This is a genomic window from Rhizobium sp. BK379 (genome assembly GCF_014193955.1).
GTDB lineage: Bacteria > Pseudomonadota > Alphaproteobacteria > Rhizobiales > Rhizobiaceae > Rhizobium.
In genome coordinates this window covers 1-57,671 of sequence record NZ_JACIAD010000002.1, presented here as the reverse complement: position 1 = coordinate 57,671, position 57,671 = coordinate 1, and the positions used below count along the sequence as shown (strand labels likewise).

Annotated in this window: 51 protein-coding genes and 2 tRNA genes (1 of these 53 running past the window's edge); 22 read left to right on the top strand and 31 right to left on the bottom strand. The window is 59.4% G+C overall.

Annotated elements, in window-relative coordinates:
- Window positions 1-194, top strand: partial view of a class I SAM-dependent methyltransferase gene (locus tag FHT93_RS11260; protein WP_183847655.1) — the 3' end only. The gene continues 823 nt to the left of window position 1, outside the view; the window shows 194 of its 1,017 coding nt (coding positions 824-1,017); its start codon lies off the left edge, out of view; the stop codon is at window positions 192-194.
- Between the two features lie 71 nt (window positions 195-265).
- On the opposite strand, the gene fabI is transcribed toward FHT93_RS11260, so the two are convergent.
- The 3 genes from fabI to fabA are packed head-to-tail and all read right to left on the bottom strand — an operon-like array spanning window position 266 to window position 2,871.
- Window positions 266-1,072 (bottom strand): enoyl-ACP reductase FabI, encoded by an 807-nt coding sequence (fabI, locus tag FHT93_RS11255; protein WP_112542857.1) that lies wholly within the window; start codon window positions 1,070-1,072, stop codon window positions 266-268.
- Window position 1,073: 1 nt separating this feature from the next.
- The gene (gene fabB, locus FHT93_RS11250) at window positions 1,074-2,309 is read right to left on the bottom strand and encodes a beta-ketoacyl-ACP synthase I (RefSeq protein WP_113207247.1); all 1,236 of its coding nucleotides are present in this window, start codon (window positions 2,307-2,309) and stop codon (window positions 1,074-1,076) included.
- 46 nt (window positions 2,310-2,355) lie between these two features.
- Window positions 2,356-2,871, bottom strand: coding sequence for a 3-hydroxyacyl-[acyl-carrier-protein] dehydratase FabA (gene fabA / locus FHT93_RS11245; RefSeq protein ID WP_007814145.1), 516 nt, complete (start codon window positions 2,869-2,871; stop codon window positions 2,356-2,358).
- 298 nt (window positions 2,872-3,169) lie between these two features.
- On the opposite strand from fabA, the gene irrA reads away from it, so the two are divergent.
- Entirely contained in the window at window positions 3,170-3,589 is a 420-nt protein-coding gene (gene irrA / locus FHT93_RS11240; protein WP_018114608.1) for an iron response transcriptional regulator IrrA, read from the top strand.
- Between the two features lie 2 nt (window positions 3,590-3,591).
- Here irrA and FHT93_RS11235 read toward each other — a convergent pair whose 3' ends face one another.
- A complete protein-coding gene (locus tag FHT93_RS11235) occupies window positions 3,592-4,227 on the bottom strand; it encodes a trimeric intracellular cation channel family protein (RefSeq protein ID WP_112542860.1) in 636 nt (211 codons plus the stop codon).
- 122 nt (window positions 4,228-4,349) lie between these two features.
- On the opposite strand from FHT93_RS11235, the gene FHT93_RS11230 reads away from it, so the two are divergent.
- Entirely contained in the window at window positions 4,350-4,823 is a 474-nt protein-coding gene (locus FHT93_RS11230) for a hypothetical protein (RefSeq protein WP_018114606.1), read from the top strand.
- 99 nt (window positions 4,824-4,922) lie between these two features.
- Here FHT93_RS11230 and FHT93_RS11225 read toward each other — a convergent pair whose 3' ends face one another.
- The 3 genes from FHT93_RS11225 to FHT93_RS11215 form a co-directional block, all read right to left on the bottom strand.
- Window positions 4,923-5,648 (bottom strand): YoaK family protein, encoded by a 726-nt coding sequence (locus FHT93_RS11225; RefSeq protein ID WP_112970200.1) that lies wholly within the window; start codon window positions 5,646-5,648, stop codon window positions 4,923-4,925.
- A 150-nt stretch (window positions 5,649-5,798) separates the two neighbouring features.
- Window positions 5,799-5,874 (bottom strand) — tRNA-Ala (locus FHT93_RS11220).
- Window positions 5,875-6,022: 148 nt separating this feature from the next.
- On the bottom strand, window positions 6,023-6,403 hold the full coding sequence (locus FHT93_RS11215; RefSeq protein WP_112542861.1) for a TIGR02300 family protein: 381 nt from the start codon (window positions 6,401-6,403) through the stop codon (window positions 6,023-6,025).
- Window positions 6,404-6,678: 275 nt separating this feature from the next.
- Here FHT93_RS11215 and aroA point away from each other — a divergent pair, with 275 nt between their 5' ends.
- The 4 genes from aroA (at window position 6,679) to rpsA (ending at window position 11,203) form a co-directional block, all read left to right on the top strand.
- Window positions 6,679-8,031 (top strand): 3-phosphoshikimate 1-carboxyvinyltransferase, encoded by a 1,353-nt coding sequence (gene aroA / locus FHT93_RS11210; RefSeq protein ID WP_183847653.1) that lies wholly within the window; start codon window positions 6,679-6,681, stop codon window positions 8,029-8,031.
- Window position 8,032: 1 nt separating this feature from the next.
- Window positions 8,033-8,674, top strand: coding sequence for an FMN-binding negative transcriptional regulator (locus FHT93_RS11205; protein WP_183847651.1), 642 nt, complete (start codon window positions 8,033-8,035; stop codon window positions 8,672-8,674).
- 4 nt (window positions 8,675-8,678) lie between these two features.
- Window positions 8,679-9,323 (top strand): (d)CMP kinase, encoded by a 645-nt coding sequence (gene cmk / locus FHT93_RS11200; protein WP_246781596.1) that lies wholly within the window; start codon window positions 8,679-8,681, stop codon window positions 9,321-9,323.
- A 176-nt stretch (window positions 9,324-9,499) separates the two neighbouring features.
- Window positions 9,500-11,203, top strand: a complete 1,704-nt coding sequence (gene rpsA / locus FHT93_RS11195) for a 30S ribosomal protein S1 (protein WP_112542865.1) — start codon at window positions 9,500-9,502, stop codon at window positions 11,201-11,203.
- 128 nt (window positions 11,204-11,331) lie between these two features.
- On the opposite strand, the gene FHT93_RS11190 is transcribed toward rpsA, so the two are convergent.
- From FHT93_RS11190 to FHT93_RS11180, 3 genes are all read right to left on the bottom strand, one after another.
- Window positions 11,332-12,855 carry a hypothetical protein gene (locus FHT93_RS11190; protein WP_183847647.1) on the bottom strand — a complete coding sequence of 508 codons (1,524 nt, stop codon included), beginning with the start codon at window positions 12,853-12,855 and terminating at the stop codon, window positions 11,332-11,334.
- A 223-nt stretch (window positions 12,856-13,078) separates the two neighbouring features.
- Window positions 13,079-13,705 carry a ribonuclease D gene (locus FHT93_RS11185; RefSeq protein WP_113016171.1) on the bottom strand — a complete coding sequence of 209 codons (627 nt, stop codon included), beginning with the start codon at window positions 13,703-13,705 and terminating at the stop codon, window positions 13,079-13,081.
- 108 nt (window positions 13,706-13,813) lie between these two features.
- A complete protein-coding gene (locus FHT93_RS11180) occupies window positions 13,814-14,023 on the bottom strand; it encodes a SlyX family protein (RefSeq protein WP_112542868.1) in 210 nt (69 codons plus the stop codon).
- 170 nt (window positions 14,024-14,193) lie between these two features.
- Between FHT93_RS11180 and uxaC the strand changes: the two genes are divergently transcribed.
- Together uxaC and FHT93_RS11170 are read left to right on the top strand one after the other, a co-directional pair.
- A complete protein-coding gene (uxaC, locus tag FHT93_RS11175; protein WP_183847645.1) occupies window positions 14,194-15,609 on the top strand; it encodes a glucuronate isomerase in 1,416 nt (471 codons plus the stop codon).
- On the top strand, window positions 15,606-17,063 hold the full coding sequence (locus FHT93_RS11170) for a mannitol dehydrogenase family protein (RefSeq protein WP_113016169.1): 1,458 nt from the start codon (window positions 15,606-15,608) through the stop codon (window positions 17,061-17,063). The genes uxaC and FHT93_RS11170 overlap by 4 nt, the downstream gene beginning before the upstream one ends.
- 183 nt (window positions 17,064-17,246) lie before the next feature.
- On the opposite strand, the gene FHT93_RS11165 is transcribed toward FHT93_RS11170, so the two are convergent.
- From FHT93_RS11165 to FHT93_RS11135, 7 genes are all read right to left on the bottom strand, one after another.
- The gene (locus FHT93_RS11165; RefSeq protein ID WP_183847643.1) at window positions 17,247-19,697 is read right to left on the bottom strand and encodes an FAD-dependent oxidoreductase; all 2,451 of its coding nucleotides are present in this window, start codon (window positions 19,695-19,697) and stop codon (window positions 17,247-17,249) included.
- Window positions 19,698-20,573: a choline kinase family protein gene (locus FHT93_RS11160; RefSeq protein ID WP_113016166.1), complete on the bottom strand. Its 876-nt coding sequence runs from the start codon at window positions 20,571-20,573 to the stop codon at window positions 19,698-19,700.
- 70 nt (window positions 20,574-20,643) lie between these two features.
- On the bottom strand, window positions 20,644-21,720 hold the full coding sequence (ugpC, locus tag FHT93_RS11155) for a sn-glycerol-3-phosphate ABC transporter ATP-binding protein UgpC (RefSeq protein WP_018114856.1): 1,077 nt from the start codon (window positions 21,718-21,720) through the stop codon (window positions 20,644-20,646).
- A 16-nt stretch (window positions 21,721-21,736) separates the two neighbouring features.
- Complete coding sequence (locus FHT93_RS11150; protein WP_183847641.1) at window positions 21,737-22,810, bottom strand: Gfo/Idh/MocA family oxidoreductase; 1,074 nt, start codon at window positions 22,808-22,810, stop codon at window positions 21,737-21,739.
- 36 nt (window positions 22,811-22,846) lie between these two features.
- On the bottom strand, window positions 22,847-23,725 hold the full coding sequence (locus tag FHT93_RS11145; RefSeq protein ID WP_018114858.1) for a carbohydrate ABC transporter permease: 879 nt from the start codon (window positions 23,723-23,725) through the stop codon (window positions 22,847-22,849).
- A 1-nt stretch (window position 23,726) separates the two neighbouring features.
- Entirely contained in the window at window positions 23,727-24,686 is a 960-nt protein-coding gene (locus FHT93_RS11140; protein ID WP_162710028.1) for a sugar ABC transporter permease, read from the bottom strand.
- A 6-nt stretch (window positions 24,687-24,692) separates the two neighbouring features.
- Window positions 24,693-25,979: an ABC transporter substrate-binding protein gene (locus FHT93_RS11135; protein WP_183847639.1), complete on the bottom strand. Its 1,287-nt coding sequence runs from the start codon at window positions 25,977-25,979 to the stop codon at window positions 24,693-24,695.
- Between the two features lie 207 nt (window positions 25,980-26,186).
- Here FHT93_RS11135 and FHT93_RS11130 point away from each other — a divergent pair, with 207 nt between their 5' ends.
- From FHT93_RS11130 to FHT93_RS11110, 5 genes are all read left to right on the top strand, one after another.
- Entirely contained in the window at window positions 26,187-26,861 is a 675-nt protein-coding gene (locus FHT93_RS11130) for a TetR/AcrR family transcriptional regulator (protein WP_018114862.1), read from the top strand.
- A 133-nt stretch (window positions 26,862-26,994) separates the two neighbouring features.
- Window positions 26,995-28,143 carry a Gfo/Idh/MocA family oxidoreductase gene (locus FHT93_RS11125; protein WP_113016164.1) on the top strand — a complete coding sequence of 383 codons (1,149 nt, stop codon included), beginning with the start codon at window positions 26,995-26,997 and terminating at the stop codon, window positions 28,141-28,143.
- A gap of 3 nt (window positions 28,144-28,146) precedes the next feature.
- The gene (locus tag FHT93_RS11120) at window positions 28,147-29,310 is read left to right on the top strand and encodes a dihydrodipicolinate synthase family protein (RefSeq protein ID WP_018114864.1); all 1,164 of its coding nucleotides are present in this window, start codon (window positions 28,147-28,149) and stop codon (window positions 29,308-29,310) included.
- Between the two features lie 30 nt (window positions 29,311-29,340).
- A complete protein-coding gene (locus FHT93_RS11115; RefSeq protein ID WP_113016163.1) occupies window positions 29,341-30,171 on the top strand; it encodes a sugar phosphate isomerase/epimerase family protein in 831 nt (276 codons plus the stop codon).
- A gap of 47 nt (window positions 30,172-30,218) precedes the next feature.
- Window positions 30,219-31,493 (top strand): Gfo/Idh/MocA family oxidoreductase, encoded by a 1,275-nt coding sequence (locus FHT93_RS11110; protein WP_113016162.1) that lies wholly within the window; start codon window positions 30,219-30,221, stop codon window positions 31,491-31,493.
- 4 nt (window positions 31,494-31,497) lie between these two features.
- On the opposite strand, the gene FHT93_RS11105 is transcribed toward FHT93_RS11110, so the two are convergent.
- The 3 genes from FHT93_RS11105 to FHT93_RS11095 are packed head-to-tail and all read right to left on the bottom strand — an operon-like array spanning window position 31,498 to window position 35,399.
- Window positions 31,498-32,508 (bottom strand): hydroxyacid dehydrogenase, encoded by a 1,011-nt coding sequence (locus FHT93_RS11105; protein ID WP_113016161.1) that lies wholly within the window; start codon window positions 32,506-32,508, stop codon window positions 31,498-31,500.
- The gene (locus FHT93_RS11100) at window positions 32,505-34,361 is read right to left on the bottom strand and encodes a DUF2264 domain-containing protein (protein ID WP_183847637.1); all 1,857 of its coding nucleotides are present in this window, start codon (window positions 34,359-34,361) and stop codon (window positions 32,505-32,507) included. Before FHT93_RS11100 ends, FHT93_RS11105 begins: the two co-directional genes overlap by 4 nt.
- 9 nt (window positions 34,362-34,370) lie before the next feature.
- A complete protein-coding gene (locus tag FHT93_RS11095) occupies window positions 34,371-35,399 on the bottom strand; it encodes a LacI family DNA-binding transcriptional regulator (protein WP_183847635.1) in 1,029 nt (342 codons plus the stop codon).
- 157 nt (window positions 35,400-35,556) lie between these two features.
- On the opposite strand from FHT93_RS11095, the gene FHT93_RS11090 reads away from it, so the two are divergent.
- Complete coding sequence (locus FHT93_RS11090) at window positions 35,557-36,840, top strand: ABC transporter substrate-binding protein (RefSeq protein ID WP_183847633.1); 1,284 nt, start codon at window positions 35,557-35,559, stop codon at window positions 36,838-36,840.
- 65 nt (window positions 36,841-36,905) lie between these two features.
- Here FHT93_RS11090 and FHT93_RS11085 read toward each other — a convergent pair whose 3' ends face one another.
- Genes FHT93_RS11085 through FHT93_RS11065 form a run of 5 tightly spaced genes read right to left on the bottom strand, consistent with a single transcriptional unit; the run spans window position 36,906 to window position 42,299 of the window.
- A complete protein-coding gene (locus FHT93_RS11085; protein WP_183847631.1) occupies window positions 36,906-37,880 on the bottom strand; it encodes a glycosyl hydrolase in 975 nt (324 codons plus the stop codon).
- A 20-nt stretch (window positions 37,881-37,900) separates the two neighbouring features.
- The gene (locus tag FHT93_RS11080; protein WP_183847629.1) at window positions 37,901-38,410 is read right to left on the bottom strand and encodes a DUF995 domain-containing protein; all 510 of its coding nucleotides are present in this window, start codon (window positions 38,408-38,410) and stop codon (window positions 37,901-37,903) included.
- Between the two features lie 10 nt (window positions 38,411-38,420).
- On the bottom strand, window positions 38,421-40,304 hold the full coding sequence (locus FHT93_RS11075) for a glycosyltransferase family 2 protein (protein ID WP_183847627.1): 1,884 nt from the start codon (window positions 40,302-40,304) through the stop codon (window positions 38,421-38,423).
- Window positions 40,301-41,284 (bottom strand): UDP-glucose 4-epimerase GalE, encoded by a 984-nt coding sequence (gene galE / locus FHT93_RS11070; RefSeq protein WP_018114874.1) that lies wholly within the window; start codon window positions 41,282-41,284, stop codon window positions 40,301-40,303. The genes FHT93_RS11075 and galE overlap by 4 nt, the downstream gene beginning before the upstream one ends.
- A gap of 1 nt (window position 41,285) precedes the next feature.
- Window positions 41,286-42,299 (bottom strand): UDP-glucuronic acid decarboxylase family protein, encoded by a 1,014-nt coding sequence (locus FHT93_RS11065; RefSeq protein WP_183847625.1) that lies wholly within the window; start codon window positions 42,297-42,299, stop codon window positions 41,286-41,288.
- Between the two features lie 375 nt (window positions 42,300-42,674).
- Between FHT93_RS11065 and FHT93_RS11060 the strand changes: the two genes are divergently transcribed.
- Window positions 42,675-42,995 carry a hypothetical protein gene (locus FHT93_RS11060; protein ID WP_018114876.1) on the top strand — a complete coding sequence of 107 codons (321 nt, stop codon included), beginning with the start codon at window positions 42,675-42,677 and terminating at the stop codon, window positions 42,993-42,995.
- A gap of 4 nt (window positions 42,996-42,999) precedes the next feature.
- Here the strand turns inward: FHT93_RS11060 and FHT93_RS11055 are convergent, their stop codons facing one another.
- A complete protein-coding gene (locus FHT93_RS11055) occupies window positions 43,000-43,782 on the bottom strand; it encodes a response regulator transcription factor (RefSeq protein ID WP_018114877.1) in 783 nt (260 codons plus the stop codon).
- An 875-nt stretch (window positions 43,783-44,657) separates the two neighbouring features.
- On the opposite strand from FHT93_RS11055, the gene FHT93_RS11050 reads away from it, so the two are divergent.
- From FHT93_RS11050 to FHT93_RS11025, 6 genes are all read left to right on the top strand, one after another.
- Entirely contained in the window at window positions 44,658-45,665 is a 1,008-nt protein-coding gene (locus FHT93_RS11050) for a fibrinogen-binding protein (RefSeq protein ID WP_183847623.1), read from the top strand.
- A gap of 137 nt (window positions 45,666-45,802) precedes the next feature.
- A complete protein-coding gene (locus FHT93_RS11045) occupies window positions 45,803-47,863 on the top strand; it encodes a hypothetical protein (protein ID WP_183847620.1) in 2,061 nt (686 codons plus the stop codon).
- 22 nt (window positions 47,864-47,885) lie between these two features.
- The gene (locus tag FHT93_RS11040) at window positions 47,886-50,153 is read left to right on the top strand and encodes a type I secretion system permease/ATPase (protein WP_183847618.1); all 2,268 of its coding nucleotides are present in this window, start codon (window positions 47,886-47,888) and stop codon (window positions 50,151-50,153) included.
- A 5-nt stretch (window positions 50,154-50,158) separates the two neighbouring features.
- Window positions 50,159-51,508 (top strand): HlyD family type I secretion periplasmic adaptor subunit, encoded by a 1,350-nt coding sequence (locus FHT93_RS11035; RefSeq protein ID WP_018114881.1) that lies wholly within the window; start codon window positions 50,159-50,161, stop codon window positions 51,506-51,508.
- An 80-nt stretch (window positions 51,509-51,588) separates the two neighbouring features.
- Window positions 51,589-52,077, top strand: coding sequence for a hypothetical protein (locus FHT93_RS11030; RefSeq protein WP_018114882.1), 489 nt, complete (start codon window positions 51,589-51,591; stop codon window positions 52,075-52,077).
- A gap of 136 nt (window positions 52,078-52,213) precedes the next feature.
- The gene (locus FHT93_RS11025; protein ID WP_183847616.1) at window positions 52,214-53,860 is read left to right on the top strand and encodes a GNAT family N-acetyltransferase; all 1,647 of its coding nucleotides are present in this window, start codon (window positions 52,214-52,216) and stop codon (window positions 53,858-53,860) included.
- A 52-nt stretch (window positions 53,861-53,912) separates the two neighbouring features.
- Here FHT93_RS11025 and FHT93_RS11020 read toward each other — a convergent pair whose 3' ends face one another.
- From FHT93_RS11020 to FHT93_RS11000, 5 genes are all read right to left on the bottom strand, one after another.
- A complete protein-coding gene (locus FHT93_RS11020; RefSeq protein ID WP_183847614.1) occupies window positions 53,913-54,689 on the bottom strand; it encodes an anti-sigma factor in 777 nt (258 codons plus the stop codon).
- Window positions 54,686-55,213, bottom strand: a complete 528-nt coding sequence (locus FHT93_RS11015; protein ID WP_018114885.1) for an RNA polymerase sigma factor — start codon at window positions 55,211-55,213, stop codon at window positions 54,686-54,688. The genes FHT93_RS11020 and FHT93_RS11015 overlap by 4 nt, the downstream gene beginning before the upstream one ends.
- A 62-nt stretch (window positions 55,214-55,275) precedes the next feature.
- Complete coding sequence (locus tag FHT93_RS11010) at window positions 55,276-56,733, bottom strand: YncE family protein (protein ID WP_183847613.1); 1,458 nt, start codon at window positions 56,731-56,733, stop codon at window positions 55,276-55,278.
- Between the two features lie 12 nt (window positions 56,734-56,745).
- Window positions 56,746-57,231, bottom strand: coding sequence for a DUF305 domain-containing protein (locus FHT93_RS11005; RefSeq protein ID WP_113146703.1), 486 nt, complete (start codon window positions 57,229-57,231; stop codon window positions 56,746-56,748).
- 346 nt (window positions 57,232-57,577) lie between these two features.
- Window positions 57,578-57,654: transfer RNA gene (locus tag FHT93_RS11000), tRNA-Met, on the bottom strand.
- Window positions 57,655-57,671: the final 17 nt, after the last annotated feature.

The following is a 57,671-nucleotide window of genomic DNA, read 5'->3' as shown; positions in this document are numbered from 1 at the left end:
AGGGCCATGCTGCCGAACCTTCGCTCGGCCAGGCGATGATCAAGACCGCAGCCTCTTCGCTACGCGGCGGCGGTCGGCTGATGCTGGTCGCCAATCGCGGCCTGCCCTATGAGCCGGTTCTGGCGGAGCACTTCAAGGATAGCGGCGAAACCTGCCGCAACGCTCGCTTCAAGGTGCTGTGGGCCCGGAAATAGGCGAACAATAAAATCAACGGGCAATAAAAAAGGCGGCCATTGGCCGCCTTTTCTTTTGAAGTGTTCGTCGCTTATTCGACGTCTGCGTTGCGCAACGTTTCCAGCGCCGGCATCGACGTAATGTTAAAGCCGGCATCGACGAAGTGGATTTCGCCGGTCACGCCGGTCGAAAGGTCCGACAGCAGGTAGAGCGCGGAGCTGCCGACCTGATCGATGGTCACCGTTTTGCGCAGCGGCGCATTTCGCTGGTTCCACGAGAGGATCGCGCGGGCATCCGAAATACCCGCGCCGGCAAGCGTGCGGATCGGGCCGGCCGAGATCGCGTTGACGCGAATGCCGCGCGGGCCGTAGTCGGCGGCCAGATAGCGCACGGAAGCTTCCAGAGCAGCCTTGGCAACACCCATGACATTGTAGTTCGGGATGACGCGCGTGGAGCCGTTATAGGTCAGCGTCAGCATGGTGCCGCCGTCTTCCATCAGTGATGCACAGCGCTTGGCAATTTCCGTGAAGGAGAAACAGGAGATGACCATCGTGCGGCTGAAATTTTCGCGCGTGGTATCCGCGTAGAGGCCCTTCAACTCATTCTTGTCGGAAAAGCCGATGGCGTGAACGACGAAATCGAGTTTACCCCAGCGCTCCTTGATCGCGTCGATGACCGTATCGACCGAAGCGATATCCTCGACATCGCAGGGGAGCAGGAAGTCGGAGCCGACTTCTGCCGCCAGCGGCTTGACGCGCTTGCCGAGTGCATCGCCCTGGAAGGTGAAAGCCAGCTCTGCGCCCTGTGCAGCGAGCGCCTTCGAAATCCCCCAGGCGATCGAATGGTTGTTTGCGACGCCCATGATGAGGCCGCGCTTACCCTGCATGATTCCCGTCATGTTATTGTCCGTTATAGCGCTGGAATACGAGCGTGGCGTTGGTACCGCCGAAGCCGAAGGAATTGGAGAGAGCAATGTCGATCTTGGCATTGTCGATACGCTTGCGGACGATCGGCACGCCTTCGAATTCGGGATCGAGTTCCTTGATATGCGCGCTTTCGCCAATGAAGCCTTCCTGCATCATCAGCAGGGAATAGATCGATTCCTGCACGCCGGCGGCGCCGAGCGAATGGCCCGTCAAAGACTTGGTGGACTGGATATGCGGCATCTTTTCGCCGAAGACTTCGCGAATGGCGCCGATTTCCTTGCTGTCGCCAACCGGTGTCGACGTGCCATGCGTGTTGATGTAGTCGACATCGCCCTTCACGGTCGCCAGCGCCTGACGCATGCAGCGAATAGCACCCTCGCCCGAGGGGGCGACCATGTCATAGCCATCGGAGGTTGCCCCGTAGCCGATGATTTCGGCATAGATCTTGGCGCCGCGCGCCTTGGCATGTTCCAGTTCCTCGAGGACCAACACACCAGCACCGCCGGCGATGACGAAGCCGTCACGGCTGACGTCGTAGGCGCGGGAAGCGGTATCGGGCGTATCGTTATACTTGGAGGACATGGCGCCCATGGCATCGAAGAGGTTCGACATGGTCCAGTCGAGGTCTTCGTGGCCGCCGGCAAACATCATGTCCTGCTTGCCCCACTGGATCATTTCCACGGCATTTCCGATGCAGTGCGCGGATGTGGAGCAGGCAGACGAAATCGAATAGTTGACACCGTGAATCTTGAACCAGGTGGCGAGCGTTGCCGATGCAGTAGACGACATGGCCTTGGGCACGGCGAAGGGGCCGATGCGCTTCGGGCTGTTGTTCTTGACGGTGATCTCGGCGGCTTCGATGAGCGTGCGCGTGGACGGGCCGCCCGAGCCCATGATGATGCCGACGCGTTCGTTTTCGCTGTAATCCTTGTCTTCGAGGCCGGAATCGGCGATCGCCTGCTTCATGGCGACGTGGTTCCAAGCGCCCCCCTGCGAAAGGAAGCGCATCGCGCGGCGATCCACCAGTTCGGCGAGCTTGTCTGCGCCGAGCTTGGGGCTGCCCCAGACCTGGCACTTGAAGCCGTGTTCGGCGAAATCGCTGGAGAAGGAAATACCGGACTTTGCCTGGCGCAGGGATTCGGTGACTTCGGCCGCGTCGTTTCCGATCGAAGACACGACACCTAGACCCGTGACAACTACCCGTCTCATCTGATCAAACCCTTGTTGTTTTCGTGAGCCGCTCGAAATGCGGTTTTCAGGCCGTCTTATCTTTCGAGAGACCGACGCGAAGATCGGTCGCCTGATAAATGGTTTCGCCGTCCGCCTTCAGCCAGCCGTCAGCGGTGCCGAGCACCAGACGGCCACGCATGACGCGCTTGAAGTCGATGCCGTATTCAATCAACTTCGTGTGCGGGCGAACCATGCCCTTGAACTTCACTTCGCCGGTCGAGAGCGCCATGCCGCGGCCCTGTTCACCGAGCCAACCCAGATAGAAACCGGTCAACTGCCACATGCCGTCAAGGCCGAGGCAGCCCGGCATGATGGGGTTGCCTTCGAAATGGCAGGGGAAATACCAGTCGTCGGGACGAACATCGTATTCGGCCCGTAGATAGCCCTTGTCGAAGGCGCCGCCGGTCTCGGAAATGTCCGTGATGCGATGAACCATGAGCATGGGTGGCAACGGCAGCTGCGCATTGCCAGGCCCGAACAGTTCACCATGTGCGCAGGCGATAAGTTCTTCGTAGGAGTAGCTGGACTGTCTGGTCGTCATAAATCTCTGTTTCCCCCCGCGTTCTTGGCGATGGATGTGTGTCTTTAGTCCAAGTTCCTCAGAAAATGAAGCGCAAGCATGGCAGCTTCATTTTTTGGTCCTGGACCGGGCATAAGCCACTATTTGGTGGTCGCATACAGGAAGGCCAAGGCCGCGACCAGAGCTATTTGCGTCAAAAGCCCGTTTTTGCGGCCTTTCGAAGGCTCTTGTCCCCATTGAACTATTGAAAGGCTTTTGCGCAAAAGTTATATCGCTTGAACAAACATGATTTTCGCCAGAATAACCGGAGTTGGTGTTAATGACGGGTCAGACCCCGATCGCCATTGAGGTCAGGCTGCGCAGCGCAGGCCTGCGTCCCACCCGCCAGCGCGTTGCACTTGGCGATCTCCTGTTTGCCAAGGGTGACCGGCATTTGACCGTCGAGGAACTGCACGAGGAGGCGGTTGCCGCAGGTGTGCCGGTGTCGCTTGCGACCGTCTACAATACGCTGCACCAGTTCACCGAAGCCGGCATGATCCGCGTTCTCGCCGTCGAGAGCGCCAAGACCTATTTCGACACCAATGTCTCCGACCACCATCACTTTTTTGTCGAAGGCGAAAACGAGGTGCTCGATATTCCGATCAGCAATCTGACCATCGACAATCTGCCGCAGCCACCCGAAGGCATGGAAATTTCCCATGTCGACGTGGTGATCCGCCTGCGCCAGAAGCAAGGCTGATCTTACATCACATCGTCAGGATGCCGGCCCGGCATGTGTTTGTAGGTCGGGAATGTCCAGCCGAACCACAAAGCTCCAGCGCGCACTGCGAAGGCCGCTGCGACACCGCAGGCCGATGCGACATAGAGTTCGGCGCCAAGCGCATTGACGCCGGTAAAGACGCCCGATCCGACCAGCGCCGCCGTCACGTAGATTTCGGGCCGCAACAGCACCGAAGGCTCGTTTGCCAGAAGATCGCGCAGAATGCCGCCGAAGGTCGCCGTCAGGGCGCCGGTGACGATGGCAATCGTCGGCGAACCGGTAGCGGCAAGTCCCTTGGCGGCGCCAAGCACGCAATAGGCGGCAAGACCGACCGCATCAAGCCAGATCAGCAGGCGATAGCGCGATTCCAGCAGATGGGCGGTAAAGAAGACGACGACTCCCACAATACAGCAGATGACGATGTAGAATGGATTCAACACCCAGAAGACCGGTACGCGGCCGAGAATGATATCGCGCACAGTGCCGCCGCCTGTTCCCGTCACGATCGCAAAGAACAGGAAGCCGATCAGGTCCAGCTGTTTTCGCGAGGCGGCGAGCGCGCCCGTCGCGGCAAACAGGGCGATGCCGGCATAATCGAGATAGACGAGCAATGACATCGAGGCCTCCAGACCGGCAGAACGGCAGAACGGGGCACACTGAATCACTGCGGCAAGGGCGGCGCAAGGCGGCGCATGGAGAATGGAAGGCCAGAGAAGCCTTTATCCATAAGAGGAAAGCCGTGAAGACGCTGCTGCCCGTACTCCTGAACGTCATTTTGCTGCTGGTGATGCCAGTCGCAGCCGTCGCACAGCAATCGCTGATCTCCGACCCGGAGATCTACGAAAAGAAGCATTTCCAGGAGCAATGCACGGAAGCATCCTTCGGTGACGGCTTCCTTATTCGTCAGGATATCAACAATGACGGGCTGATAGACGCCGTCGTCAACGAGGGTCAACTTACCTGCGACGGCCAGAAGGGCCCGCAATGCAACGAAGACGGCTGCACCTATAATTTTTATCTTCAGGTGGCTGAAGGCGGCTACTTCATGATCGCCACCGCGCAGATCTACGGCTACGACTTCGTCCAGCGTTTCGGCAACATGGTGCTCGCCATGAAGATGAACCCGCGCTTCTGCGACCGCACCGGCGGCGATCCTTGCATCGTCACCACCCGCGTGCGGGGTACGAAATTCGTCACCATCTCCAAGAAATAGGTTTCCGCGCGGAAAAAGCGCCGGGGTTGGCCGACGAAGTGGCGACCTAGGAAGCCGTACCTTTAGCGAAGCGCGGCGGCCCGCTCATATTCGCAACGCTCAGGCTCGCCTGCTGTGCACCTGATGCGTTTGGGAAGCGATCTTCTGATTGAACCGACGCTGTAGCGGGCGGGGAATAAACAGACCTACAATCGCCAGCGCCATCGCGAAAATGGAGACCAGCCACAGCGCCGGCGCGCCCATAAGACGCGTCATAAGGGCTCCGCTGATGGCTCCGAGCACCATGCCGCCCAACGGCACGATCTGGATAACCCAGTCGAGGCGCCGGTCGCCGATAATCCAGCGGCCAATGCCGCGACCGAAGCGCGACAGCGCACCGGTCACATAGGTCAGGCCGATCGGCAGCCCTTCTATATGCTCGACCGCCGCATTCACCATGCCCATTGCGAGAACGATCGTATAGAACCGCGCCATCAGCAGATCCTGCAGCGTCATCATCGAGGCCAGCGCCAGCATGAGGCTGACACAGCAGAGCACGACGAAAATGCGCCGTTCGGCCCGGTGCGCGACGACGATGCCGGCGGCATTGCCGAGCACGAAGACGATGATGGCCGACATAAGCACCGCAGCATGCCTGACATCGCCGCTGCTCAGCGCCAGTGCTGCGCGCGTCGTATTGCCCGTCATGAAGGATACGAAGTCGCCGGTCAGAAGCAGGCCGGTCGCATCCGTCATGCCAGCCAGAAAGGAAATCGAGCCGACCAGCGCCAGACCGGTCGCGGTCCTGCGGGTTCTGATGATGCGGCGACGTCTTGCTCGTGTCATGGTCCGGGTCCGGGAGGCGCCGAATCGGCCGGCGTCAACGATGGATATGAAAACCCGTTTCCAGCTGTTGGCAAACCGGCAACTGAACAATCCTGACAGATGTCAGTTATGCTGACCTAAAATGCCTGTTGAAGTGCATCCGGGAAGATTTGGTGGAGCTAAGCGGGATCGAACCGCTGACCTCTTGCATGCCATGCAAGCGCTCTCCCAGCTGAGCTATAGCCCCATCAAGATGGTCCGGTCTGGCCGGTCCTGGGATACTCCGGAGGGCGTTTCCTCTGGAGTGGCGGCTTCTTACTTGCGGTTTTCGCAGATGGCAAGCCTAAAAAATCCGGCCCGGAATATTTTTGTCATCCGGGCCGGTATTCGTTCGATCAGACTTCGTCTTCGTCGCCGGTGACGCCGATGATGTCGCTCATGTCGTCATCTTCGTCATCTTCGTCGGCTTCGAGGAAGGTATCGTCGTCATCGCCTTCGATTTCGACATCGTCATCGCCCATATCGGGGATGTCGTCGCCGCCGGAATTGTCATCGGCGTCCTCGAGCGAAACCAGTTCGACTTCGGTGTTTTCGGTATCGACCTCGGCAACCTCGTCCTCATCCTGAACTTCGGCGACTGCCGAGGTTTCTTCGAAGAAGGACAGAGGGTAAGATTTACCGGTATAAGGAGAAACGATCGGGTCCCGGTTCAGATCGTAGAACTTCTTGCCGGTTTCCGGATCGGTGCGCTTGGTTCCAAGTTCCGCTTTCGCCACTATAAGCCTCGTGAGAATGGCCGAATGCAAGATTCGGCAAATGCCGTCAAACCGGCGTTCTATTCGGAATTTATAAGCCGGTCCCCTTAATCGGTACGGCTTCCCGTGTCAAAGCTAAACTTCACGGGGGGCCTCAGGCTTTCGCCCAGCCTGCCGGATGACCGCTCGGCAAGTTTGTGCTAACCAACCGCGATTGCCGCAAGGCCGACCGGAAAGACATACCGGCACCAAGCCGTGAGTGGCGCGAATATATCGCCGTTGCAAGGGATTAACCCATGTCGCAGGGTTCCGCATCGAAGCCGGCCATCGCCCGCAAATCCTCCGGGCTTTCCGGAACCATCCGTATTCCCGGCGACAGATCGATCTTGCATCGCGCACTGATACTCGGCGGACTGGCATCGGGCGAAACGCGTATTGCCGGGCTCCTCGAAGGCGAAGATGTGCTCAATATTGCGAAGGTGATGCAGGCCATGGGTGCCGTGATCCGCAAGGAGGGCGACACGTGGATCATCAACGGGACAGGCAACGGCGCATTGCTTGCGCCGGAGATTCCGCTCGATTTTGGCAGTTCCGGCACTGCCGTACGCCTGATCATGGGCCTTGCCGGCGCGTATGATTTCGACACCGTCTTTACCGGCGACGCCTCGCTTTCCCGGCAGCCGATGGGCCGCGTGCTTGATCCGTTACGCCGCATGGGTGTTCAGGTGAAGTCAGTGGAGGGCGATCGCCTGCCGGTTATGCTGCGTGGGCCGGAAACGCCATCCCCGATCCACCACACCCTGCCCCTCGCCTCCGCGCAGGCGAAGTCGGCGATACTGCTGGCCGGCCTCAACGTTCCGGGTGTGACGACGGTTATCGAACCGGCGATCACGCGTGACCATACGGAAAAGATGTTGGCCGGCTTCGGTGCAGAACTGTCCGCTGAGACCGACAAGGAGGGCACTCGGACGGTTCGACTGCAGGGACGCGGCAGGCTGATCGGCCAGAAGATCGATGTACCGGGCGATCCCTCCTCCGCCGCTTTCCCGCTGGTGGCGGCTTTGCTGGTGCCAGGCTCCGACATCGTCATTTCCAATGTACTGATGAACCCGACGCGGGCAGCACTGATCCTGACACTGCGGGAGATGCGTGCGGATATCGAGATCCTCAATCCGCGGGTTTCGGGCGGCGAGGATGTGGCGGATTTGCGGGTGCGTCATTCCGAACTGACCGGAACCACCGTTCCAGCAGAGCGGACGCCATCGATGATGGACGACTATCCTGTTCTTGCTGTCGCCGCCGGCTTCGCCAAGGGCCGGACGGTCATGAATGGGCTGCAGGAACTGCGGATCAACGAGCCGGAGCGGCTCTCAATCATTGCGGAAGGGCTTAAGCTCAACGGCGTCGATTGCGAGGAAGGCCTGGACTGGCTTGCGGTCACCGGCCGGACGGACGGAAAGGGGCTCGGCAATGCAGGCCTTGTGCCGGTCTCTACGCATCTCGACCATCGCGTCGCCATGAGTTTCCTTGTCATGGGATTGGCTTCGGAGCATCCTGTCGGTATCGATGACAGCAGCATGATTGCGGTCCGCTTTCCGCAGTTCATGGATCTGATGAAAAGCCTTGGGGCAGAGATCGAACGGGCCTGACATGTACCAGCCACCGCATTTTCGCGAGGATGATCTCAATGTGCAGCATGCGCTTATCCGCGCACATCCGCTTGGCCTGCTGATCACGGCGGGCGCCTCCGGTCTGATTGCCAATTCGGTGCCATTCCATCTTGATGCCGAGGCTTCCGGCAAAGGAACCTTGCGGCTGCATCTGGCGCGCGCGAACGGTCAGTGGCGCGATATCGCCGCCGGTACACCCATACTTGCCGTCTTCCAGGGGGTCGATTCCTATATCACGCCGTCCTGGTACCAGACCAAGGCCGAGACCGGCAACGTGGTTCCGACCTGGAACTATGCGGTCGTGCAGGCGCGCGGGCCTGCACGGGTGATCGAAGATGCCGCCTGGCTCCTCGCGCAGATCAACGCGCTCACCGGTCAGCAGGAGGGCCTGCGTGAAAAGCCGTGGGCCGTCAGCGATGCACCTGACGATTTCATCCGTGCGCAACTGAAAGGCATTGTCGGCATCGAAATCGAAATCGCCGAGATCGACGGTAAATGGAAAGTCAGCCAGAATCGGCCGGTTGCCGACCGCGAAGGTGTTGCCAAGGGCCTCAACGAAATGGCAGAGCAGGCCGAAATGCAGGAACTGGTGCGCCGCTATGGCGGCCTTGGCACGGAATGACGTCATGACGGACAGTTTCATCATCGCCATCGACGGTCCGGCCGCGGCGGGCAAGGGCACGCTTTCGCGAGGGATCGCCGAGCAATACGGCTTCCATCACCTCGATACAGGTCTGACCTACAGGGCGACGGCCAAGGCGCTCATCGATGCCGGACTGCCACTTGATGACGAGACTGTCGCCGAAAAGATGGCACGTGAGGTTGAACTCGCCGGACTGGATCGCAATATATTGTCGAGACACGAGATCGGTGAGGCCGCATCGAAAATTGCTGTCATGCCGGCAGTTCGCCGGGCGCTGGTCGAGGCGCAGCGGCGGTTTTCTAAGAAGGTGCCAGGAACGGTTCTCGACGGGCGCGATATCGGCACCGTCGTCTGCCCTGCGGCACCTGTGAAACTCTATGTGACGGCATCGCCGGAAGTGCGCGCAAGACGCCGCTACGACGAGATCATCGGCAAGGGGGGTACAGCAGATTTCGACGCAATCTTCGAGGACGTCAAACGACGCGACGATCGCGACATGAACAGGGCGGACAGCCCGATGAAGCCGGCCGTCGATGCGCACTTGCTTGACACGTCGGAAATGAGTATAGAGGCCGCGTTTCAAGCTGCTCAGTCGATTATCGACGCCGCCTTGAGCCGAAATGCCTAAATCAAGCGGTTTCCGTGTTCGTGCGCGGGACGCTCATGCGAAAGCAAGCCTGAAATTCCGTCCAAGCGCCGGATTGCCTTCTTGAAAGAGGGCGGACTGGGTTCAGGCCCATTCAACTCGAACCAACCGGCGCATACGTGAGCCTTGACGCTATCGAAGGCCACGCAGGAGATTTTATGTCAGTAGCAACTCCCTCTCGCGAGGATTTCGCGGCCCTTCTCGAAGAGTCCTTTGCCAAGAATGATCTGGCTGAAGGCTATGTTACCAAGGGTATCGTCACGGGCATCGAAAAGGATGTCGCCGTTGTTGACGTCGGCCTGAAGGTCGAAGGCCGCATCGCGCTCAAGGAATTCGGCGCACGTGCCAAGGACGGCCAGCTCAAGGTTGGCGATGAAGTCGAAGTCTACGTCGAGCGTATCGAAAACGCGCTCGGTGAAGCCGTTCTGTCGCGCGAGAAGGCTCGCCGCGAAGAAAGCTGGGTCAAGCTCGAAGCCAAGTTCGAAGCTGGCGAGCGTGTCGAAGGCGTTATCTTCAACCAGGTCAAGGGCGGCTTCACGGTCGATCTCGACGGTGCGATCGCCTTCCTGCCGCGCTCTCAGGTCGATATCCGCCCGATCCGCGACGTTACCCCGCTGATGCACAACCCGCAGCCCTTCGAAATCCTCAAGATGGACAAGCGTCGCGGCAACATCGTGGTTTCGCGCCGTACGGTTCTGGAAGAATCCCGTGCCGAGCAGCGTTCTGAGATCGTTCAGAACCTCGAAGAAGGCCAGGTTGTTGACGGCGTCGTCAAGAACATCACCGATTACGGTGCGTTCGTTGACCTCGGCGGCATCGACGGCCTGCTGCACGTCACCGACATGGCATGGCGCCGTGTGAACCATCCGTCGGAAATCCTGAACATCGGCCAGCAGGTCAAGGTTCAGATCATCCGCATCAACCAGGAAACCCACCGCATCTCGCTCGGCATGAAGCAGCTCGAGTCCGATCCGTGGGATGGCATCCAGGCCAAGTATCCGGAAGGCAAGAAGATTTCCGGTACCGTTACGAACATCACCGACTACGGTGCGTTCGTCGAGCTGGAGCCGGGCATCGAAGGCCTGATCCACATCTCGGAAATGTCCTGGACCAAGAAGAACGTTCACCCCGGCAAGATCCTGTCCACGAGCCAGGAAGTCGAAGTCGTCGTTCTCGAAGTCGATCCGTCCAAGCGCCGTATTTCGCTCGGCCTCAAGCAGACGCTGGAAAACCCGTGGGCAGCATTCGCCCGCAGCCATCCGGCCGGCACTGAAGTCGAAGGCGAAGTCAAGAACAAGACCGAATTCGGCCTGTTCATCGGCCTCGACGGCGACGTCGACGGCATGGTTCACCTCTCCGACCTCGACTGGAACCGTCCGGGCGAACAGGTCATCGAGGAGTTCAACAAGGGCGACGTCGTCAAGGCTGTCGTTCTCGACGTCGACGTCGAAAAGGAACGCATCTCGCTCGGCATCAAGCAGCTCGGCAAGGATGCAGTTGGCGAAGCCGCTGCTTCCGGCGACCTGCGCAAGAACGCTGTCGTTTCGTGCGAAGTCATCGCTGTCAACGACGGTGGTATCGAAGTGAAGCTCGTCAACCACGAAGACATCACTTCCTTCATCCGTCGCGCCGACCTCGCTCGCGATCGCGACGAACAGCGTCCGGAACGCTTCTCGGTCGGCCAGACCGTTGATGCCCGCGTTACCAACTTCTCCAAGAAGGACCGCAAGATCATGCTGTCCATCAAGGCTCTGGAAATCGCGGAAGAGAAGGAAGCCGTTGCTCAGTTCGGTTCGTCCGACTCCGGCGCTTCCCTCGGCGACATTCTCGGCGCGGCTCTGAAGAACCGCGGCGGCGAATAATCCTTCGCTGATCCATTGAAATGAAGAACCCGCCGGAGCAATCCGGCGGGTTCTTTCGTTTTGGGAGGTTTCTAAAATTCCTTGCTCCTACACAAAATCGTCAGGCGCTTTGCTGGAATTGCTCCGGATTACTCCCAGCCGACCATGCGCTGGTAAAGGGCATAGACCGGGTCAGCGACGGTTGCCGGTGCAGTCGACGGATCGGGATCGAACATCTTAGGTTGGCGCCGCTCCTCACGCGGGGCTTCCCCCTCCCCGGCCTGCTGCTCTTCACCGCCCTGACCGGATTGCGCCTGCTGCTGTTGCTGCTGATCCTGAGAGCCGCCATTTTCATGTTGCCGATGAGGCGGCTCATCGGCCTTGGTTGCCTTATATTCGTCGCGAGCGAACTGGTAGGGCGTCTGGGCGTAAGGCAGACCGTCCGGCATACGTGCCGCGAGCGGTACGTATGAGGGTGTCTCGACTACCGGGAGAGGAATCGGCTGCGGCTGAGCGGCAACCTCCCTGGCAGGACGCGTCGGCTGCGCGGCTGCAGGGATCTCCGCCTGGGACGAGCGAGGAACTTGGTTGGGCTGGGCCGATACAGGCTCGACCACGTCTTCCGGGGTTGGGCGAACCAAACTCTCTTTCGCCTCACTGATGACGGCCTCGTCCAGCATGGCATCGATTTCGACGGCGGCTTCGACCGTTGTATCCGCCAACAGGGCAGTTGCCTCCTGCTCGCGGATGATTGTTGCGATCATCTGTGAAACCCGCTCGGTCATGGAATTGGCGATGCCGGTCCAGTTGCGCGGGATAACCGGGTCAGCCCTGGCGGAGATTGTCTGCTGCTCGGCAGCGGGTCCAGCCTGTTCCGGTTCGACCACTTCCCCATCCGCAGATGCGGCCGGGGCTTCGTCCGTCTCTGCCTGCGCGGCTGCCTGCGGTGAAGCTTCATGCGCTGCTGTCGCGGACTGACTGCCGGTCTGCCGGTCCTCGACAGTCAGATCCGTTGTCACGACAGCGGCTGCCTCGGCCGGAGCGATTTCTTCGGCAGGAGGCATTGTTGCAGTTTCAGCCGGCTTTGCTGCGGACGGACGTGCAGCGGGAAGGTTTTCTTCCTGAAGCCTGATTTCCGGCCGCTGCTCGATCCGCGGCGGTGCGGCATCGTTCTGGCGATAGGAGCGGACCACGGCACGGGCTGCGAGATCCCTGTCCTTGTAGTTGATCATCTCGACATAGGTGATGACACGCGTCGCCTCCGGCCCGGTAGGGTCCCTGAGGGCAGCGGCGATCATTTTCAGCGGCAGGCTATGTCCGTCATCGGAAAGCTGGCGCTCGACCGCGTCGATCTGGGCATCGGGCATGCGACGGATGGCATCGGCAACGCGGGTGGCAAAAGCCTGATCGGATTCGCCTTCGCCGCGTTGCAGCGCGATGGTGCGCCCTGTTGCATTGATGATGTCGAGAAGTGCTTCAATCATGCGCTGGCGCGCGGCGATGAGCAGAATATTGAGCTTGCCGGCAATCGCGGCATTCAGATCGGCCGCTTCAACTGCATTTACCGGGGTGGGGGCGACCACCGAACGGCCGAGGCCACCGGCAACGATTGCCGCCGTCTGACCCTGAGAAGAAAGGCTTGCATTGGACGCTGAACGAATGGGAGACAACACAGGCACGCTCCTTTCGCAAAGTGGCTATGAAAGCAGGTCGTACAACGAGACCGCGCTCATCCGGCCCCGTGCATCCCGGCAGATCCTCCTGTCCGCATCGGCGCGTTTTGCACCGTCGAATGCATAAAAATTGAAGAGAATGTTACTGAAAATATCTTAACGAACGGCTAACGGCCGCAGACGCCAGTCTACGGCCGTGGGCATGTCCGATTAAAGGCCGATGTCAGCTATGGGCGAAGATGTCTGCCTCTTCCCAGCCGAGAAGATCGAGCTTGGCGCGCGTCGGCAGGAATTCGAAGCAGGCCGTCGCGTGCTCGAGGCGGCCGTCGCGAATCAGGCGCTCGTTCAGCTTGTCGCGCAGCGCATGCAGATAGAGGACATCAGAGGCGGCATATTCGAGCTGCGCCTGCGAGAGCGTTTCGGCAGCCCAATCGGAGGATTGCTGCGTCTTGGAGATATCGACGTCGAGCATCTCCTTGAGATTGTCCTTCAGCCCGTGGCGATCGGTGTAGGTGCGGATGAGGCGCGAAGCGATCTTCGTACAGAAGACCGGCGTAGTGGTGACGCCGAACGTGTGGAAGAGCACGGCGATATCGAAACGGCCATAATGAAAGATCTTCTGGCGCGACGGATCGGCAAGCAGCGCGGTGAGGTTTGGCGCTTCCTTCTGACCGGCCGCTATGCGGATCACATCGGCAGAGCCGTCGCCCGGCGAAAGCTGTACGACGCAGAGGCGGTCCCGGCGCGGCACGAGACCGAGCGTTTCGGTATCGATCGCGATCGCGCCGGTGTAACGGGCGGCGTCCGCCGCGGAAATATCGCCCTGGTGATAACGGATGATGGCCGCCATGGGATGTCTCTCGTTCAGCTTCGTCTTTCCGGGCTATATCGCAAAGGCGGGAAGCGCGAAACCGCTTTCCTGCTGCAGGTCGGTCACCGGCTCCGCTGCGCTGCCCGCTCAGTAGTGCGGCGGTTTGGTGATTGCCGGCGCTTCCAGCGATTGTTCCTCCAGGCTCAGGAACCGCTCGGTCAATCGATCCAGCTTGGCGCGCGTCTGCTCCATGACTTTCCATTGTTCGGCAAGCTGATCGGAAAGCTCATCAATCGTCTTTGCCTGATGGGCCAGCATTTCTTCCAGCTTCGTGATGCGGGCTGCCTCGTCGGACATCGGTTTTCTCCGGGGAAATCAGATGGCATTCCAAAGCCCAAATAGGCCGAAGCGTCAATGGTTTCGAGGCCTCACGAAAACGATTCCGAAATGAACCATTTGGTTACTAAAAGCCCTTGCCGCATTCCGTCTTGTGGGGTAGGCCCTTATCCCATCAGGGAGGATAACTGATGGATGTAGGCAATGGCTTTCTTCATCCGGACCGGCTCTTTCCCGCCGATCCGGCAACGCGGACAATAGCACGCGATCTCTACGAGACCGTACGCGCCCTTCCGATCGTCAGCCCGCACGGGCATACCGAACCGTCCTGGTTCGCAGACGACAAGGCCTTCGAAGACGCCTCGTCGCTGCTCGTCATTCCCGACCACTATCTCTTCCGCATGCTGCACAGCACCGGCACCAAACTCGATGAGCTCGGCGTGCCGCGTCTCGACGGCAAGCTGGTTTCCAGCGGCCGCGATATCTGGCGCGCTTTCGCCGCCAAATATCACCTTTTCCGCGGAACGCCGTCGAGCCTTTGGGTCGACCATGCCATGTCGGCCGTGCTCGGCTGCGCCGAGCCGCTGACGACTGAGAATGCCGATGCGCTCTACGATCATATCAATACGCAGCTGAAACTTCCGGAGTTCAGACCGCGGGCGCTGCACCAGCGTTTCGGCATCGAGACGATCGCCACAACCGAAGGCGCGCTCGACCCGCTTCCGCACCATCAGAAGATGGCGACCGACGGCTGGATCGGCAAAGTGCGCACCACTTACCGACCGGACAGCGTCACCGATCCCGATGCCATCGGCTTCCGCGACAATCTCATCAAGTTCGGTGAGATCACCGGCTGCGACATCACCAAGTGGGATGGGCTGATCGAGGCGCACCGCAAGCGGCGGGCCTATTTCCGCCAGTTCGGCGCAACGGCGACCGACCATGGCGTGCCGACGGCCTTTACTGCCGATCTGCCGCTTGCCGAAAAGCAGGTGCTGCTCGACAAGGCGCTGAGGGGTCCCCTTTCGGCCGCCGATGCAGAGCTTTTCCGCGGCCAGATGATGACGGAAATGGCTGGGCTTTCGGCCGAAGATGGCATGATGATGCAGATCCATGCCGGTTCGCGCCGCAACACGGACCGTGGACTTTTCGAAACCCGTGGACCGAATATGGGCGCCGATATTCCGACGCGCACGGACTGGGTCGGCGGCCTCAATGCCCTGCTTTCGAAATACGGCCACGCGCCTGGCCTGCGCATCCTGCTCTTCACGCTCGACGAGACGACCTATGCCCGGGAGCTTGCGCCAATGGCCGGCCACTGGGCCTGCCTGATGATCGGGCCGCCCTGGTGGTTCCACGACAGCCCGCTCGGCATTCGTCGTTATCTCGACCAGGTCGTCGAGACAGCCGGTTTCGCCAATCTCGCCGGCTTCAACGACGATACGCGCGCGCTCCTGTCGATACCCGCCCGTCACGATGTCTGGCGCCGCGAGATTTGCCGCTTCCTGGCGCAGCTTGCGGCCGAGCATCGGATTTCCAAAAAGGAAGCCGAGACCGTGGCGCGCGAACTCTCCTATGACAATGCGAAGAAGGCCTACAAACTGTGAGCGACAGATTACAGAACGTGACCGGCCTTGCGCCGACGGCGAAGCTTCCTGCCTATGACAGGAATGCGCTGAAGGCCGGCATCCTGCATCTCGGTCCCGGTGCCTTCTTCCGCGCGCATTTCGCGCCTTTCACGGACGGCGCGCTGGCAGCCGGCGGCGGCGACTGGGGCATCGAGGTGGCGAGCCTGCGCACCCCCGATGTCGCGGATAACCTCTCCGTCCAGAACGGGCTCTATACCGTGCTGATCCGCGATACATCGGGCACGACGGCTCATGTTATCGGCTCGATCCTGGGGGCACATGTGGCGCCCCGCGATCCGGCGGGCCTGCTGACACGGCTCGAAGATCCTGAAATCCGCATCGTCAGCATGACGGTGACGGAAAAGGCCTATGGTTTCGATCCGGCAACCGGAGGGCTTGACCTCAAGCATCCCGATATTGTCGCCGACCTCGCCAACCGGCATGCGCCGCGTGGCGTCATCGGCTATCTCGTCGAGGGTCTGAGGCGGCGCCGGGAGAAGGGTATCGCTCCCTTTACGCCGCTCAGCTGCGACAACCTGCCGAGCAATGGCGCGGTGCTGAAGCGTCTGGTGCTGGAATATACCGCCCGCATCGATGCGGATCTGCATCGATGGATCGAGGCGAATGTGCCTTTCCCTTCGACGATGGTCGACCGCATTACGCCGGCAAGCACCGATCTGACCTATGCCGATGCCAAGCGGCTGACGGGCCGCACGGACCTGGCGGCAATCGAGACGGAGCCCTTTACCCAGTGGGTGATCGAGGACCATTTCGTCAACGGCCGTCCGGCGTGGGAAAAGGTTCATGGCGCGCTGATGGTCGAGGAAGTCTCGGCCTATGAGAAGATGAAGCTGCGTATGCTGAACGGCGCGCATTCGCTCCTCGCCTATCTCGGCTATATAGCTGGCTATGAATTTGTCCGCGACGTCATGGACGATGCAGGATTGGCAGCACTGGCACGCCGGCACATGAGTGCGGCGGCGGCGACCCTGGATCCGGTTCCCGGCATCGATCTCGATGCCTATGCGAACGAATTGATAGCACGCTTTGCAAACAAGGCGATCGCCCACCGTACCTATCAGATCGCCATGGACGGCACACAGAAACTGCCGCAGCGCCTGCTGGAACCGGCAACGGAAGCGCTTGCCAAGGGTAGCAAAGCGGAGACCTATGCGATCGCCGTCGCGGCCTGGATGCGCTATGCGACGGGCATCGATCGGAATGGCGAGCGTTATGAGTTGCGTGACCCTCGCGCCGGGGAGATTGCGGCTTTGATCGCCGATGTGCCGCGCAACGGCGCGGCGGTCTCGGCTGCACTGTTCAAGCTGCCAGGCCTATTTCCGAAGGCGCTGACCGGGAACATCGCCTGGACGGAGGACGTGGCGAACAAGCTGGAGATTCTTATCCAGGACAATAGGCTGCCCCTTTATTGAAGCACTTCGCGCCGTTCTCATCCCGTGGCTGCCACCGGATGAGAACGCGTCAAGGGAAGCCGGTTCTCGCCGCAGTCGTCCAAAGCGCGTCGTCATCCCGAGGTTTCGCTTGCCGAGCTTTAGGTCTTTGCTTTTACGCACTTCGTCATCGCAAAACCGCTGCGCACTTTGGCGCGACATGCTTTAGGCCTTGATCCGCTTCATTTCGGGGTCATAGAGCGGCTTTAGCGAAACCTTGCAGGGCACGCGTTCGCGCGCGACATCCAGCTCATAGACGCCGGAGAGGACAAAATCCTCCGTTACGCCATCGCTATGACGCACATAGCCGTAACCGATTGGCTTACCGATGGTATAACCGAAGCCGCCACTGGAAAGCCAGCCGACGCGCTGTCCGTCACGGTAGATGGTTTCACGGCCAAGCAGCACGATATCGGGATCATCGGGCACAAAGCAGGCGAGCATCTTCTTCACACCGCTTTCGAGCTGCCGCTCGATCGCCGCCCGCCCCTTGAAAGGCGTGGTCCTGCGTGTCTTCACCGCCCAGCCGAGCCCAGCTTCGATGGGCGTGTGATCAGGACCGATATCAGAACCCCAGGCGCGATAGCCCTTTTCCAGCCGGCAGCTCTCGATCGCGCGATAGCCGGCGTTGACGAGGCCGAACTGCCCGTCTGCGGCCATCAGCGCATCATAAACGGTCGTCGCGTATTCGATCGGCACATGCAGTTCGTAGCCGAGTTCGCCGACATAGGTAATGCGCAACGCCCGCACAGGGCAGCCGGCAATGCCGATGGTCTTGACCCGACCGAAGGGGAAGCCAGCATTGGAGATGTCACTTGTCGTGACCCTTTCCAGGATGGTGCGGGAATTCGGGCCCATCAGCGAGAGCACAGTATAGGCGGAAGTGACATCGACGAGTTCGGCGTGGAGGCCATCGGGAATGCTGCGCGAAATCCAGTCAAAATCGTGCGTGGCAAAGCCGGTGCCGGTGACAATGTAATATTCGTTTTCGGCAATGCGCGCGCAGGTCACGTCGCATTCGATGCCGCCCTTGTCGTTCAGCATTTGCGTGTAGATCAGTGATCCCACGGGCTTTGAGACATCGTTGGCAGCAATCCATGACAGTGCCGTCTCGGCATCCCTGCCCTTCAGCACGAATTTGGCAAAGGAGGTCTGGTCGAAGATGACGGCTGCTTCGCGCACCGCCTTGTGCTCGCGGCCAACGGCCTCGAACCAGTTCTGGCGGCCATAGGTATAGATATCCTTCGGCTCCTCATTGGCGAAGAGATCGGCAAACCAGTTCGGCCGCTCCCAGCCGAGTTTTTCGCCGAAGCAGGCGCCCTGCGCCTTCAGCCGTTCATAAAGCGGCGACTTGCGGCAGGGACGGCCACTTGCATATTCCTCAAAGGGAAAGGCCAGCGTGTAGTGTTTGCCATAGGCCTCCAGCGTTCTCGTGCGAACCCAGTCCGTGTCGAAATGCGGGCGGCCGAAGCGGCGGATATCGACCGGCCAGAGGTCGTAGGGCGGCTCGCCCTTCGTCACCAATTCGGCAAGTGCCATGCCGGCGCCACCGGCAGACGCGATGCCGAAGGCGTTGAAGCCGGCGCCGACGAAGAAATTCTTCAGTTCCGGCGCTTCGCCGAGGATGAAGTTGCCATCGGGCGTAAAACTCTCCGGGCCGTTCAGAAGCTGCTTGATGCCCGCGTTTTCAAGAGCGGGCACGCGACCGAGCGCCTGCTCCATGATCTGTTCGAAGTGATCGAAATTGCTGTCGAGCAGCGTGTAGTGGAAACCTTCGGGTATGCCGTCCATGGCCCAGCCGATAGGATTCGGCTCATAGCCGCCCATGACCATGCCGCCGACCTCTTCCTTGTAATAGGTGAGGCGATCGGGGTCGCGCAGTGTCGGGAGATTGGAAGGCACACCGAAGGATTCGGTAATGATGTACTGATGTTCGACGGAAACAAGCGGCACGTTGACGCCGAAGCGGGCGGCGAAACTGCGGGTCCATTGGCCGGCGCAGACCACGACCCGCTCGCATTCGATACGGCCTTGAGCAGTGATGACGGCGCGGATTCTGCCCTTGTCGATTTCGAGATCGAGTACTTCTGTGTCCTCGAAGATAGAAACGCCGGCCATACGGGCACCTTTTGCCAGCGCCTGGGTAATGTCGGAGGGATTGGCCTGGCCATCCGTCGGCAGATAGGCGGCGCCGACGAGATCGTCTGTCGTCATCAGCGGCCAGAGATCAAAGGCCTCCTGCGGATTCAGAAGATGCATTTCGAGGCCGAAGGACTGGGCCGTCGTCGCCTGACGCTTGACCTCGATCCAGCGCTCCTCGTTACAGGCAAGCCGTAGGCCGCCATTCATCTTCCAGCCGGTGCCGAGGCCGGTCTCGGCTTCGAGCTTCTTGTAGAGGTCGACGGAATATCCCAGAAGCTGGGTGATATTGGCGCTGGTGCGCAATTGCCCGACGAGGCCGGCGGCGTGGAATGTCGTGCCGGAGGTCAATTTCTTGCGCTCCAGCAGCACCGTGTCTGTCCAGCCGAGTTTGGCCAGATGATAGGCGGTCGAGCAGCCGACGATGCCGCCGCCGATGACCACGGCCTTTGCCGTCTTCGGTAATTCCTTCGTCATTCAATGATCCTGTTCAAATGCCCGATAGGCGCGCTCGAAGCGCGCAAGATTTTCGGCGGTATAGGTGGCGTAGTCGAAATCGATGGTCGAATGGATCTCGGAGATCATGCTCCAGAGCGTCTCGCGCAGCAGCGAGGCGCACTTCATGGCCTGGTAGCGGCGGCTCAAATCATCCGTCAGCGGCCGATCGAAATAGGTTTCCAGCATCATGCGCTCCGCCTCTGCAGAAAACTCGCTGTTGGACGCAAGACCGCCGAGATCGAATAGCGGCGTATTGAAGCCGGCGTAATCCCAGTCGATCAGCCAAAGCCGTCTGCCATCGTCGAGAAAATTGGCGGCGAGCAGGTCGTTGTGACCGAAGGCAATCTCGAAGGGGCCTGCGGCTTCTTCGAGACGCTCGGCTTTGGCAAGCAGCTCGTTCAGCAGCGGCGCATAAAGACTGCCGGCAGCCTTCAAGTTTGCGATGTAATCGCGGATCACATGGAAAACCCAAAAGATCAGCGCCTGACCGCGAAAATGGCGGGCCATGTCGCGGTGGCAGGCGCGGATCAGTGGAATGAGACGGGCAAGCGTTTCGGGCTTCCTGACATCATCAGGCGACAGTGGTTTGGCATCGATGAAATCGAGAACCAGCACGCCTGGCGCATGGTGGATAACGGCAGGCGAGATGCCGGCCGCATGGCCTGCACGGCTTGCCGCAAGCTCGTTCTGCCTGTTGATGTGGTGGACCGGGATATCATCGCCCAGGCGGACAACGCGACGCTGCGCGCCATCTCTCACCAGATAGTTCCGGTTGGTGAGGCCGCCGGTGATCGGAACTATGTCGATCGGACCTTGCCAAATGCCAAGCGCATGGATCCTCTCTTCAGGCGTCACGCCTATCCCCCTCGTCACCCTCAAGGAAATGATGGGCTTGAGAGGGATCGGCTGTCAAGCGGCGGCTTTTTCAGATCGTCTTGCCGCTGGCGTCGAAAACGTGACAGCGGGCGGGATCGAAGGATGCCTTCACATTGGTGCCGCGCTCGACCTTCTGCTGACCATCAAGCGCTATGGTCAGCGCCTGGTTGTCCGGCGTCGTTGCGTAGAGCATGGTGGCGCCACCGAGATTTTCGACGAGATCGACATTGACGGTCGAGAGCACGGTGCCGCCTTCCGTCACAGCAAGATGTTCTGGACGGATGCCGAAGGTGACGTCCTGGCCCGGCTGACCGGCAAGCCGACGGCCGAGCTGGATTGAGCTGCCGCAGACGTTAAGCGTCGAACCGGCGTCGGTGACACTTTCGATCCTGGCATTGAGGAAGTTCATCTTCGGGCTGCCGATAAAGCCGGCGACGAAACGATTGGCGGGATTGTTGTAGAGGTCGAGAGGGGCGCCAACCTGCTCGATCCGACCGGAATTCAGAACGACGATCTTGTCGGCCATCGTCATGGCTTCCACCTGGTCGTGGGTGACATAGATCATCGTGTTGCCGAGACTGCGGTGCAGGCGGGAAATCTCTACGCGCATCTGGACGCGCAGTTCAGCATCGAGGTTGGACAGCGGCTCGTCGAAGAGGAAGATGCGCGGCTCACGCACGATGGCACGGCCGATTGCAACACGCTGGCGCTGGCCACCCGAGAGTGCCTTCGGCTTGCGCTCCAGCAGCTTCTCGATTTGCAGGATCTGCGCGGCGCGGCGTACTTTCGGTTCGATTTCCGCCCGCTTGTAGCCTGCGGTTTCGAGACCGAAGGCTAGGTTCTTGTAGACCGACATATGCGGATAGAGCGCATAGGACTGGAAGACCATGGCGATGCCGCGCTTGGCGGGCGTCACTTCGTTCATGCGCTCATTATCGAGCAGCAGCGCACCACCGGAGATTTCCTCGAGGCCGGCGATCATGCGCAGCAGCGTGGACTTGCCGCAGCCAGACGGGCCGACGAAGACCGCGAACTCACCGGGATCGATCGTCAGGTCGATGCCGTGGATGACGTCGAGCTGCCCATAGCGCTTCTCGACCTTCTGAAGAACGACACTCGTTGCCATGTTCCGAAATCCCCTCTTATTTGGTTCTTGCACGCCAGTCGGCGTATTTCGGGCTGTCAGGACCGATCGGCAGGGCAACATCGGCGCCGCTATCGGAAGATTGGTAGATGGCCGTGACCAGCTCCAGCGCCCGCCTTGCATCCGCGCTCATCACCGGAAGCGGTCCCTTGCCCATCAGATAATCGTGGAAGCGCAGCATCTGCGTGTTGAAGCGCAGCGGTACGGGCTGCCAGTCAGCGATGACGGCATCTATCTTCGCCTGAACTTCGTCATCGGCAGCAATAATCTGCCAAGGATCCTGGCCGGGCGCATAGGCCTCGTGATTGCTCTCGAATGTGATGTTTTCGAAGTGAAGCCTGAGCCGGCTGATCTCGTTCTGCGAGCCGAGCGTGCAGGACAACGAAACGAAGGCGCCGTTCTGCATCTGCAGGCTGACGGAGGCGCAGTCTTCGACCTCGATCTCGTTGACTCGGGTCGCCACGCGGCCGAATACGCGGGTGGCGGGGCCGGCAAGGTAGAACAGCATGTCGTGCAGATGGAGCGCGTGGGTGACCAGCACACCGCCGAGTTCCGTTGCCCATTTGCCACGCCAGGGCACGGCATAATATTCCGGCTTGCGACGCCAGAAGGTTTCGACCGAACCCATATAGAACTTGCCGGCGAGACCGGCATCGATGATGCGCTTGGCCTTCTCGACACCATCGCCATAGCGATATTGGAAGATCGGCATCAGCGTGCCCTTGGCAGTCTTCTCGGCCGCAATGATCTCGTCCGCACCGGCGAGCGAGCCCGTCAGCGGCTTTTCGCAGACCACGTTCTTGCCAGCGGCCAAGGCAGCGATGACCTGTTCCTTGTGGATGCCTGGTGGCGTGCAGATATCGATGATGTCGATGCTGCCATCGGCAAGCAGCTCGTCGAAGGAGATCGTGCGCCGTTCGATGCCGAATTCGTCGCCGATCGTCTTCAGGCGATCTTCGTTCAGGTCGCAGATCGCTACGACCTTGAACTTGTCCGGATGCGGCAGATACCCCTCGACGATATGGGAGCGGCCGATACCGCAGCCGATGATCGCGACTGTCTTGATGCTCATGTCACTTAATCCTGTCTGGCTTTTCCGCCCGATCCATCAACGCTTCATGCCGGTCGTGGCGATGCCCTCGATCAGCAGGCGCTGGAAGAACAGGAAGAAGAAGAACACGGGCACGAGCGTGAGCGTCGACATGGCGAACAATCCGCCCCAGTCCGATGCGCTGGTGGAGTCCACGAAAGTGCGCAGGCCGAGCTGGATCGTGTAGGTGTTCATGTCGTTGAGGTAGATCAGCGGACCGAAGAAATCGTCCCAGGTCCAGATGAAGGAGAAGATGGCGGCTGTGGCCAGAACCGGCAGTGACAGCGGCAGCATGATCTTCCAGTAGATGCGCCAGGCGCTGCAGCCATCCATCATCGCGGCTTCATCGAGTTCGCGCGGGATGCCGCGGAAGAACTGCACCATCAGAAAGATGAAGAAGGCGTCGCTTGCCAGGAACTTTGGCACGACCAGCGGCAGGATGGTGTTGACCCAGCCGAGATCGAGGAAGAGCACATATTGCGGGATCAGCGTCACGTGATAGGGGATCATCAGCGTGCCGAGCATGATCGCGAACCAGAAATTCCGGCCGGCAAAACGCAGCCGCGCGAAGGCGAATGCCGTCAGCGAACAGGCAATGACGTTGCCAGCGACAACCAGCAGCGAGATGACGAGCGAATTCCAGAAGAAGCGGCCGAAGCTGATGTCGAGGCCGGTCCAGCCGCGCACATAAGACGAAAAATCGACCGAGGACGGAATGAGCGAGGTCGACGAGAAGATCTCGTTTTCCGGTCTGACCGATGCCGACACCATCCACAGCAGCGGATAGAGCATCAAAAGCGAGGCGGCGATCAGCAGCGCGTGGATGACGAGCGTTGCCGGCAGGCTGCGTTTGGTAATGTCCGATGGCGGCCTGGCCGCGGTGACGGAAGCGGTCATCTCAGTCATCGTAGTGTACCCAATAGCGCGAGGTCAGGAAGGAGAAGGCCGTAAAGATCGCGATGATCACCACGAGGATCCAGGCGAGCGCCGAGGCATAGCCCATGCGGAAATTGCCGAAAGCTTCCTGATAGAGATAGAGCGTATAGAACAGCGTCGAATTGATCGGGCCACCCGTGCCGCCGGATATGATGAAGGCCGGCGTGAAGGCCTTGAAGGCGTCGATCGTCTGGACGACGGCATTGAAAAAGATCACGGGCGTCAGCAGCGGCAGGGTGATCTTGTAGAACTGGCGGAATTTCGATGCACCGTCGAGGCTTGCAGCCTCATACATATCCTGCGGGATCTGGCGCAGGCCGGCCAGGAAAATGATCATAGGCGAGCCGAACTGCCAGACGGAGAGTGCGACCAGCGTGTAGATCGAATAGCTCGGATGCGAAATCCAGCTCGGGCCGACGATACCGAAATGCGAAAGTGCGGCGTTGACGAGACCGTCGCTGGCGAAAAGCTGGCGCCACAATACGGCGATCGCCACGCTGCCGCCAAGAAGGGACGGAAGGTAGAAGATCGCGCGGTAGATCGGCAGGCCGCGCAAGCCCCGGTTCAGGGCAAGCGCGACAAGAAGCGCAAAGGTCAGCTTGAAGGGCACCGACAAGACGACATAGGTCAATGTGACGGACATGGCCGATGCGAATTTCGGATCGGCCGTCGCGATGCGCACGTAATTTGCGGCTCCCACCCAACCCGGCGCCCTCAACATGTCGAAGTCGGTGAAGGAGAGGTAGAGCGAAATCAGGGCCGGGCCGAGTGTCAGGCCGAAAAAGCCTATCAGCCAAGGAAGCAGAAAGAGATAGCCGGGAGCATTGGCATTCCACAGCCGCCGGAGGCGTCCGTCAGCCCGTACTCCCTGATATCTTTCCACGGTTACCGTCCCTGCGGACGTGCGCATCGCATTGGTCATATAAGATCAACCCCGCGCGAGAATTCGCGCGATTTCATCCACGAGCTGCTTACCGGCATCAGCCGGGGTAAGTTGGCCGAAAGCGACCTGCTCCGAGATAGTGCGGAGCACGACCTGGCCTTCGCCGGCGCCGGTCGGCGGCGGGGGCGGAAGCGGGCCTGCGAGATCGCCGAGACCGCTGACATATTCGAGCGGGACCTTGCCGGTTTCATCGAGCGTGCCGGCAACGACGTCACGCATCGCCTTCGATTCCGGAATACCGCGCTCGACATCGAGGATCTTGGCAGCATCGGGGTTCTTGACGAAGAAGTTGACGTAGTCGACAGCCTGATCGATCGCCTTGGACTGGGCGGAAACCGAGAAGAACATCGAAGGCTTGCGGTAGTGTCCGCCCTTCGAATCCGGCTTGATCCTCATATAGTTGCTGAGCATCAGCTTGTCCTTGACCATCGCCTGATAGCCAACGAACTGGTTGGAGTGGGCGTAGTCGCAGGCAGCCTTGCCGACGGTCAGCGGACTGGTGTCGATCGTATCCTTGTAGAGCGCCTGAATGTCGGGCGTTACGCAGGCGCCGGCCTCACGGAACTTGGCCCACATGTCGAACCATTCGGACGCATCCTCGGCACCGAAGGCAATCTTCGAATCCGCCGTGTAGAGCGCCTTGCCGCGCTGGCGCAGGTAGTTTTCGAAGAGCGGCTCGCCGCCACTGCCATCGGCAAAACCGAAATAGCCCTTGCGCTTGCCGGCCTTGGTGATTTCAGCACCGATCTTGCCGAATTCTTCCCAAGTCGTCTTGTTGGTCGGCACGTCGATGCCGGCCTCCTTGAAGGCAACCGTGTTGATGACGGTCGCTGCCGAGTTCGCGCCGAGGCTGACACCATAGAAATGGCCGTCGACCTTGCCGCCTTCGATCTGCGCCGGATCGAAATCATCGAGCTGCAGCTTCGAGGGCATATAGGATTCCAGCGGAGCAAGAGCGCCGCGTCGGGCATATTCGACGATGTAGCGATAATCCATCTGGATGACGTCAGGGGCGTTGCGGCCGGCCACCTGCGTGGCGAGGCGCGGCCAGTAATCGGCCCATCCTAGGAATTCGCCGGTGATGGCAACACCGCTGTTTTTCGCCTTGAAAAGGTCTGAGACCTTGTTGGTGCGGTCAGCGCGCGGCTGAGAGCCCCACCAGATGAGACGCAAGCGGTTTTCCTGGGCAAAAGCGCTGTTTCCGAGCGCCGAAAGCGAAAGGAGCGTTGCTCCGCCCGCCATGAAATTACGTCTGCTTACACGAAAAGACATATTGGTTTCCTCCTCCCAACAGGAAGCGCCTCCACACGCTTCCGAATTAGCTATCTTGCAACAAATAACTAATTGGTTACAAGTTATGTTCAAAGTCTTCGGGCTGTCAAGCGGTGTTGGTGACCCGATTGCGCCGACCAATTCGGGTTTTTACATTCTCCCGCTTAAGCCTTATGAGCGCAACATGGGGAAGATAGGGGAAATCGTATGAACGACACAGGGGAGAGCGCAAAAAAGAAGATCAAGCGTCCGTCCACCGAACGAACCGCCCAACGCGATCCGGAGCGCACACGTGCGGCCATTCTTGAAGCCGCCACACGGGAATTTGCCGAAAACGGCATGGGCGGCGCGCGGGTCGATTCCATTGCCGAGCGCGCCGGCACCAACAAGCGTATGCTCTACCATTATTTCGGCGACAAGGAGCAGCTCTATCTTCGCGTCCTCGAGGAAGCCTATGTCAGCATCCGCACCGCCGAGCGCGCCCTGAACATCGGCACGCGCAGCCCTGAGGAAGGCATTGGGGAACTCGCCCTCTTCACTTGGCGCTACTTCCTGCAGCATCCGGAGTTCCTCAGCCTGCTCGGCACGGAAAACCTGCACCGCGCCCGCTGGCTGCGCCAGTCCGTGCGGCTGAAGGAACTGCACTCGCACCTGATCGGCGAGCTTTCGCAGGTCCTGGAAGAGGGCAAAAAGGCTGGCGTCTTCATCGAGACCGCCGATCCGCTGCACGTCTATCTGACAATCGCCTCACTTGGCTATTTCTACCTTTCAAACCAGTACACACTTTCGACGATCTTCGGCCGCGATCTCATCACGCCGGCGAGTCTCGAGACCTGGGAACGCCACATCGTTCACGTCACACTCGCTTCGATAAAGCGCTGATTTTCAAAAAACCGAATTGGCTATTGACAGCAATATTCCTCTTCTGCCATCAAGTAACTGTTTAGTTACCAGCTCGGGAGGGCCGGGCCTGACTGCCCGCTCCCGACGCATAAAAGCTTCCAGGGAGGAAAAAGTGGCACGTTTGGGGATCATTTTGCACGGCGTTACCGGCCGTATGGGTTACAACCAGCACCTCGTTCGCTCGATCCTCGCCTTTCGCGATCAGGGCGGCATCACGCTGAAATCAGGCGAGAAACTGGAAATCGATCCGATCATCGTCGGCCGCAACGGCGCGAAGATGGAGGAGCTTGCCCGCAAGCATAACATCAAGCGCTGGTCGACCGATCTCGATGCTGCGCTCGCCAATCCCGATGACGCCATCTTCTTCGATGCAGGAACGACGCTGATGCGCGCAGATCTGCTGTCCAAGGCGCTCGATGCCGGCAAGCACGTCTATTGCGAAAAGCCCATCTCCGACGACCTGCAGGTTGCGATCGACCTGGCCCGCAAGGCGCGTGCCTCCGGCCTCAAGCACGGCGTGGTGCAAGACAAGCTCTTCCTGCCCGGCCTGCGCAAGCTGGCGCTGCTGCGCGATTCCGGCTTCTTCGGCAAGATCCTCTCGGTGCGCGGCGAATTCGGCTACTGGGTCTTCGAAGGCGACTGGGGCGTGCCGGCCCAGCGCCCGTCCTGGAACTACCGCAAGGCCGATGGCGGCGGCATCATCCTCGATATGCTGTGCCACTGGCGCTATGTGCTCGATAATCTCTTCGGCGAGGTGAAGGCCGTTTCCTGCCTGGGTGCAACCCATATTCCCACCCGTATCGATGAACAGGGCAAGCCCTACAACTGCGACACCGATGATGCCGCCTACGCGACCTTCGAGCTGGAAGGCGGCGCGATCGCGCAGGTCAATTCATCCTGGGCCGTGCGTGTTCGTCGCGACGACCTCGTGACCTTCCAGGTGGACGGCACCCATGGCTCAGCCGTTGCCGGGCTGACGAAATGCTGGAGCCAGCATCGCGTCAATACGCCAAAGCCTGTCTGGAACCCCGACCAGCCACAGACGATCGACTTCTACAAGACCTGGGACGAAGTGCCGGATACGCAGGTCTTCGATAATGGCTTCAAGGCGCAGTGGGAAATGTTCATCCGTCACGTGGTCGAAGACGCTCCCTGGCCCTATGGCCTGGAAGCCGGCGCCAAGGGCGTGCAGCTTGCAGAACTCGGCCTGAAATCCTGGGCCGAGCGCCGCTGGCTCGATGTCCCCGCCCTGGAGTTCTGAGCCGTGACGACGATCAATCTTCCTCTCGACGGCAAGATCGCTCCATATACGCTGACCGGCACGCCGATCGAACTCAAGAAGCGGGACGCCAAGAGCTTCCCGCGCATCGCCTTTGCCGCCGCCCATGTCGTCGCCGATCCGCTGGCCGACAACGATCCTTGGTTGACGCCGGCGATCGACTGGGAACGCACCCTCGCCTTCCGCCATCGCCTCTGGGATCTCGGTCTCGGCGTTGCCGAAGCTATGGATACGGCGCAGCGCGGCATGGGGCTTGGCTGGCCGGAGGCCCGCGAGCTTATCCGCCGCGCACTTGGTGAAGCCGCCTCCCGCAAGGACGCGCTAATTGCCTGCGGCGCCGGTACCGACCATCTGACGCCCGGCCCCGACGTGACGATCGACACGATCATCCGGGCTTACGAGGAACAGATCGAGACGGTGGAAGCCGCCGGCGGTCGCATCATCCTCATGGCAAGCCGTGCCCTAGCCGCGGCAGCCAAGGGGCCGGACGATTATATCAAGGTCTATGACCGCATTCTTCGCCAGGTCAAGGAACCCGTTGTCATCCACTGGCTCGGCGAAATGTTCGATCCGGCGCTACAGGGATATTGGGGCAATGGCGACCATCTGAAGGCAATGGAAACCTGCCTGCAGGTGATCGAAGCCAATGCCGCGAAGGTCGATGGTATCAAGATCTCGCTTCTTTCAAAAGAAAAGGAAGTGACGATGCGCCGGCAGCTGCCAAAGAGCGTGCGCATGTATACCGGCGACGACTTCAATTACGCCGAACTGATCGCCGGTGACGAGCAGGGCCATTCGGATGCATTACTCGGCATTTTCGATGCCATCGCGCCGGCTGCATCCGCCGCCCTCGATGCGCTCGGCCGCAAGAGCAACCGCGAATTCTTCGACCTGCTCGAGCCGACGGTTCCGCTGTCGCGCCACATCTTCAAGGCACCGACCCGCTTCTACAAGACCGGCGTCGTCTTCCTCGCCTATCTCAACGGTCTGCAGGACCATTTCACGATGATCGGCGGCCAGCAGAGCACACGTTCGCTCACGCATCTGGCGGAGCTTTTCCGCCTTGCCGACAAGGCCCGGGTCCTGGCCGATCCGGACCTTGCAACTGATCGCATGAAACAGGTGCTTGCCGTTCACGGCGTTCATTGAGCGCCGGCGCGGCAATGGGAGGGGAATGACATGCAGATCGAAGGACTTTCGATCAACCTTGCGACGATCCGCGAGCAATGCGGCTTCGCCGAAGCCGTCGATATCTGCCTGAAACACGGCATCACCTCGATCGCGCCGTGGCGCGACCAGGTCGCCAAGGCCGGCCTCGACGAGGCTGTGCGGATTGTCAAATCGAACGGGATCAAATTGACGGGGCTCTGCCGCGGCGGCTTCTTTCCGGCAGCAAACGAGGCCGACTGGCAGAAAAACCTCGACGACAACCGACGTGCCATCGACGAGGCGGCAGCCTTTTCAGCCGATTGCCTTGTGCTCGTCGTCGGCGGATTGCCAGGCAGTTCGAAGGATATCGTCGCGGCGCGCCAGATGGTGTTCGACGGCATTGCCGCCGTGTTGCCGCATGCTCAGGCTGCGGGCGTGAAACTCGCGATCGAACCGCTGCATCCGATGTACGCTGCCGACCGCGCCTGCGTGAACACGCTTGGCCAGGCACTCGATATGTGCGAGCAACTCGGCCAGGATGTCGGCGTCGCCGTCGATGTCTATCACGTCTGGTGGGATCCCGATCTTGCCAACCAGATTGCCCGTGCCGGACGGATGAAGCGCATCTTTGCGCACCATATCTGCGATTGGCTGGTGCCAACCAGGGACATGCTGCTCGACCGCGGCATGATGGGCGATGGCGTTATCGATCTCAAGGGCATAAGACGGATGGTGGAGGCCGCCGGCTTCTTCGGCGCGCAGGAGGTCGAAATCTTCTCGGCTGAAAACTGGTGGAAGCGCCCTGCCGACGAGGTGATCGCCACCTGCGTCGAGCGCTTCAGGAGCTGCTGCCAGATCTAGTTCTAAAATCCAATCCGTTTCATCACGTATGAAGGAGGAATCATTCGATGGAGAAACGCCGTTTTGCCCTGATCGGCACCGGTAACCGCGGCACCACGATGTGGGGCAAGGATCTGCTTTCCGGCTGGCGCGAGCATGTCGACCTGACTGCGATCGTCGAGAAGAATTCGCTGCGCGGCGAGCGCGCCCGCACCATGATCGGCAGCAACGCGCCGCTTTATGAAAACATCGATGCGATGCTGGCAGAGCAGAAGCCGGATCTGGCGATCGTTTGCACGCCGGATCATACACATGACGATATCATCGTGCGGGCGCTGGAATCCGGTATCGACGTCATCACCGAAAAACCGATGACGACGTCGGTGGAAAAGATTCGCCGCATTCTGGATGCCGAAAAGCGCACCGGCCGCCGGGTCGACGTTTCTTTCAACTATCGCTATGCCCCGACGGCTGCAAAGATCAAGGAACTCCTGAATTCCGGCGAGATCGGCCGTGTTACCTCGGTCGATTTTCACTGGTATCTCAACACCAAGCACGGCGCCGACTATTTCCGCCGCTGGCATGCCTATACGGAAAATTCCGGCAGCCTCTTCGTTCACAAGGCGACACACCATTTCGACCTTCTGAACTGGTACCTGGACAGCGACCCCGATGCCGTAACCTCCTTTGCCGACCTGCAGAATTATGGCCGCAAGGGACCTTTCCGCGGCCCGCGCTGCAAGCTCTGTCCGCACAGCCATGAATGCGATTACTATCTCGATCTCGAAAAGGATCCCTTCCTCGACACGCTTTACGAGGATCCCTCGAAGATCGATGGCTATTTCCGCGACGGCTGTGTCTTTCGCGAGGATATCGACATTCCCGATACGATGGTCGTTTCCATCCGCTACCGGAACAACGTTCATGTCTCCTATTCGTTGAACACGTTCCAACCGATCGAAGGTCATCATCTGGCCTTTAACGGCACAAAGGGACGCATCGAGATTCGCCAGTATGAGGCGCAGCCCTGGGAAGAGCCGCGGGAAGACACGATCCTGCTGATCCGCAACTTCCCGCATGGAAAGGAAGCGGTCGAGCGCATCAAGGTACCGCATTTCTCCGGCGGTCATTACGGTGGTGACGACCGGATGCGCAACATGATCTTCAAGCCAGACATGCAGGACAAGCTGGCGCAGCGCGCCGGCACCCGTGCCGGAGCCATGTCCGTGCTTTGCGGCATCGCGGCACTGACGAGTTCGCGCACCGGCCGGGTCGTCAATATTTCCGATCTGATGCCGGAGCTTGCCAACGACGGTTCGCCGAATTCGATGAAGGCGTCCTAAGGCCTCAGGCTGTATTTTCCAGACCTTCGAGGGTGAGCCCGTAAAGCATGGGCTCGCCTTTTATGAAGCGTTCGGCCTCGTCCGCCGCCATTTCGCCGAGGCGGCTGCGCTCAAGGCCGACTGCGCCGGCTATATGCGGTGTCAGGAAGACATTGGACAGATCGTAAAACGCCGATTCCGGTCCCGGTATTTCGGGATCGGTCACATCGATGACGGCGTCGATGCGGCCAGTCTTCAGAACGGCCAACAGAGCATCCTCATCGATCAGTGCACCACGGGCCGTATTGATCAGGGTTGCACCGTTCTTCATCAATGCCAGCTTCGACGCATCAATCATGTGCCGGGTGGAGGGCAGAGACGGCGCGTGAACGGAGACGATGTCCGACCGGCGCATCAGGTCGTCCAGCTCGACTTTTTCTGTACCCAGAGCGCGCGCCTGCTCCGCATCGACGGTCGGATCGAATAGCAGCACCTGATAATCGAAAGGCTTCAGGAGTTCGATGACGCGTCGACCGATGCGCGAAGCGCCGATGATGCCAACCGCGCGGCGATAATTACCGATGGCTTCATGCTGCATCGGGTGGGTTCGGTCCCGATGACGGTCGGCAACGTAAAGGTCGCGAAAGCGGAAGACATGCTTGCCGGCAAAGATGATTGCGGCGAGCGTAAACTCGGCGACCGGCACGGCATTGGCCTCGGCCGCATGGCTGACGACAATGCCGGCGTCAAAAATGCAGGCATCGACGATGCCCTTTACCGTTCCCGCGGCGTGGACCACGAGCTTCAACTTCGGCGCAAGCGCCAGAACCTCCCGACCGACATAGGGCGCGCCCCAGCCGGTGATCAGGATTTCCGCCTCGGAAAGCAGACGTCTCGCACGCTCGTCATCGAAGTGCTGAAGCGGTTCGGCATCGAGCAGACGCCCGATGCCGTCCAGCCGGCGAAGGACCGCCTCGGGCAGCACATGCTCCGTGCGCGATGGCTGCATGGCGAGGACTATGGCAGCACGGTTCATGGCATATGCCCTGGCGCTTCTATGGCGCTGACGGTTACGCCTTTCTCGCTGACCAGCTTTTGCAATGTGTCGATATCGGGTGCTTTCGGAGGCGTGGTCCATGCCCCCGATACGGCAGCCGGATCGTTCAACGCCAGTACAGCCGTAACCAGAACCGTTTCGCCAGCCGGAATCTCGCCCCGGAGTTGGGGAACGAGCGTCTTGGACACGATCATGTTGGTATTCGGCAGCGCCTTCTGGGCAAGGCCGCTTCGCCTGATCGACGAACCGAGGTCGACGATACCGGTGAAATCTGCCTCGCCTATCGCATGAGCCGATCCCTGCTCTGCGAGCAGCGTATCGGCATCGAGATCGCGTCTGGCAATCGCGAACCCGCCTTCTGCGGTCTGTAACGGGCGTGGTGTCGTGATGCGGTGAACGCGTATATGCCAGGGAGCTGCCGGCACGAGCCAGGTTTCAACCTTCACGTCCTTGAAGGCCGACCAGCGAGAATAAAGAACGTCGCCAGCGATCTTCGCCGCTTCGTTGGTTTCACGAACCCGGTAGTGCAATCCGTCATCGCTGAAGGCGAGCGCGGAATCGAAGGCGCCAAGCGCAAAGGCGCGCTCGTCGGCCTCGACACTGAAACCATAGCGGGCCGAATAGGCGAACTTTGCATATTTCTCGGTGCCAAAGCGCATCTGCAGGTTTTCCTGACCCGACGATAGCGCCACGACATCATTGCCCGCACGCATCATAACCATGCCGGGATGACGCTGCGGGACCACTGCTGGTGTCTGCTCGGGCGCCCTTTCCTCTGCGGTCCAGAAAGGATGATCCTCGGCAATGGCGAGCGGCAGGAAGGCCTTGAAGGCCCAATAGGGTGAGCCGGCTGAATTATAGCTTTCCGACATCAAGAGGTTCGGGTAGCCGAAGCCGATGGAAAGAACGCCGTCGTGACTGGCGATCGGCTTATCCCGCCACCAGCGCAGATGCTCGAGGCAGAGATGCTTGACCTCGCCCCAGGGCAATGCCTCCAGGTCGGCGAAGGCGAGCGCCGACCAGAAACCGGCACAGGCGAAACGATAGGTGAGACTGCGGCCGAAGGGGATTGTCGCGCCATCGGGGGCAAACCAGTGACGGAAATCCCTGGCGAAGAGCACGGCGCGCTCGCGATAACGCTTGGCATAGTCGTCATCGACCAGCTTCGAATAGATCAGGCCATAAAAATGCATGGCGAAGGGAATGTAGTGGTCGATGCGACGGATATTGCCGTCCCGGTACCAGCCATCGCCAATGTAGAAGCCTTCGAGCTCTTCGAGATATTGCCTGGTCAGGCTGCGGTCGAAATCGGCGCCGAGGCGTTCGAGGGCGATATCGACGAAGATGCGAAAGAACTTCCAATTATTGTCAGCATAGTCGAACTTCCGGACATGCTTGAAATAGGCGATGATGTTATCGCGGGCACGTTTGTCGAGCGGCTCCCAGATCTTTTCCGGCACCAGCGCCAAGGCAAAGCCGAGGGCTGCCAATTCCACCATGCGCTGGTCGCGGGCGTTGACCGTACCCCAATATTCGGGATGCGCCGGATCGCAGCCATTCGCAAGACCTTCGGCAAATCGGTGCCAGTGATCGAAAGCGTTGTTGCCGGCGCCGAGCGGTGCAAGGCCCCAGAGTGGACGAGCGAAACCCTCAAGATCGGCGGCGGCCCGGTCGAAATGGGCGCCGGCGCCATCGAGGCGAACACGGGCATTGCCGTCGGAGAAGAAAGGAAGCAGCGGATTGAAGAGGTCGTTGACGGCGCGGATCATGTCGTCGCGGGTCTTCAGCGGATTGCCTGCAAGCGGATTGGCGCTGGCGGGATCATAGGTCATCGGCATCACTCACAGCTTGTCAGTATCGGGAACAGTGCCTCCGGCAACGGGAACGACAGCCTGGCAGATGTGGCGGGCCGGGGCGGTCCTGTCGCGGTAGCGGGAGATCATCAGAGAAACGGCCTCGCGGCCAAGGGCCGCGCGGTCGACGCGCATGGTGGAAAGCCTGGGATTGGTCATGACGGCACAGGGCAGATCGTCAAAGCCGACGATCGCGAAATCCTCGGGAACGCGAAGGCCTGCTTCGGTAACGGCTTCGAGCACGCCGACGGCAATGAAATCATTCATGCAGAAGGCGGCCGTATAGCCGGAATCTTCCGCGAGCATTTCGACCGTGCGCTCATGCGCCTCGCGGCTGGCACTACCCTCGAAAGTGAGCGGAACGAGCCGGCCCTCGGCATCAGGAACTGCGGCAATCGCCGCCTCGAAGCCGCGCACACGTTCACGGATCGTATGACGATGCGAACCGGTGAGATGCAGGATACGGCGATGGCCGGCTTTCGTGAGCCGGCTCGTCGCCTCATAGGCGCCGAAGAAATTGGAGGGAGAGACGCCATCAAGGCGCAGGCGGGGATCGGTGCCATTTACGAGAACGGTCGGTGTTCCCGTCTCTTCCAGCCAGGCCCGCAGCGTATCGCCTGGATCGATGCCGACGAGGAAAAGTCCTTCGGCTTGCGCCGTCTGCAGATATTCGCCGACCACATCAGGTGTCGTTCGATCCTCGCGCACCAGCCGTACTTCAAACGGCATGCCGGCATCCGCGGCACCAGCACGAAGGCCCTCGACGATCGATTCGTAGAAGACGCTGAGGCCGCCGGTGGCTCCGTCGCTGGCAATCAGGGCAAGCCCGCCCGGAACGCTTTCCGAAACAGTCTTCACCGGATAGCCGTGCTCGGCGGCAACCTTCAAAATGTGCCGTCGCACGGTTTCGCTGATACCAGGCTCGTTGGCGAGCACCCGCGAGACCGTGGAAACGGAAACGCCGGCCAGACTGGCAATATCGGCCTGGCGCGGCTTTCTGATCCTGGTCTCGTTCATTTTGATCTCATTCATACAGCAAAGATTATGCAAATTATGCAAATTTGCAAGAGAACTATAATTTCTTGCAAAGAGAAATTTTTTGCGTACTCTACCTCCCGAACGCTCGAAAAGACCATTGGAGGATGGCATCGGGCATCAGACAAAGGAGGAAATCATGCAGGTCAATCGCCGTTCATTCTTGATGGGAACCGCAGGTGCCGCGGCCGGTCTCGCCTTCGGCGCCGGCAGCGCGATTCCCGCACTCGCTGAGGACGCCTCGCTTCGTGCAATGTGGTGGGGCTCCAACGACCGTGCGAAGCGCACACTCGATGTCGCCAAGCTCTACCAGTCGAAAACCCCGGGCGTTACCATCGTCGGTGAATCACTTGCCGGCGACGGATATTGGACGAAGCTCGCAACGCAGATGGCCGGTCGCGCAATCGCTGACGTCTTCCAGCTCGAGCCGGGAACGATCTCGGATTATTCCAAGCGTGGCGCCTGCCTGCCGCTCGACGAATTCGTGCCTTCGACGCTGAAGGTCGATGATTTTGGCGCCGACATGCTGAAACTGACGACGGTTGACGGCAAGCTTTACGGCGTCGGCCTCGGCCTCAACTCCTTCGCGATGTTCTATGACAGCGTGGAATTCGAAAAGGCCGGCATTCCGCTTCCGACGCCTGATCTCACCTGGGATGAGTATGCCAAGCTCGCCGTAGAGCTCGGGAAATCCTCGGGCAAAAGCGGCCCTTACGGCGCACGTTATACCTATGTCTTCGACGCCTGGCTGCGGCAGCGCGGCAAGAGCCTCTATGCCAAGGAAAGCCCGACCCTCGGCTTCACAGTCGATGATGCCAAGGAATGGTTCGATTACTGGGAGAAGCTGCGCAAGGCCGGCGGCACCGTTGCTGCGGATGTGCAGACGCTCGACCAGAACAATATCGACACGAACTGCCTCACCCTTGGCAAATCGGCCATCAGCATGGCCTATTCCAACCAGATGGTCGGATACCAGCTGGTCATCAAGAACAAGCTCGGCATTGCCATGCTGCCGCGCGAGAAGAAAGGCGGCCCGTCAGGCCACTATTACCGCCCGGGACTGATCTGGAGCGTGGGCGCTACCACCAAGCAGGGCGAGGCGGCCGCAAAATTCATCAGCTTCTTCGTCAATGATGTCGAAGCCGGCAAAATCCTCGGCGTGGAGCGCGGTGTGCCGATGTCGCCGGCAGTGCGGGAAGCCATCCTGCCGCAGCTCAACCCGACGGAACAGGAGACGGTCAAATACATCAACTTGCTCAAGGACCAGGTTGGCGAGTATCCGCGGCCAGCGCCGATGGGTTCCACCGAATTTGATCAGCGCGTTCTTCGCCCGACCTGCGATGAGCTCGCCTTCGAGCGCGTCTCGGTGGCAGATGCCGCCCAGCAGCTTGTCGAAACCGGCAAGGCGACAATCAAGGGGTAATCATATCCCGCATGAACGAATTCAGGCCCGCCATCGGCGGGCCTTTCTTTTTCAGCAACCCCAGCTTAGTTGCTTGCGTCTTCAATGACCCGCCAGTCGGGCCGGCCGAGATCGAACGGCCAAGCATGGACATCGCGGTCATTGAAGTAGACGACTTCCTGCAGCTCGGGAAAGTCGCTCTGCTTGAGCGTCGCCGTCTCCATCCACGGCTTTATGTATCCGTCACTGCCCTCATAACCCAATTCGGCCACCCAGACCGGCTTGTGATACTGGGCGACGAGGTCGTAACCCGGCCTCAGTGCCTCGGTGAAGGTCCGGGGGCCGTTGTGAGCGATACGGTCGTACGGTTCGAGACCAAAGATCGACAGGCCGACGAAGTCGACATAAGTGTCGCCGGGATAATAGGCATTGAGGCCAGGCAGGCCCTTCGGCGACCACATGAGCTTCGTACCGGGCGCCTCCCGCCGCACGATATCCATCATACGCCTGTAGGCGGATATATAATCGGAAGGATTCCAGCCAGACCACGAAAAGCGGCCGGAATTGTCCTCCATTTCCTGCCCCCAGCGGACGATGACCGGGCTTTTCAGCTGAGCGATCATCCTGGCGATCGCCCGCATGTTCACATCGTAGTCGCCGTGAAACAGCTTCCAGCGAAGTTCGTCTGACGTCAGCCGCCAGTCCACGTCCCATGACCAGGGCTCGATCGTGATCAGCAGGTTGCGGCCCCTCGCCAGCGCATAGGCATCCGCCACACGCAGAGTTTCAAGATCGACGTCTTCCCATGGAAGGAAAAGGTGTTCCGTTGTCACGCTCTGTTGCGCGCCGAAATCGCCATGCGGATCATAGGCGCCGAACTTGATGCCATCGGCATGAATGGCGGGCCGCTTGTCTCTGATCGTTTTGTCTGTAATCGTCTGGGCACCAGCATTCATGACGGTGGCGGCGCCCTGCGCCACGCTTTGGTGCGACACGTCGGCAACGCCGAGCAGAAGCATGGCGATCGTTGCCGTCGAGATCTTCTTCGCCAGGGTTTTCATGGTCTTGTCCTCCCCTTCGGCTATTTGTCGGTTGCCAGAACCTGCTTCAGCCCCTGCGCTTTCAGGCTCACCGTGTCTGCCGGAACCAGCTTCCGGAACTCATCATCGGCTTTCGTGGCAGCGTGCCGGAACACGTACCAGTCCCCGCTCGGTTGACGCCGCTGGTAGATCGTGTTGCCGATCTTGCGGTGGCCGAAGCAGGTACTGGCACGTGCCGTCCCCTCATTATTGGTCCAGGTCGCGCGCATGCACATCTGACCGAGATCATCGACGACCCAGCGGCCCTCGGCGAAAGACTGCTTGCCGCCATTGTCGACCCAGGCGACGAAACGCCTGTCCTCGCCGATGAAGCGGCCGCCGCCCGTATTCCAGGTCCAGGTCTTGTCGGCGTAGATCATGTAGAGTTCGGCGGCGGTGAGTGGCGTCGGTGCCGGTGCCCTATTCTTTTCTGCTGCGAATGCGCCGATCGGGAGGATAAGGCCGAGGCACAGAGCCAGCGCTCCTCCCGTCAATCGTTTTGCCATGCTCATTTTATCCTCCTCACGCATTTCTGCTCTCCCCAACGTCCTTTCGTGCACGGCCGGCTTCGGCAAAACCGTGCCATTTGAGACTGAATTTCACGATCCTGGTCTTGCCGCCGCCGAGCCCCGCACCCGCCACGGTAAATTGCGACCGGGTAAAGGTGACGAAGGGCTGGCCGTGCGAAAGCGCTTCCATGGCGGTCAGCCCGTGATTGCCGAGCTGCGCGCCGCCGACCAGGCAGGCGACGAGACAGCCGGCGGCGGAAAACCGCAGACCATACGCTTGCGGCAAAAGGGATTGACCGTTCTCGAGGGCGTGACGGGCGACAACCAGGACTACGAGCGATACATAGATCAACAGGTTGATCGCCGCGAAGATCTGGAAGCCACGCGCACCGTCGCCATCGTCGGCAAATGCCATGGCAGCAGCACAAATGCCTGCCAGCGCGATGTAAGGTGCGATAATCCGCGCCGGCAGTTTGCGCAGCCCCTGATCACCCTTCGGGGTGATGCGGAAATCCACAAAGGAGCCGGTCATATGATCGCGCACGGCCGCGAGGCTGCCGGCAAGCGACCAGGGCCAGCGCAACAGGATGAAGACCACCCCTTCCCACCCGAAAAGCCTCGCATCGTATGGCCGGAATGTGCCTGATGCACGCCAGAAGATGGCGAACACCGTCAACACGAGCGAAAGCGGCAGAGAATGCAACAGGAATGCCGGATAGCTGACATTGGCGAAGACATGGCCCGTGAGCAGGGCTGCGACGGGCAGCAGGAACATCGACGCCATGAACGCCGAAAACAGCGGATACCAGATCTGCGAAAACAGGAACTGGAACTTCAGCTTGAGCGGCAGGCGGGCGACATGTCGGCGAGAATGCTGAAGCAAGATGGTAACCAGGCTGCGCGACCACTGGAATTCCTGGACAACCAGATCGGAAAAGGTCGCCGGCCCGTCGCCGTGTGCTATGGCATTGACCGCATGAACTCCGCGCCAGCCGCCGGCATTCATCATCAGCGTGGTCGAATGGTCTTCCGCGAGCTCGGGACCGAGGCCGCCGATCTCCCTCAGGGCCGCCGTGCGGACGGCATAGTGCGAACCGATGCAGAGCGGCGCCCAGCCACTATTATAGCCCGCCTGCAACGAACCATGCAGGCTGGCTTCCGCATAGAGCCTGCCCCGGGCGGCCCAACTTTCGGCCGCATTGGCATCGCAGATGCTGGGTGCCGAGACGTAGCCGACTTCGGGATCGGAGAAGGGTCGCAGGACTTCGCGAAGATAGGTCGGCGTCGGCACGTGATCGGCATCGAACTGGGCGACGAAGTCATAGCGCTCATAGCCGAAGTGATCATAGAAATAGGCCAGATTGCCTTCCTTGCAGCGCGTGCGGCGCGGCCAGACGGGACGGTGATATTCGCTGACGCCCTTGCGCGTGGAGATCATGATGCCGTGCTGCCCGCACCATCTCCTCGCCTCTTCGGACGGATCTTCGTCGGCGAGCCAGATATCGAACTCGACACCCTTCTGATCGAGCATTGCATGAAGCGTCCTGCGCACGACGGCAAAAGGTTCTGATGGCGCCTTGGTGACCACCATGGCAACGCGACCCTCCGGCAGGGTCGCAGCCGATCTGACCTGCCTTGCATCCAGGAAGATCAAGATGAAATAGGCCGGGATCAGGGTGACCCAGGCGAGAATGAGCGTGACGAGCAGGAATGCCGGCCATGAGACGACGTGAATTGGCGTGGCCCACCAGAGCCAGAAGTAGCCAAGGGCTGCCAGCCAGCAGACGATGCCAAGACCATAGGCGGCTCGATTCCATCCGGTAAAGACGGGCTCGAACATCTCGGATCTGCTCGCCGACGACAGACGTGCGCGGTCGATTTCGGCTGTGGTGCTCATGCGATCACCTCCAGTCCGAAAGTCGGGCCAGCCGTGCGGATGATCGTATCGATATCCGAAAGTGTCGGCATGAAGTCGAGCTCCAGCCGAGCCCTCTTCGTATCGGCGAAAAGCACCGGCGGATCGCCAGCGCGGCGCGGCTGACAACGGATCGGCACCCTGTGGCCGGTCTTTCGTTTGACGGCATTCAGGATCTCGCCGACGGACGTGCCGCGGCCGGAGCCCAGATTGAGGCTCAGGGAATTGCCGCCAACCAGAAGGTGACGAACGGCCGCAAGATGCGCCTGGGCAAGATCGCTGACATGGATGTAATCCCTGACGCAGGTGCCGTCATTCGTCGAATAGTCGATGCCGAAAATATCGAGGCTCTCGATCCGGCCGCTTGCGGCGAGAAGAGCGCGCGGGATCAGATGGGTTTCGGGATAGTGCCGCTCGGCAAGCTGGCCTTCCGGATCGGCGCCGGCTGCATTGAAATAGCGGAGCGCGGCGAAGCGGGTGCCATAGGCGGCCGCATAATCCTCCAGTGCCATTTCGAAGATCAGCTTGGTCCTGCCATAAGGATTGACAGGCTGTTGCGGCGTTTTCTCGCAGATCGGCAACATCTCCGGAATGCCGTAGGTCGCACAGCTGCTGGAAAAGACGATCTTGTCGATCCCGCAATCGAGACAGGCATCCAGCAACGACAGGCTGCCGATGACGTTGTTGCGATAATAGATGCTCGGCCTTTCGACGGATTCACCGACATAGGCATTGGCGCCGCAATGGATGACACAATCCGGCGAGTACTCGGCCATGACGTGCCGCAACCTTGCGCCATCGGCGATATCCGCCTGGATCAGCGGCCCCCACCGGACGCTGTCGATATGTCCGGTGGAAAGATTGTCATAGGTGACCGGAACCATGCCGGCACGCGCAAGCGCCTTGCAGATGTGGCTGCCGATGAAGCCGGCGCCACCCGTAACCAGGATGTAGCGGGGCATTTCATACGGCCTCCACCACTTCCTTGCGGGCAAGCAGCGCGTCGAAATAGGATATCGTACGCTTCAGACCGGTCTTCAGCTCGGTCGTCGGCCACCAGTTCAGCTCCTCCCTGGCTCTGGAAATATCCGGACGGCGCTGTTGCGGATCGTCTGCGACGGCCGGCAGGTAAATGATGCGCGAGCGCGAATTGGTCAGATCAAGGACGATTTCTGCCAGATCCCGCACCGTGATCTCCGTCGGATTACCGAGATTGATCGGACCGGTGCAATGTGCGCCAGTTTCGGCGAACCGCAGGAAGCCGCCGACGAGATCGTCGACATAGCAGAAGGAACGGGTCTGCCTACCGTCACCGTAGATCGTTATGTCGGTGTTGGAGAGTGCCTGGACGATGAAGTTGGATACGACGCGTCCATCATCAAGGCGCATGCGCGGACCGTAGGTATTGAAGATCCGGCCAACCTTGATATCGACGCCATACTTGCGGTGATAATCGAAGAACAGGGTCTCGGCTGAGCGCTTGCCCTCGTCGTAGCAGCCGCGTGGACCAATCGGATTGACATTGCCGAAATAGGTTTCGTGCTGCGGATTCTGATGCGGATCTCCGTAGACCTCCGAAGTCGAAGACTGCACGACCGTGGCGCCGCTACGACGCGCTGCATCGAGCGTATTGACGGCTCCAAGCACGTTGGTGAGCAGGGTGCCGACGGGATCGCGCTGATAGTCCGGAGGTGAAGCCGGCGAGGCAAAGTTGAAGACGAGGGATGCCTCGACACCAAAGGGCTGGCGCACATCATGTTCCAGAAGCCGAAAACGGTCGTTCTGCAGCAGATGTTCGATATTGACGCGGCGGCCGGTGTAGAAGTTGTCGAGACAGATGACCTGATGGCCCCGCTCAAGAAGGCGCTCGCAAAGATGCGACCCCAGGAAACCGGCGCCTCCGTTGACCAGGACGGTTTTTGACCCCGGTGGTGGCGATGCGAATCCTGAATGTCCTTCGGTGGGAATACTACGCATTACAAAACCCTTCCCATGTCACGTGGTCTTCTTAGACCCTTCTATACTTTGGTATCCCTCTTCTCCGCCACACTAAATTCAACGGGAAGTAGTATACTTGAAACAACCTCCTCTGCCATTCTTCGGATAATTGTATTCATGACTCAAATGATAGGAGGATATCAGGGAAGGTCAACTTCAAAACATGGGAGCAATTCTAAATAGCTACAGTATTAAATTCCGGAATTCGCTTGATTAATCCCCCTCAATGAGTATGGTGCCATGCTCTCCATCCGGCCACACCAGCTTCACCCAATGAAGCCGATGTACCGAGGTGGCCAGCTATTGGTGTGCGAGGGCGCGTCGCGACTGCCCTGATGATCGAGGGGTTATTCAATGACGGTTCATGATCGCATGCATGGCCGAGCGCCATGCAGTTTCAGCTCTCTGGCTTTGGCCGCGACAGTTGTTCTCTCGGCCATTGGACCGATCTCGTGCGCGGTCGTCGATACGGCAATCGTGGGAAGCACCAAGGCGAATGTTGTGGCGGCAAAGGTGCCGCATGCCGCGAAGGACTTCGCCTATGCTGCCGAAGCGAAGACCGCTTCGGCTGAGATAAACGCTACGGTCTATCCGGGTTCCGCACCTTACATCTGTTCGCCGAGCGGTTTCGGCCAGAAATCACGCTGTTTTGCCCGCTCGTCCCGGACGGATTGATGGCCTAGTGTGGCCATCTGCCGGAGAGATCGCCGTTGTCCGAGGTATCGTTGAAGAACCGCGAGGCCGCTTCCGTGCGATTTCTCACATTCATCTTCTTATAGATATTGCGGACGTGGACCTTCACCGTATTTTCGGACAGGTGAAGCTTGTCGGCGATGATCTTGTTCTGCGTCCCCTTGCAGATGAGGTCGAGAATCTGGACCTCGCGAGTGGTCAGAGCCGCCATGCTGCTGCGACGAAGCTTCAGCGCATTGGCGCGTGCTGCGTCGACAGACTTCGTCTGATACAACGAGGGCTCGAGCTGCGCCGTAGCACGGTTTGAAAGTCGGCCCAGAAGCGCGGATGGAAAATGTTCGCCGCCCTTCATCAGCAGATCGATTGCCGCCATGAAGACGTCCAGGCGCAGATTGAGCGGCAGGACGCCGTCGACGACGCGGGCCTCGACCAGCCGACTGATATAGGGCTCCATCATATCGATGGCTTCGACGACAAGACCGATGGATGCGTCCGGACGGTTTTCACGAACGATCTGCAGCGCATCGTGCAACTCGGCGCCGGCGACATGATAGAACAGAACAAGCCGCATATCGTGAATATCCTTTTCGGATATGGACTGCGCGCTCGATACGCTTACGACATCGAAATTCGGGAATTTCTTTGCCAGTGCTTCAACCATGCACTCGGAGAACAAGTCTGCCTTGGCGATTACCAGGACTGTTTCTCCATTCGGGCTCAGTCTTCTTGCCTGATCCGAATCTCCTACTTCCGACCCAACCATGAACATATACGCCTCCCCTAGCGCTACACTATACTAAAACTCGGAGCATCTACTCCCATTGGCGCGGTGGCGGGTATTACATGCCGACGAACATTGCCCCTAGGCATGCGGCCGCCTTATCTTTTAGGCATTTCTTAATTATGGTAATATGGATTTCAAAGGAAAGAAATGGCCCAAATGGGTTAGTTGTCACGAAGTTATATTTATTTTTTGCCACTTTATGGTTGCATTTCAGACAAGAAACATACTAGCGGGCGGTATTTCGACTAGATCACGGTATAAAGCAGCATGTATTAGTTCGAGACATACAAAAGCAAAGCGGTAATGGGCAGACGATATTTCAAAATAAGACGGAGAACCTTCCGAGCTTAACTTCACGATATCATAATCCGTCGACTCCCCCGGATTCCGAGGTAGAGGACGCGGTCCCCAAATCTTACAGAGCTTTCTTCGATGCCTGCGATCCGGCCCTGACTTAAGCGGATTATCGAGCTGGGCCTCCGATGTCTTAGCCCGAATTGGTATCTATCGGGGGCCTGCTTTTTCCATCAATCTGTGACTGTCGCTGAAAGTGGCGACGTGAAAATCGAGTATCAGCATGTGTTTTTGATACTTGGTCTTCTTTCGAGGGAACTCAAAAAGAAGTTCGAATGCCTTGCTCGCGCTCATATCGAGTCCGGGACTGGATTAGTGCGTCTTTGTACTGAGTAAGCACGATCCCAATACAGAATTTGGTCAACAAATCACGATGAGGCTGCAGATGAAAAGGTACCGTGTCCATCTGCCGACATTAACGTATTGGAGCAAGCGCGAGCAAAGATCCCATTTGAGATGAGAGGGACTTCGAAAGCTGCTCCAGTTTTTTTCTGGAGGAAACCGAAATGCCTTATGACCCCAAGCCCGGGCCGGGCTCTGATGACGACACCGTCAAGGTGGGCGCCTTGGCCGATGGCCTTTCCAGCGCTATAAATTCAACAGAAATAGATGATAATTCAACGGGTTACGTCGGCGGCATCGCCAATGGTGACAATCGCAACAACACCGACAACAGCACGGACGTTGACGTCAAGGCAAACGTCGATCTCGATGTGAAGACCGACAACGGCGACAACCGCGACAACGACTACGACTGGAGCTACAAGTCGGACGACGACACGAACATCAAGACGACCAACATCAACGATAACGACACGACGACGACCACAAAGTCGGACTACGACTGGAGCTATGACGCCAAGTCGTACAGTGACGACGACGTCGACATCAAGACGATCACCGACAACGACACGACCACCAAGACGGACACGGATATCGACACCGACATCAAGACGATTACGGATACCGATACCAAGACGACCACCGATAGCCACAATACCAGCGACAGCTTCAACAAAACGGACACAGACTTCGCCGTTATTGATGATGTCAAGGACTTCGGGAACCTCGGCGTAGCCGGCCACGACCTCACCTTCGACATCGGGGATGACTTCTCCTTCACCCTCAACATCGACAATATCCTCAACGGCTCGCTCTCCGGCGAAGGCGCCGATTCCGTCTTCAGCACTGTCCAAGCCAACCATCTCGCAGACCAGGATAAGGCCTGGAACATCACGATGGAGAATGGCGGCGCTCAGAACCACCTGAGTGCGAATGCCGGCACGGCGAACGGTGCTGACGGCATGGATATGGACAGCAAGGGCTGGGACCTCAAGGCGGGTGATGACGTCGCAGGTAATTCCACGGCAGATGCTTCGGCAATTCTTGCCAATTCGGGCTTCCATATGGAGCTCGTTCAGGGCGCGAACATGCTCAGCAACGCAGTGGACTCCAGCGTCATCGGCGGTAACTCGCATGTTTCCGATGTCGGCGAAGATTCCAGCGGACACTGACCTCCAAGACCAAGAAAAGACTGCACCGGCTTCCGCCGGTGCAGTTTGAATGCTTGCGTGCGAATTGACGAACAGCGCGGCTCCAGCAGAAGGGGATCGCATGGCCGGTCGTTTCTTCGAAAGGGAGGGCCAAGGCAATGCAAATCGAGAAATTCTCAGAAATTATCGCCCATTTCATCGGCATATTCGAAACGACGACCGAAGAAATGAGACTGCGTGCAGAGCTGACCGCGGGCACGGGTCCTGTTGAAAATGAGCCCACGCTCGACGACCTCGTCGCCAACACTCCCGCCTTCGCTTCCGATCTCATGCTCAAAGACTACGATCCCGACGTCGACTACAGAAGCGTCAGTTATGAGATCGTCTATGGTGGGGCCCGCCGCTTCGGCCGCCCCTTCGAGGAAAGCATCGAAAAGCTCTCCGAGATTGCGCACCGCGATGTGTCGTCGTTGCCTCGGTTCGGCAGTCCGCAGGACATCAATGTCGAGGACGACGAACAGCTGCAGGTTTTCAATGGCCCCGGATCGGTGATCGGATACGCTACGCAGGTCAACGTCCTCTTTGACGACGACTATCTCGATATGACGGATGGCTACCATGCCCCCCGGGACACCAGCTTCGTCACCGAACGGCTGGCAGAGTTCAATGACCAAACCGAAATATTCACTCGCTTTGCCAGTCTGCAACGGACCGACACTTTCGAAGGTGTCAAACATATCGCCAACGATATGGAATCCTACATTCAGGTGGTGAAGGATTCCGGCCAGACATCGCTCGGAACGAACGAACCGCCGGCAGACAATCCAAACGACCAGGCGCATGATTTCGTCCTGGCGGGGTCCGAGATCACCGGAACCCACATGAACGGCAAGCTTGTTTCAGAAATACCGGCGCTGGACGATCTGCTGCCGGACCGTGGCCTTGCCAAACTGCCGGAAGATCCCGACGAAACCCAGACCTCGGTCGAGCAGCATGACCCGGCTTCAAGCAGCCTGGAGGTCACTGCCGGCGCAAACCTCGTCGCAAATATAGCCTCCGTCATCAATACCGCGGTAATCTCTTCCGTGACGGCCATCATGGGCGACTATCACCAGATCGATGCCATCACGCAGGTTTACGCCTACAGCAACGATGACGATATCGCCTCGATGTTCCACTCCTCGGCCGATGCTGCCGATGACGCCGGTGTCACGGCCTACAATATAGCCAGCTTTGAACGCAGCACGTATCAATCGCCCCAACCGGAGACGACCGTCGATGCACATGGCGACCCCATCTTTCCGATGGCCTGGCGGGTCAGCATCGTCAACGGCGACGTATCCTTCGTAAACTGGATCGAGCAGTATCATTTCGTCAGCGATAACGACACGATGACCGTCACGACGAGCGGCTCGCAAACGACCGTTCTGACCGGCGGCAATACGACACTGAATTTCTCGTCGTCCTTCCAGATGGGCCTGCAATACGATCTGGTGATCGTCGGCGGCAGTGTCTACGACATCAATAGCATCACGCAGATTTCACTTCTCTACGACAACGATTGGGTTCGCGCCGAGGACGGCGCGGACGGCAATGCCACCGTTCAGTCCGGCAACAATCTCATCTGGAACTTTGCAGCGATCCACAATGTCGGGGCCAACGACCGGTTCGAGACCATGCCCGACTATATGCATCAGGCAGAGAAGGGAATTCTGGAGCGCGATCCGTCAATGCCTGAGGGCTTGTCCACCGATCTCAATTTCCAGGGCTATGTCGGCCTGAATGTTCTCTACATTACCGGCAATCTCTTCGACATGACCATCATCAAACAGGTCGCCGTGCTCGGAGATTCCGACGACGTGACCCAGGCAGCAGCCGAGCTCCTTAAGAATAACCAGGACGCCGTGATCACGATCGATACGGGCAGCAATACCGTCGCCAATATCGCTCAAATCGTCGACTATGACAGCTTCGGCAATACTACTTACGTTGCCGGCCAGCTCTATTCCGATGCCATTCTCATCCAAGGCGGGATCATAGAACACGATGCCACTGCGCCCGAGGCGGCAGGCGCAAAGCTTGCCAATGAAGTCATTGCCTTTCTCGATGACGATGGTCCCCATGGCACGGACAGTGGCGATGGCATCATCAACGGCGGCCATGACCTTTCATGGTCGTCCGCCCACCCCTCAGATGTAATGCAAGTCGTGGTCGCGTGACCTGGTATTGGGAGAGACCACGATGAACCAGATCTCAAAACAGATTTTTGCCAATGGCAGCGCGCTGGATCTGCGTGGCGACAAGCCGTCCCCCACAGCGGCGGATCCTCAGGATTTCATGACGCAGGCCTGCGTTTCGGCAATCGATGATGCGGTGGATCATCTTCGCCAACTGACACACACGGCGCCCTCCCATCCAGATGAAGCCGGCACTGTCGCCGAAGAGAAAGTGAACGAAGTGCAAGCGATGCCTATCGTACGATCTGAAAGGCAGCTTTCCGGTCATGATGTTCCCGCCGTCGATACCGTAGAACCAGAAATAAAGCCGCAGTCCGGCGAAGAACTGCGAACGATGCCCGATATCGAGGCACGGCGGGCGCTTGGTGACGCCGACGAGATGAAGGCCAAGCCGGATATTCCCTTTGCCAAGACGATCGACGGCAACACCGGTCCGCTGAAGGAAAATGAGCGCCGCCCGCGGACTGGGGACGGTGGCGGTGGCGGCAAGGAACCGGATCTCGGTGGCGGTGGCGGCGGTGGCGGCGGCGGAAACAGCGGCTTCCACAAGCGCAGCGAGCCGGTGAATTTCGCCTTGAGCCTTGCGCGAGGTATCGCGGTCATCAGGCGCAACCTCGCCATCGTGATGGTCTTCACGGTCGCGATCAACGTGCTCCTGCTGGCGATCCCACTCTACCTCTTCCAGATTTCGGACCGCGTCCTGACCAGCCGTTCGATCGACACGTTGGTGATGCTTTCGATCGTGGTGGTGGGCGCGGTCCTCATACAGGCTTTCCTGGATTCTGTCCGCCGCTTCATCCTGATGCGGACCGCTGTGGAACTGGAAGTCCAGCTGGGCGCCCCGATCCTCAGCGCGGCGGCTCGCGCCTCGCTGCATGGAAGCGGCAAGGATTACCAGATCCTGCAGGATCTTCAGCTGCTGCGAAGCTTCCTGACGTCCGGCACGCTGATCGCCTTCCTGGATGCTCCGTTGATGCCGCTCTTCGTGATCGTTGTCTACCTGGTGCATCCGCATCTCGGCATCATCATCATGGTCTGCTGCGCGGTCCTGTTCCTGATCGCCTTCCTGAACCAGAAGCTCACCGCCAAGCAGTTCGCCGAATCCAACAGCTATCTCAGCCGCGCGAACTTTCATCTCGATTCCATGTCGCGCAATTCGCAGATCATCAATGCGCTCGCCATGATTCCGGAGGCAGTGAAGATGTGGGGCCGGGAAACGGCCGGCTCGCTGAAATCCCATGTGCAGGCGCAGGACCGCAACATCGTCTTCACCGGCGTTTCCAAGGCTTGCCGCATGATCACGCAGGTCGGTCTTTTGGGCTGGGGTGCCCATCTTTCGCTATCGGGCGAACTGACCGGCGGCATGGTCATCGCAGCTTCGATCATTTCCGGCCGCGCGCTGGCGCCGATCGAAGGGGCAATCGAAGGCTGGCATCAGTTCAACCGCTCCGCCGCCGCCTATGGCCGCATCAAGAACCTGCTGCTCACCTCGCCGCTCAACTTCCCGCGCCTGCGACTTCCCAATCCGGAAGGGCGGCTGGACGTTGAGCGAGTCCTCTTCGTCCCTCCACCTCAGAAGAAGGTGATCCTGAACGGCATCTCCTTCTCGCTGAAGAAGGGTGAATCGCTCGCAATCATCGGCAATTCCGGTTCCGGCAAGACGACACTCGGAAAGATGCTGGTGGGCTCAATCCTGCCGACCTCGGGCAATGTCCGCCTCGACCTCATGGATCTGCGCAACTGGGACCAGCGGCAGTTCGGCGAAAGCATCGGCTACCTGCCGCAGGATGTGCAGCTGTTTCCAGGAACCATCAAGGCAAATATCTGCCGGATGCGTGACGACGTCGAAGACCGGCAGATCTACGAGGCAGCTGTCCTGGCCGACGTGCACGAGCTGATCGCCGGTTTCCCGCAGGGTTACGAAACCGTCGTCGCCGCCGACGGCGCGCCGCTTTCGGGCGGCCAGAAGCAGCGCATCGCACTGGCCCGCGCCTTCTTCGGCGACCCCAAATTCGTCGTGCTCGACGAACCCAATTCCAACCTTGACACGCAGGGCGAAGCCGCGCTGGCAAAGGCGCTGATCCACGCCAAGAAACAGGGGATCACGACGGTCACGATCACGCAGCGCCCGGCGCTTCTGCAATGCGTGGACAAGATCATGGTCCTCAAGGACGGCACGGTCGCCATGTTCGGCGAACGTACCGAAGTGCTGCAGGCAATCTCAAAGGGCAATGGCCGCAACGGCCAGCAGCCCCCGCGTATCGAAGGGTGACGGCCATGGGAAAGAAGAAACAGGAAACGGCCGGCCCAGCGCAGCTCGAGTGGTATGGCGACGTGCCGCGGTCGATCCGTCTGCACAGCTTCGTTGGCCTAACGGTGCTTTTCGCTTCGTTTGGCGGTTTTGGATATTGGGCCGCAACCGCGCCGCTTGCCTCTGCAATCATTGCCCAGGGCAGTTTCGTTGCGACCGGCAACAACAAGGTTGTCCAGCACCTTGAAGGCGGCATCATCAAGGAAATGATGGTTGGCGAAGGCGCAACCGTCAAGGAAGGCGACGTACTGCTGACGCTCGACCAGACAGCCGCCCTGACCAACGAACGCATGTTGAACTTGAGGCGTCTGCGCCTGGAGGCCGTTGTGGCGCGGTTGAGGGCGGAAGCACAGGGAACAAATGAATTCAAGGCTCCCGAGATCGTCATGGCAGAGGCCAGCGATCCGGACGTCAATGCGATTATCCAGAGCCAGAACGTGGTCTTTCACAGCAAGCGAGTCAAACTCGAAGAACAGCTGAACCTTATCGAGAAGAACATCAAGTCGCTGGAATATCGCTTCGATGGCTACAAGGGACAGCGCGAATCCTTCGAGCGGCAGCTGTCATTGCTATCGGACGAGCGGGACTCCAAGGCGCGACTCGTCAAGGTCGGCTATATGCGCAAGACCGATCTACTGGCCATCGAGCGCGCCATCGCCGATGCGATGGGCGATATTTCGCGCCTGAATGGTGAGCTGAACGAGAGCGAGGCAGAAATCGCCAAATTCCGCCAGGAGGCAGTCATTGCGGTCAATTCCAACAAGCAGGCGGCACTCGATGCGCTGGAGACGGCCGAATCCGATCTCGACAGCGTTCGCGAACAGGCCCGGGAAGCAACCGGCGTCCTGGAGCGTACGGTCATCCGCTCGCCTGTGACAGGTACGGTCGTACGCTCCTATTACCACACTGCCGGCGGTGTTATCACCACCGGAAAACCGATCATGGAGATTCTGCCGGCCCATGTGCCGCTGATCCTGGAGGCGCAGGTATTGCGTACCTCCATCGATCAGCTTCACGAGGGCCAGACGGCGGCGATCCGCCTCACTGCCCTCAACAGACGCACGACGCCGGTCCTGGAAGGAAAGGTCTTCTATGTTTCGGCAGATTCGGTCGAGGAAAATTCCGGCTTGTCCGTCAAGGACGTGTACATCGTGCGTGTGCAAATTCCCGACTCTGAAATTGCCCGCATTCACAATTTCCACCCGGTTCCCGGCATGCCGGCCGAAGTGCTGATCCAGACCTCGGAGCGTACCTTCTTCGAATATCTGAGCAAGCCAGTTGCCGATAGCATGTCGCGCGCATTCAAGGAGCGTTAAACACAGAAATGGCCGAAGCACTCAACGAAATGATCTGATATAATCCATGTATCATCAACGTTGAGCCGAGGGAGTTCAGCATGACGGCCATGTCCGATGTGTTATTAAGGGTTGGCCGGCTAAACTATGTTTGGACGAATACAGAAAGCCTGCTGATCTATATTATCGCCCATCTTCTCAACGTGGAGAAGGAAGCTGCAGTGGTTGTTTTTCTGACACTCAACACGACGCGCGCGCGCATCGATCTCGTCGAGCGTCTCGCAAAGCTTCCTTCGACTCCGGCTGCGGACCGCAAGGCCGTTCTTTCGGCCATGTCGCGCCTGAAGAAGGAATCGAAGATGCGCAACAAATACAATCACTGCATCTATTCCTTCGATGAGAAGGGCGAAATTTCCAGCACGCAACTCATGCGCCTGGTGGAGGACGACAAGGAAATCCGCTACGGAAAGATCGAGCAGATGAATGACCGGGAAATCGAGCTTCTTGAGAAATCGATTGCTGAGATCGTCAATATCAGCAAGGCGCTTTGGGCCTTCATCCACGCAAGCCCGCGGATCGTGGCGCTCTGATATTGCTGTCTGAAAACAATCGCTTCGGGCTAATCCGATTTCGTCCCAAGGAATCACCCGGACGGTTTATTTGAAGATCGATGTTTCTCACTAGACTGGATTCTCCCGAATTACGTATGGAGTATTGGGAGGGGGCATGCGCATCGATATCATTGATACGGTAGCCGGCTTCGATGCCGTACGCGATAACTGGGATCAGGTTTATCGGGACGATCCGGACGCCCAACATTTCCTCTCCTGGACATGGCTCAAAGACTTTCTTGCGCACCGTGGCCGTTGGTTTGTCCTGGCGCTGCGCGAGCGGCAGCGGGATGCTCGCTACGTCGCCTTTTTGCCGCTCAGGTTGCTGACCAAACTCGATGAGCAGAGCGGGCTTTTCTATGACGAAATCGTCATGGGCGGAAATTATTCGGCCGACTATACCGGCCTCCTTGTCATGCCCGGCTACGAGCAAAAAGCCATTGACGGCTTTGCGGCGTACCTCAAACAGCAGAACTGGACGCATCTTCGGCTGGAACATTTCAGCGGGCCGGCGGAACGCCGGGAGAAGATGATCACGGCGCTGCAGGGGCCGCTCGTCATGTTTCGTGACAATGCCCCGACCAGCAAAGACAATATCGACAATACGATCTGCCCGGTCGTCTTTTTGCCGGAGAGCTGGGACGATTATCTGGAGCAGAAGATGAGCAGTCAGACGCGCCAGAAGCTGCGTCGCTTCCTGCGCAAGCTCGATGGCGACGAGGGCTACCGGATCACCATGGCGACGCCCGACACCATCGATCGGGACCTTGGCATTCTGTTCGATTTCTGGCGCACGCGGTGGACGGAGCGCAAAGGAGCGGAGCGAACGGAGCGGCTCATCAATTCAACCCGCGAAATGCTGATGGACTGCTTCAGGAGCGGCACGCTCGACGTCCCGGTCTTCTGGTTCGGTGAACAGCCGCTCGGCGTCCTCGCCAACATCATCGACCGCCCGAAAAAGACGATCCTCTTCTATATCACCGGCCGTGACGAGAACTGGAGGACGCCATCTCCCGGTCTGGTGCTGCATGGCTATTGCATCCGCCGGGCCATCGAGGACGGCTTCCGTTTCTATGATTTCCTGCGCGGAAACGAAGCTTACAAATATGCCTTCGGCGCTGACGAGCGACGGATCAGTTATACGCTCTTCAGGACCCGCAACGGACACAATCTCGGCGGCGTCCTGCATCCGCGCAGCGTCAACTATGCCTACCAGCAGGCGCTCGAAATGTATCAAAAGGGCGAAAAAGGAAGGGCAGAGATTATCTTCACCCAGGTTCTTCAATCCTCGCCGGGCCATGTGGGCGCCGAATTCGGCATTGCCAACCTGCTCTTCGACCGGGGGAAGCTGACCGAAGCCCTTGCCGCCTACCAGTCGCTGCTGGAGCGCACCGCCGAGCCGCTGCCGATCTCGCTTCGCCTTGGAGATACGCAACTGGCGCTGAAGCTCTATGAGGATGCGGTCGTGACCTTCCGTCGCGTCGGCGAGCAGGCGCCCCATGTGGTACAGGCCCGCTATAAGGAGGGTATCGCGCTCATCGCAGCTCGCCATCTGACGCAAGCTGAGACAGTCCTTGCGGCGATCCAGGATATCCATACCGACGATCCGGCAGCCATTCCCTATACCCAGCTTGCTTCCGTTGCGCTCGAGCGCCTACGCCAGCATAATGCAGCACTGGCAGCCGACGAGCAGGTCCCACAAGGTATGATGGGACTGCCGCGAAAACGCGGCGGCGAAAAACGCCGCCCCCGTATGCACTAAAATCCTTGGCAAGCATGTCGCTCAAAGCCGCAACGCTTCGGGCCTGCAGAGTTCAGGCACCCATCTCGGTCTGGTGCCTGATATCATCAGCGAGCGGATGCAAGATATCGGCCGGCAGGGCGCCGACGAGGCTGTAGCCCATGCCGCCGGATGCCCAGCTCCAGCCTTCAACATTTCCCTCAGCATGCGGCGCCATGGGCTTGTTCTGATCGGCGAGCATGGGCCGCGTCAGCACGACAAGACGCGTTCCCCGATCATCGTCATACATCAGCATCAATCCGGCACCATGCGACGTCGAGATCATCCTGCCACCCATCAGGCGATAGCCCGATCCGGAGAGATCCGGCACTACCGGCTTGCGGCCCATGCGCTCCGTCGCCCAGTCGACGAGTTCGGCCATATTGTCGGCACGAAGCTCGACCGGCCTTATTTTATCGGGAGCGTAAGTGGCGAAGCTGTCGGCTGCTTCATCAGCGAGCGCCACTATGCCTTCGCCTGGATGCCGATACATTCCATGCAGCATCCAGCCCCCTGAACCGCCTGCGACGAGAAGAACGACAGCGGCAGCCGCCATACGCCAAAAGGGCAGCCGGCCCGGCTTGCGCGCTTCCAGCAGATGGCTGAGGTTCAGCCGGCTCGGGATCGGTTCTTCGGCGATGGCGCCGAGCGCAGTCCGCAAATCGAGCCGCTGCCTGCCGTAACTATCGATTCGCGCGGCGATATCAGGATGGGTTTCAAGATAGGCGCAAACCTCGGCTTCACGTGCCTCATCCAGCGCACCGTCCACAAATCCGTGGAGATCATCCTCGGTGATCGGTTTTACGCTCATTTTATTCTCCGAAGATGGGCGGCTGCCCCCTGTGTTGCCTGCCCGGGGTTCTCCAACATCTGCCTTAGCCGCTCACGGGCGCGCGACAGACGCGACATGACGGTGCCGATCGGGATGGCCAGGACCTCGGCTGTCTGCGAATAGGACAGATCCTCGACCGATACCAGCAGCAACACACTGCGCTGCTCTTCGGGAAGCAGCTCCAGCGCCTGAAGGATATCGCGGCTCATCAGGCTGTCTTCCTGTGTCGGCTGGCGGGCAAACGCACTTTCATCCACCTTCTCAATGGGCAGATGTTCGCCACGGCGTGCGTTCTGCTTCAACCGGTTGACGGCCAGATTATGAAGGATGGCGAATACCCAGGTGCGCGGATCGTCGTTTCGGCGATGATGCCAATGAGCAATGACCCGCTCCAGGCAATCCTGAACGAGATCGTCGGCTGCCGTTGCATCTTTCAGCAATCCGCGGGCGTAGCGGCGGAGCGCCGGTATGATCGGTTCGACAAGCTGCAGAATATCACTCATGAGAGGCTTACCTTCAGGAGCTTTCGCCCGCCACCCTATCACAGGCGGCGGGCGAGAGGGATTTACTTCGCTTCGACCTGGACGACTTCGGCTGGCCCCTTATCCCCCGAGGCGGTGATGACGAGATAGCGGCGCTCAGCCTTCTCGCTGCTCTGGACGATCTGCCGGATAGGGCCAACGGCATTGACGATCGCCGAACCGGCCGGGTTTGTCATGAATGACGCCAAGGGTTGAAGATCGCCAGAACTGTCAGCCCGCGTGGAGAGTGCGAGGATATAAGGTTTCTTGGGCTGCAGGCCGGTCACGGATGCCTGCAGCACCTGTGACAGACCTTGGTCGAAAAGAGAGACACTCGTTGGTGCAACGTCGCCCTGGCTTGCCTTCGGTGCGTGCAGGGCAAGATGCGCCACCTGGCCGGCGATGCCAAGCGGCTGGAGATTCTGCATGCCATCGCCCTCAGGGACTGCATCGGGGACATAGTTGACAGCCTGCGGCGCCTGGCCGATCGGTATCGTCGCGATGACCTTGTTTGTCAGTGTGTCGATTGCTGCAAGCGCATCGGCATTTTCGAGACCCACATAGACGCGCGTACCATCGCCTGATGGCCAGACGCCGTGCGGAAGATTGCCGACAGGAATTGTCGCGACCTGTTGGAAGTTATCCGTGCGATAGACCTTCACCTGATTGAGTCCGCCGACGGAGACATAGGCAAAGTCGCCATTGGCATTGTGAACGATGTTGACGTGATTGGTGATCGGCCCGGTATCGAGCGTCTTTATGAGATCAAAGGGTGCTTCGGCGTTGAAGACCTGCGTCTTGCCGGTATCCTTCAGGGTAAACCAGACCTGCTTGCCATCAGGCGTTGCCGCAATATTGGGGCAGAAAGGGCTTTCCTGCTTGATGTGGCCGACGATCTGGTGATCGGCGACGGAAACGACTACGGTCTCAGGGTTGAACGAGGAGCAGATATAACCGTACTTGCCGTCCGGCGAGAAGATCTGCATGCCCGGACCAGCCGGCACCTTGATCTGCATCTTCTCCTCATAAGTATGCGCATCGATGACGGAGATGTAATCCTCTCCGCGAACGGTGACCCAAACTTCGTTGCCGTCGGGTGTAAAGAATGCCTCATGCGGCGAGCGGCCCACATAGGTGGTGTGCTTTACCGTATTCGTGGCCGTGTCGATGAAAGTCACCGAATTCGAGCCGATCGAAACGACGGCCAGCGTTTTGTGGTCCGGCGAAAAACCCATGCCATGGACCAGGACCTGCCCCCGATAGAGCGGGCTCAGATTGCCGGGCTGCGGATCGCCGAGACGGATGACGCCGAGCAGTTTGTTTGTGGATGGATCAGTAACTGAAACCGTATTGGAGAACTGTTCGGCAGCATAGACGCGATCCCTGCTGCTGACCGGGATATCCGGATCGGAGACCGCGCCCGGCGCCTGGCCGGCGAAGCTTATTGAGGGCGCCAGCATCGTGCCGGCGAGAAGGCTGAGGGCGAGAAGGCTAGACTTCATGACAGGGTCCTTTCAGTTGCCCATTTTCATATTCGGATCCATGGCCGGCATCATCGACATGCCGGCGCCGGAGGGAACGGGAGTTTGCGGGGGAATTTGAGTTGGCGCCGGATCCGAAGGCGGAAGAGGATCACCGAGAGCCAGTCGCATCGCAGCAATTTCCTGCTGCTGATCGACGATGATTTCCTGGGCAATGCGCTTGAGCTGCTCATTGCTGCCGTAGCGCAGATAGGTCTGCGCCATATCGATCGCCCCTTGATGATGAGGGATCATCATCTCCACAAAATCCCTGTTGACGTCGCCCGTCGGTCTCACCGCCATGTCGTTCATCATCTTCGCCATGGCGGCGTCATTTTCCGACAGAAACGGGGCCTCTTCCGTAACCGCGGAGGTGGCATGTTGATGGGATGCAGGGTCGTCGGCAAAGGCAGAAGCGGACAGGATCACGAAGATCGGCGCTGCCAGCGGAAGGAATCCTTTTCGGGGAAAGACGTTCATGCGGGCTCCTTTTTCATGCAGAGCGGTTTCATGAACGTAGACAACAGCACTGTTGTTTTATTCCGATTGGTCTGGATATTTTTCCGCGAGCAGAAGGTCTTTATTCTACGGCTGGTCAGGGTGCTTCGATGAGGAGGGCGCTTTTCGGTGGAGCAATCGCCAATAAATAAGCCCGCCGGGTGGCGGGCTATTTGTTTGTTTTGTTGGCCGGCTTCGCGGCGTCCGGAAGTGAGGGGAGATTTTGGTTTCGCTGCGTCGGCTTTGGGAGCTTTGGGAGTTTTGGCGGCTTTCGAGGCGTTGAACCTCGTGGCACAAAAAAAGCCCGCTTGGATGCGGGCTATATGATTGGTTGCGGGGGCAGGATTTGAACCTGCGGCCTTCAGGTTATGAGCCTGACGAGCTACCGGGCTGCTCCACCCCGCGTCCAGCGCAAATCCCTT

Bases quoted from the DNA above. Each gene is read 5' to 3' on its own strand.
- FHT93_RS11145 (WP_018114858.1), bottom strand. From the start codon at position 23,725: ATGACCGCTTCCGTCACCGCGGCCAGGCCGCCATCGGACATTACCAAA.
- cmk (WP_246781596.1), top strand. From the start codon at position 8,679: ATGACGGACAGTTTCATCATCGCCATCGACGGTCCGGCCGCGGCGGGC.
- FHT93_RS11105 (WP_113016161.1), bottom strand. From the start codon at position 32,508: ATGAACCGTGCTGCCATAGTCCTCGCCATGCAGCCATCGCGCACGGAG.
- galE (WP_018114874.1), bottom strand. From the start codon at position 41,284: ATGCCCCGCTACATCCTGGTTACGGGTGGCGCCGGCTTCATCGGCAGC.
- irrA (WP_018114608.1), top strand. From the start codon at position 3,170: ATGACGGGTCAGACCCCGATCGCCATTGAGGTCAGGCTGCGCAGCGCA.
- FHT93_RS11085 (WP_183847631.1), bottom strand. From the start codon at position 37,880: ATGAAAACCCTGGCGAAGAAGATCTCGACGGCAACGATCGCCATGCTT.
- FHT93_RS11150 (WP_183847641.1), bottom strand. From the start codon at position 22,810: ATGAGCATCAAGACAGTCGCGATCATCGGCTGCGGTATCGGCCGCTCC.
- FHT93_RS11130 (WP_018114862.1), top strand. From the start codon at position 26,187: ATGAACGACACAGGGGAGAGCGCAAAAAAGAAGATCAAGCGTCCGTCC.
- FHT93_RS11235 (WP_112542860.1), bottom strand. From the start codon at position 4,227: ATGTCATTGCTCGTCTATCTCGATTATGCCGGCATCGCCCTGTTTGCC.
- fabI (WP_112542857.1), bottom strand. From the start codon at position 1,072: ATGACGGGAATCATGCAGGGTAAGCGCGGCCTCATCATGGGCGTCGCA.
- FHT93_RS11110 (WP_113016162.1), top strand. From the start codon at position 30,219: ATGGAGAAACGCCGTTTTGCCCTGATCGGCACCGGTAACCGCGGCACC.
- FHT93_RS11225 (WP_112970200.1), bottom strand. From the start codon at position 5,648: ATGACACGAGCAAGACGTCGCCGCATCATCAGAACCCGCAGGACCGCG.
- FHT93_RS11165 (WP_183847643.1), bottom strand. From the start codon at position 19,697: ATGACGAAGGAATTACCGAAGACGGCAAAGGCCGTGGTCATCGGCGGC.
- FHT93_RS11005 (WP_113146703.1), bottom strand. From the start codon at position 57,231: ATGAACGTCTTTCCCCGAAAAGGATTCCTTCCGCTGGCAGCGCCGATC.
- FHT93_RS11055 (WP_018114877.1), bottom strand. From the start codon at position 43,782: ATGTTCATGGTTGGGTCGGAAGTAGGAGATTCGGATCAGGCAAGAAGA.
- FHT93_RS11185 (WP_113016171.1), bottom strand. From the start codon at position 13,705: ATGGCGGCCATCATCCGTTATCACCAGGGCGATATTTCCGCGGCGGAC.
- FHT93_RS11075 (WP_183847627.1), bottom strand. From the start codon at position 40,304: ATGAGCACCACAGCCGAAATCGACCGCGCACGTCTGTCGTCGGCGAGC.
- FHT93_RS11140 (WP_162710028.1), bottom strand. From the start codon at position 24,686: ATGACCAATGCGATGCGCACGTCCGCAGGGACGGTAACCGTGGAAAGA.
- FHT93_RS11050 (WP_183847623.1), top strand. From the start codon at position 44,658: ATGCCTTATGACCCCAAGCCCGGGCCGGGCTCTGATGACGACACCGTC.
- FHT93_RS11115 (WP_113016163.1), top strand. From the start codon at position 29,341: ATGCAGATCGAAGGACTTTCGATCAACCTTGCGACGATCCGCGAGCAA.
- FHT93_RS11135 (WP_183847639.1), bottom strand. From the start codon at position 25,979: ATGTCTTTTCGTGTAAGCAGACGTAATTTCATGGCGGGCGGAGCAACG.
- FHT93_RS11010 (WP_183847613.1), bottom strand. From the start codon at position 56,733: ATGAAGTCTAGCCTTCTCGCCCTCAGCCTTCTCGCCGGCACGATGCTG.
- FHT93_RS11180 (WP_112542868.1), bottom strand. From the start codon at position 14,023: ATGTCCGACGAGGCAGCCCGCATCACGAAGCTGGAAGAAATGCTGGCC.
- fabA (WP_007814145.1), bottom strand. From the start codon at position 2,871: ATGACGACCAGACAGTCCAGCTACTCCTACGAAGAACTTATCGCCTGC.
- FHT93_RS11080 (WP_183847629.1), bottom strand. From the start codon at position 38,410: ATGAGCATGGCAAAACGATTGACGGGAGGAGCGCTGGCTCTGTGCCTC.
- FHT93_RS11030 (WP_018114882.1), top strand. From the start codon at position 51,589: ATGACGGCCATGTCCGATGTGTTATTAAGGGTTGGCCGGCTAAACTAT.
- FHT93_RS11020 (WP_183847614.1), bottom strand. From the start codon at position 54,689: ATGAGCGTAAAACCGATCACCGAGGATGATCTCCACGGATTTGTGGAC.
- rpsA (WP_112542865.1), top strand. From the start codon at position 9,500: ATGTCAGTAGCAACTCCCTCTCGCGAGGATTTCGCGGCCCTTCTCGAA.
- FHT93_RS11205 (WP_183847651.1), top strand. From the start codon at position 8,033: ATGTACCAGCCACCGCATTTTCGCGAGGATGATCTCAATGTGCAGCAT.
- FHT93_RS11040 (WP_183847618.1), top strand. From the start codon at position 47,886: ATGAACCAGATCTCAAAACAGATTTTTGCCAATGGCAGCGCGCTGGAT.
- FHT93_RS11025 (WP_183847616.1), top strand. From the start codon at position 52,214: ATGCGCATCGATATCATTGATACGGTAGCCGGCTTCGATGCCGTACGC.
- FHT93_RS11090 (WP_183847633.1), top strand. From the start codon at position 35,557: ATGCAGGTCAATCGCCGTTCATTCTTGATGGGAACCGCAGGTGCCGCG.
- FHT93_RS11060 (WP_018114876.1), top strand. From the start codon at position 42,675: ATGACGGTTCATGATCGCATGCATGGCCGAGCGCCATGCAGTTTCAGC.
- FHT93_RS11045 (WP_183847620.1), top strand. From the start codon at position 45,803: ATGCAAATCGAGAAATTCTCAGAAATTATCGCCCATTTCATCGGCATA.
- FHT93_RS11100 (WP_183847637.1), bottom strand. From the start codon at position 34,361: ATGACCTATGATCCCGCCAGCGCCAATCCGCTTGCAGGCAATCCGCTG.
- FHT93_RS11035 (WP_018114881.1), top strand. From the start codon at position 50,159: ATGGGAAAGAAGAAACAGGAAACGGCCGGCCCAGCGCAGCTCGAGTGG.
- aroA (WP_183847653.1), top strand. From the start codon at position 6,679: ATGTCGCAGGGTTCCGCATCGAAGCCGGCCATCGCCCGCAAATCCTCC.
- FHT93_RS11095 (WP_183847635.1), bottom strand. From the start codon at position 35,399: ATGAACGAGACCAGGATCAGAAAGCCGCGCCAGGCCGATATTGCCAGT.
- FHT93_RS11015 (WP_018114885.1), bottom strand. From the start codon at position 55,213: ATGAGTGATATTCTGCAGCTTGTCGAACCGATCATACCGGCGCTCCGC.
- fabB (WP_113207247.1), bottom strand. From the start codon at position 2,309: ATGAGACGGGTAGTTGTCACGGGTCTAGGTGTCGTGTCTTCGATCGGA.
- FHT93_RS11065 (WP_183847625.1), bottom strand. From the start codon at position 42,299: ATGCGTAGTATTCCCACCGAAGGACATTCAGGATTCGCATCGCCACCA.
- uxaC (WP_183847645.1), top strand. From the start codon at position 14,194: ATGGATGTAGGCAATGGCTTTCTTCATCCGGACCGGCTCTTTCCCGCC.
- ugpC (WP_018114856.1), bottom strand. From the start codon at position 21,720: ATGGCAACGAGTGTCGTTCTTCAGAAGGTCGAGAAGCGCTATGGGCAG.